52 protein-coding genes and 1 riboswitch (2 of these 53 only partly in view) are annotated in these 57,312 nt (G+C 70.8%); of the genes, 17 read left to right on the top strand and 35 right to left on the bottom strand.

Features of this window, described 5'->3' with window-relative positions; genetic code table 11:
• The 6 genes from HNR07_RS01695 to ruvC form a co-directional block, all read right to left on the bottom strand.
• On the bottom strand, window positions 1–139 hold the start of the coding sequence (locus HNR07_RS01695) for an adenine phosphoribosyltransferase (protein ID WP_184361011.1). Its footprint begins 425 nt before the window's first position; 139 of the gene's 564 nt are visible here — the first part of the coding sequence; its start codon is at window positions 137–139; the stop codon falls past the left edge of the window.
• A 204-nt stretch (window positions 140–343) separates the two neighbouring features.
• A complete protein-coding gene (locus HNR07_RS01690) occupies window positions 344–1,702 on the bottom strand; it encodes an IS4 family transposase (protein WP_184361008.1) in 1,359 nt (452 codons plus the stop codon).
• Between the two features lie 111 nt (window positions 1,703–1,813).
• Complete coding sequence (gene yajC / locus HNR07_RS01685; protein ID WP_184361005.1) at window positions 1,814–2,179, bottom strand: preprotein translocase subunit YajC; 366 nt, start codon at window positions 2,177–2,179, stop codon at window positions 1,814–1,816.
• Between the two features lie 325 nt (window positions 2,180–2,504).
• Complete coding sequence (ruvB, locus tag HNR07_RS01680; RefSeq protein WP_184361002.1) at window positions 2,505–3,629, bottom strand: Holliday junction branch migration DNA helicase RuvB; 1,125 nt, start codon at window positions 3,627–3,629, stop codon at window positions 2,505–2,507.
• Window positions 3,630–3,699: 70 nt separating this feature from the next.
• The gene (ruvA, locus tag HNR07_RS01675) at window positions 3,700–4,326 is read right to left on the bottom strand and encodes a Holliday junction branch migration protein RuvA (RefSeq protein WP_017579730.1); all 627 of its coding nucleotides are present in this window, start codon (window positions 4,324–4,326) and stop codon (window positions 3,700–3,702) included.
• Between the two features lie 139 nt (window positions 4,327–4,465).
• Window positions 4,466–5,014 carry a crossover junction endodeoxyribonuclease RuvC gene (gene ruvC, locus HNR07_RS01670; RefSeq protein WP_184371255.1) on the bottom strand — a complete coding sequence of 183 codons (549 nt, stop codon included), beginning with the start codon at window positions 5,012–5,014 and terminating at the stop codon, window positions 4,466–4,468.
• A gap of 259 nt (window positions 5,015–5,273) precedes the next feature.
• On the opposite strand from ruvC, the gene HNR07_RS35395 reads away from it, so the two are divergent.
• The 5 genes from HNR07_RS35395 (at window position 5,274) to HNR07_RS01645 (ending at window position 10,467) form a co-directional block, all read left to right on the top strand.
• Window positions 5,274–6,125 (top strand): NUDIX hydrolase, encoded by an 852-nt coding sequence (locus HNR07_RS35395; protein WP_312893529.1) that lies wholly within the window; start codon window positions 5,274–5,276, stop codon window positions 6,123–6,125.
• 96 nt (window positions 6,126–6,221) lie between these two features.
• Window positions 6,222–7,388 carry a molecular chaperone DnaJ gene (locus HNR07_RS01660; protein ID WP_184360999.1) on the top strand — a complete coding sequence of 389 codons (1,167 nt, stop codon included), beginning with the start codon at window positions 6,222–6,224 and terminating at the stop codon, window positions 7,386–7,388.
• Window positions 7,389–7,460: 72 nt separating this feature from the next.
• Window positions 7,461–8,450, top strand: a complete 990-nt coding sequence (locus tag HNR07_RS01655; RefSeq protein ID WP_184360996.1) for a hypothetical protein — start codon at window positions 7,461–7,463, stop codon at window positions 8,448–8,450.
• Window positions 8,447–9,898 (top strand): adenylosuccinate synthetase, encoded by a 1,452-nt coding sequence (locus HNR07_RS01650; RefSeq protein WP_184360993.1) that lies wholly within the window; start codon window positions 8,447–8,449, stop codon window positions 9,896–9,898. The genes HNR07_RS01655 and HNR07_RS01650 overlap by 4 nt, the downstream gene beginning before the upstream one ends.
• A 143-nt stretch (window positions 9,899–10,041) precedes the next feature.
• Entirely contained in the window at window positions 10,042–10,467 is a 426-nt protein-coding gene (locus HNR07_RS01645; protein WP_184360990.1) for a PPOX class F420-dependent oxidoreductase, read from the top strand.
• A gap of 60 nt (window positions 10,468–10,527) precedes the next feature.
• On the opposite strand, the gene HNR07_RS01640 is transcribed toward HNR07_RS01645, so the two are convergent.
• The 10 genes from HNR07_RS01640 to HNR07_RS01595 all read right to left on the bottom strand — a co-directional run bounded on the left by HNR07_RS01640 (window position 10,528) and on the right by HNR07_RS01595 (window position 18,670).
• Window positions 10,528–10,965, bottom strand: coding sequence for a DUF4282 domain-containing protein (locus HNR07_RS01640; protein ID WP_184360987.1), 438 nt, complete (start codon window positions 10,963–10,965; stop codon window positions 10,528–10,530).
• A 479-nt stretch (window positions 10,966–11,444) separates the two neighbouring features.
• Window positions 11,445–12,191 (bottom strand): YebC/PmpR family DNA-binding transcriptional regulator, encoded by a 747-nt coding sequence (locus tag HNR07_RS01635; protein WP_184360984.1) that lies wholly within the window; start codon window positions 12,189–12,191, stop codon window positions 11,445–11,447.
• The gene (gene pdxT / locus HNR07_RS01630; RefSeq protein WP_184360981.1) at window positions 12,188–12,796 is read right to left on the bottom strand and encodes a pyridoxal 5'-phosphate synthase glutaminase subunit PdxT; all 609 of its coding nucleotides are present in this window, start codon (window positions 12,794–12,796) and stop codon (window positions 12,188–12,190) included. The genes HNR07_RS01635 and pdxT overlap by 4 nt, the downstream gene beginning before the upstream one ends.
• A gap of 129 nt (window positions 12,797–12,925) precedes the next feature.
• Window positions 12,926–13,837, bottom strand: a complete 912-nt coding sequence (pdxS, locus tag HNR07_RS01625) for a pyridoxal 5'-phosphate synthase lyase subunit PdxS (RefSeq protein WP_017579715.1) — start codon at window positions 13,835–13,837, stop codon at window positions 12,926–12,928.
• A 220-nt stretch (window positions 13,838–14,057) separates the two neighbouring features.
• A complete protein-coding gene (locus HNR07_RS01620) occupies window positions 14,058–14,558 on the bottom strand; it encodes a hypothetical protein (RefSeq protein ID WP_184360978.1) in 501 nt (166 codons plus the stop codon).
• 17 nt (window positions 14,559–14,575) lie between these two features.
• The gene (locus tag HNR07_RS01615) at window positions 14,576–15,730 is read right to left on the bottom strand and encodes a glycosyltransferase family 4 protein (RefSeq protein ID WP_184371250.1); all 1,155 of its coding nucleotides are present in this window, start codon (window positions 15,728–15,730) and stop codon (window positions 14,576–14,578) included.
• Between the two features lie 77 nt (window positions 15,731–15,807).
• Entirely contained in the window at window positions 15,808–16,758 is a 951-nt protein-coding gene (locus tag HNR07_RS01610; protein ID WP_184360974.1) for a phosphatidylinositol mannoside acyltransferase, read from the bottom strand.
• 83 nt (window positions 16,759–16,841) lie between these two features.
• Window positions 16,842–17,471 (bottom strand): phosphatidylinositol phosphate synthase, encoded by a 630-nt coding sequence (gene pgsA / locus HNR07_RS01605; protein ID WP_184360971.1) that lies wholly within the window; start codon window positions 17,469–17,471, stop codon window positions 16,842–16,844.
• A gap of 144 nt (window positions 17,472–17,615) precedes the next feature.
• Entirely contained in the window at window positions 17,616–18,191 is a 576-nt protein-coding gene (locus HNR07_RS01600; RefSeq protein ID WP_184360969.1) for an HIT family protein, read from the bottom strand.
• Between the two features lie 227 nt (window positions 18,192–18,418).
• Complete coding sequence (locus tag HNR07_RS01595; protein WP_184360966.1) at window positions 18,419–18,670, bottom strand: hypothetical protein; 252 nt, start codon at window positions 18,668–18,670, stop codon at window positions 18,419–18,421.
• Window positions 18,671–18,972: 302 nt separating this feature from the next.
• On the opposite strand from HNR07_RS01595, the gene HNR07_RS01590 reads away from it, so the two are divergent.
• Window positions 18,973–20,406 (top strand): NF041680 family putative transposase, encoded by a 1,434-nt coding sequence (locus tag HNR07_RS01590; RefSeq protein WP_184360963.1) that lies wholly within the window; start codon window positions 18,973–18,975, stop codon window positions 20,404–20,406.
• 57 nt (window positions 20,407–20,463) lie between these two features.
• Window positions 20,464–20,886, top strand: a complete 423-nt coding sequence (locus tag HNR07_RS01585) for a YkvA family protein (RefSeq protein ID WP_184360960.1) — start codon at window positions 20,464–20,466, stop codon at window positions 20,884–20,886.
• A gap of 28 nt (window positions 20,887–20,914) precedes the next feature.
• Here HNR07_RS01585 and HNR07_RS01580 read toward each other — a convergent pair whose 3' ends face one another.
• The 5 genes from HNR07_RS01580 to HNR07_RS01560 all read right to left on the bottom strand — a co-directional run bounded on the left by HNR07_RS01580 (window position 20,915) and on the right by HNR07_RS01560 (window position 27,903).
• The gene (locus tag HNR07_RS01580) at window positions 20,915–22,648 is read right to left on the bottom strand and encodes a DUF885 domain-containing protein (protein ID WP_184371247.1); all 1,734 of its coding nucleotides are present in this window, start codon (window positions 22,646–22,648) and stop codon (window positions 20,915–20,917) included.
• Between the two features lie 157 nt (window positions 22,649–22,805).
• Complete coding sequence (locus HNR07_RS01575; protein ID WP_017579707.1) at window positions 22,806–23,402, bottom strand: GTP-binding protein; 597 nt, start codon at window positions 23,400–23,402, stop codon at window positions 22,806–22,808.
• A gap of 34 nt (window positions 23,403–23,436) precedes the next feature.
• Window positions 23,437–23,853, bottom strand: coding sequence for a DUF742 domain-containing protein (locus tag HNR07_RS01570; protein ID WP_239646021.1), 417 nt, complete (start codon window positions 23,851–23,853; stop codon window positions 23,437–23,439).
• 98 nt (window positions 23,854–23,951) lie between these two features.
• Window positions 23,952–24,353 carry a roadblock/LC7 domain-containing protein gene (locus HNR07_RS01565; protein ID WP_014909276.1) on the bottom strand — a complete coding sequence of 134 codons (402 nt, stop codon included), beginning with the start codon at window positions 24,351–24,353 and terminating at the stop codon, window positions 23,952–23,954.
• A 229-nt stretch (window positions 24,354–24,582) separates the two neighbouring features.
• Entirely contained in the window at window positions 24,583–27,903 is a 3,321-nt protein-coding gene (locus HNR07_RS01560) for a sensor histidine kinase (protein WP_184371244.1), read from the bottom strand.
• Window positions 27,904–28,573: 670 nt separating this feature from the next.
• On the opposite strand from HNR07_RS01560, the gene HNR07_RS01555 reads away from it, so the two are divergent.
• Window positions 28,574–29,776 (top strand): M15 family metallopeptidase, encoded by a 1,203-nt coding sequence (locus HNR07_RS01555; RefSeq protein ID WP_312893524.1) that lies wholly within the window; start codon window positions 28,574–28,576, stop codon window positions 29,774–29,776.
• Window positions 29,777–29,818: 42 nt separating this feature from the next.
• Here HNR07_RS01555 and HNR07_RS01550 read toward each other — a convergent pair whose 3' ends face one another.
• The 7 genes from HNR07_RS01550 to HNR07_RS01520 form a co-directional block, all read right to left on the bottom strand.
• Window positions 29,819–30,484, bottom strand: a complete 666-nt coding sequence (locus tag HNR07_RS01550) for a hypothetical protein (protein WP_184360957.1) — start codon at window positions 30,482–30,484, stop codon at window positions 29,819–29,821.
• Between the two features lie 112 nt (window positions 30,485–30,596).
• Window positions 30,597–30,821: a hypothetical protein gene (locus HNR07_RS01545; RefSeq protein WP_184360954.1), complete on the bottom strand. Its 225-nt coding sequence runs from the start codon at window positions 30,819–30,821 to the stop codon at window positions 30,597–30,599.
• Window positions 30,822–31,008: 187 nt separating this feature from the next.
• Window positions 31,009–32,040, bottom strand: coding sequence for a LacI family DNA-binding transcriptional regulator (locus HNR07_RS01540; RefSeq protein ID WP_184360951.1), 1,032 nt, complete (start codon window positions 32,038–32,040; stop codon window positions 31,009–31,011).
• A 126-nt stretch (window positions 32,041–32,166) separates the two neighbouring features.
• Complete coding sequence (locus tag HNR07_RS01535; protein ID WP_184360948.1) at window positions 32,167–33,564, bottom strand: GH1 family beta-glucosidase; 1,398 nt, start codon at window positions 33,562–33,564, stop codon at window positions 32,167–32,169.
• Window positions 33,565–33,789: 225 nt separating this feature from the next.
• Complete coding sequence (locus tag HNR07_RS01530) at window positions 33,790–34,650, bottom strand: MetQ/NlpA family ABC transporter substrate-binding protein (protein WP_184360945.1); 861 nt, start codon at window positions 34,648–34,650, stop codon at window positions 33,790–33,792.
• Between the two features lie 87 nt (window positions 34,651–34,737).
• Complete coding sequence (locus HNR07_RS01525; RefSeq protein ID WP_184360943.1) at window positions 34,738–35,469, bottom strand: methionine ABC transporter permease; 732 nt, start codon at window positions 35,467–35,469, stop codon at window positions 34,738–34,740.
• Window positions 35,466–36,422 (bottom strand): methionine ABC transporter ATP-binding protein, encoded by a 957-nt coding sequence (locus HNR07_RS01520; RefSeq protein ID WP_184371238.1) that lies wholly within the window; start codon window positions 36,420–36,422, stop codon window positions 35,466–35,468. The genes HNR07_RS01525 and HNR07_RS01520 overlap by 4 nt, the downstream gene beginning before the upstream one ends.
• A 710-nt stretch (window positions 36,423–37,132) precedes the next feature.
• Here HNR07_RS01520 and HNR07_RS01515 point away from each other — a divergent pair.
• A complete protein-coding gene (locus HNR07_RS01515; protein WP_184371235.1) occupies window positions 37,133–38,188 on the top strand; it encodes a coiled-coil domain-containing protein in 1,056 nt (351 codons plus the stop codon).
• Between the two features lie 711 nt (window positions 38,189–38,899).
• Entirely contained in the window at window positions 38,900–39,952 is a 1,053-nt protein-coding gene (locus HNR07_RS01510) for a DUF3558 domain-containing protein (protein ID WP_184360940.1), read from the top strand.
• Window positions 39,953–40,053: 101 nt separating this feature from the next.
• Here the strand turns inward: HNR07_RS01510 and metE are convergent, their stop codons facing one another.
• Window positions 40,054–42,330, bottom strand: a complete 2,277-nt coding sequence (metE, locus tag HNR07_RS01505; protein WP_184360937.1) for a 5-methyltetrahydropteroyltriglutamate--homocysteine S-methyltransferase — start codon at window positions 42,328–42,330, stop codon at window positions 40,054–40,056.
• 142 nt (window positions 42,331–42,472) lie between these two features.
• Window positions 42,473–42,688, bottom strand: a riboswitch (cobalamin riboswitch).
• Between the two features lie 230 nt (window positions 42,689–42,918).
• Here metE and HNR07_RS01500 point away from each other — a divergent pair.
• Together HNR07_RS01500 and HNR07_RS01495 are read left to right on the top strand one after the other, a co-directional pair.
• Window positions 42,919–44,487, top strand: a complete 1,569-nt coding sequence (locus HNR07_RS01500) for a polysaccharide deacetylase family protein (RefSeq protein ID WP_184371232.1) — start codon at window positions 42,919–42,921, stop codon at window positions 44,485–44,487.
• Window positions 44,488–44,615: 128 nt separating this feature from the next.
• Window positions 44,616–46,148: a polysaccharide deacetylase family protein gene (locus HNR07_RS01495; protein ID WP_376769894.1), complete on the top strand. Its 1,533-nt coding sequence runs from the start codon at window positions 44,616–44,618 to the stop codon at window positions 46,146–46,148.
• Between the two features lie 74 nt (window positions 46,149–46,222).
• On the opposite strand, the gene HNR07_RS01490 is transcribed toward HNR07_RS01495, so the two are convergent.
• From HNR07_RS01490 to HNR07_RS01480, 3 genes are all read right to left on the bottom strand, one after another.
• Window positions 46,223–47,362, bottom strand: coding sequence for a quinone-dependent dihydroorotate dehydrogenase (locus HNR07_RS01490; RefSeq protein ID WP_184360934.1), 1,140 nt, complete (start codon window positions 47,360–47,362; stop codon window positions 46,223–46,225).
• A complete protein-coding gene (locus HNR07_RS01485; RefSeq protein ID WP_184360929.1) occupies window positions 47,359–48,282 on the bottom strand; it encodes a proteasome assembly chaperone family protein in 924 nt (307 codons plus the stop codon). The genes HNR07_RS01490 and HNR07_RS01485 overlap by 4 nt, the downstream gene beginning before the upstream one ends.
• Window positions 48,283–48,519: 237 nt before the next feature.
• Window positions 48,520–50,283, bottom strand: coding sequence for an ABC-ATPase domain-containing protein (locus HNR07_RS01480; protein ID WP_184360926.1), 1,764 nt, complete (start codon window positions 50,281–50,283; stop codon window positions 48,520–48,522).
• Between the two features lie 234 nt (window positions 50,284–50,517).
• Between HNR07_RS01480 and HNR07_RS01475 the strand changes: the two genes are divergently transcribed.
• Complete coding sequence (locus HNR07_RS01475; protein WP_184360923.1) at window positions 50,518–51,759, top strand: glycosyltransferase; 1,242 nt, start codon at window positions 50,518–50,520, stop codon at window positions 51,757–51,759.
• 424 nt (window positions 51,760–52,183) lie between these two features.
• Window positions 52,184–52,672 (top strand): hypothetical protein, encoded by a 489-nt coding sequence (locus HNR07_RS01470; protein ID WP_184360920.1) that lies wholly within the window; start codon window positions 52,184–52,186, stop codon window positions 52,670–52,672.
• A 282-nt stretch (window positions 52,673–52,954) separates the two neighbouring features.
• On the opposite strand, the gene HNR07_RS01465 is transcribed toward HNR07_RS01470, so the two are convergent.
• The 3 genes from HNR07_RS01465 to HNR07_RS01455 form a co-directional block, all read right to left on the bottom strand.
• The gene (locus HNR07_RS01465) at window positions 52,955–53,377 is read right to left on the bottom strand and encodes a hypothetical protein (RefSeq protein ID WP_184360917.1); all 423 of its coding nucleotides are present in this window, start codon (window positions 53,375–53,377) and stop codon (window positions 52,955–52,957) included.
• Window positions 53,378–53,388: 11 nt separating this feature from the next.
• Window positions 53,389–54,189, bottom strand: coding sequence for a PhzF family phenazine biosynthesis protein (locus HNR07_RS01460; protein ID WP_184360914.1), 801 nt, complete (start codon window positions 54,187–54,189; stop codon window positions 53,389–53,391).
• A 71-nt stretch (window positions 54,190–54,260) separates the two neighbouring features.
• Window positions 54,261–54,701: an Lrp/AsnC family transcriptional regulator gene (locus tag HNR07_RS01455; RefSeq protein WP_017579683.1), complete on the bottom strand. Its 441-nt coding sequence runs from the start codon at window positions 54,699–54,701 to the stop codon at window positions 54,261–54,263.
• Between the two features lie 133 nt (window positions 54,702–54,834).
• Between HNR07_RS01455 and HNR07_RS01450 the strand changes: the two genes are divergently transcribed.
• The 3 genes from HNR07_RS01450 to HNR07_RS01440 form a co-directional block, all read left to right on the top strand.
• Window positions 54,835–55,932: a thiamine pyrophosphate-dependent enzyme gene (locus HNR07_RS01450; protein WP_184360911.1), complete on the top strand. Its 1,098-nt coding sequence runs from the start codon at window positions 54,835–54,837 to the stop codon at window positions 55,930–55,932.
• A gap of 68 nt (window positions 55,933–56,000) precedes the next feature.
• Window positions 56,001–56,984: an alpha-ketoacid dehydrogenase subunit beta gene (locus tag HNR07_RS01445; protein ID WP_184371225.1), complete on the top strand. Its 984-nt coding sequence runs from the start codon at window positions 56,001–56,003 to the stop codon at window positions 56,982–56,984.
• Window positions 56,981–57,312, top strand: the 5' end (the start) of a protein-coding gene (locus tag HNR07_RS01440) for a dihydrolipoamide acetyltransferase family protein (RefSeq protein WP_184360908.1). 1,069 nt of this gene lie beyond the right edge of the window; 332 of the gene's 1,401 nt are visible here — the first part of the coding sequence; its start codon is at window positions 56,981–56,983; the stop codon falls past the right edge of the window. The genes HNR07_RS01445 and HNR07_RS01440 overlap by 4 nt, the downstream gene beginning before the upstream one ends.

Here is a 57,312-nt window from a genome sequence, read left to right as displayed (position 1 = left end):
GGTGGTTGAGCAGGGGCGTGATGTCCTTGAAGAGGATGCCCTCGTGCGGGAAGTCAGGGATATCGCGGATGTTCGCCTCGATCAGAGCGAGATCGGCGGCGGTGTCGGGGACATCCGGGGTCGCGGTGTCATGGGGCATGGGTGGTGGGGCCTTCTCCTGGTGTGCGGGCCGGAAACCGGGTGTGTGCCGAGAAGCTGTTCTTCCGGCCGGAAAAACAGCGGTACCGGCCCCGGATGATGACGGGGGCCGGTACCGAAGTCTGTGGTGCGCCGAGTCTCGGCGAAGGGGCTGTTCGCCCTGGACTAGCCCCAATGCCGTGTAGTTAAGGTTCTGGGTGCTGTGTCAAGGGCCTGGCCCAGCCAGGATGTCGATGCTGATGGTGGCCTTGTAACTGGTCCGGTCAACCACGCCCTTCGCGTTGTACTTGGAGATCGCGCGTTTGACCACGCGGGGTCGGGTCCGGATACGCCGATCGGGCAACAGATCAGCCAACACCCGGCGACCGATGACACCGACCAGATCGATCACCGCTGAAGCGATCACCCCCGCGGCCTGGATGACCAGGTCGCGGGCGGTGTTGAGCGCAACAGTGAAACTGGCCCGGTCAGGATCGACACCGCCGCGGGCCGCAGTGGCATCGGCCATCGCCAAACGCAGTACCTGATAGGTGACCAGCAGCGCGTAGACCTCCTGGTCGATCCCGCCCGGGGTACGGGCCCGCAGCACACGCCCGCCCAGCAGGGTGGACTTGATCTCAAGGTAGGCGGTCTCGATCTCCCAACGCTGGTGGTAGAGCCGCACCAGCCCGGCAGCGGGATGGGCCCGGTGACCGGTCAAGGTGGTGGCCAGCCGGTAATCGACCGTGCGGCGGCCCTGGGTGGTGGCGACGGTGATCTGGCATTCGATGACGCGAACCCGAAGCGCGCCCATCCGCGACAGGTAGGAGCCATCGCTCAGCCGGGCCAGGACCGGCAGCCTACGGCTCATCTTCACCCTGACCAAGACGTGAGCGCCGGTAGCAGCGATGTATTTGAGCAGGTCCTGGGCGGCGAAGTTGCGGTCCAAGAGCACGAGCATCCCCTCACCCAGGCTGCGCAACAGTGCCGGGGCGTAGGTGGTCTCGCCGCGGGTGGTGGGCCCGAAACAGGTGTCGATGAGCGTGCGGGTGCCGCAGGAGACCAGTGCGAGCAGCCGCAGGGAGGGGTAGCTGGAGCCGCCGTTGTGCGAGCCGTGCTTGGTGTAGCGCCTCAGGTTGGCTGGACTGTCAGGGACCGACATGGTGGTGCCGTCGATCGCACAGACCAGCAGGCCCCGCCACCGCGTTCCGGGGGTGGCGATGCCCGCTGCCGGGCCGCGTAGCAGGTCGAGTAGCCAACGTAGCGGCGCGGCCCCGACCCGGGTGCGGGCCTGGGCCAGCGCGCTGGCGGTGGGTGCGGACACGCTCAGGCCCTTCAGGCCCGATGTGAGGCGCTGCCATACCTGTGACCAGCCCATATCGGGGAACAGAGCTGCTGCCAGCAGGAGGTAGACCACGACTCGGGAGGGCAGGTCCCGGATCCGTTTTTGTGTCCTGTGGGTCTGGTCCAGTGCGTGGTCGACCATCTCGAAGGGGATGATGCGGGTGAGTTCGCCGAGGTGGCCCGGGGCGAAGGCCCCGGACGCGACTGTGAACGGTTGGGAGATGGCACACTGGGTGTCCAACGGAGCTCCTGCTGAACGGTGATCGTGGTTGACACGGTTCTAGCAGGAGCTCCGTCCTGGTTTCAGGTGATTTGACACACCCGCGCTTCGCCTAACTACACGGCATTGGGACTAGCCCTTGGGCTTGTCGTCGTCGCCGAAGTCGGGACGGTCCTCGACCGGGGTGTCGTCGGCGGCGGGGGTGATGACCTCACCGACACCGGCCTTGAGCATGCGGATACGGGTGCCGGGGGAGATCTCCAGCAGCACGTCCTGGTCGTGGATCTCGACCACCGTGGCGAAGATGCCGGCCTTGGTCATGACCTCGACGCCGGGGACCAGGGAGCTCTGCATCTGCGCCTCCTGCTGGCGGCGCTTCTGGTTCGGGCGCCAGAACAGCAGCCAGAAGACCAGGAGGATCAGCGCGAACGGAAGCAGCATGCCGAAGAGGCTGCCCTCTCCCTGGGCCGCGGCGGCGAGAGTGTAAATGCCCTGCACGGGGGCGTCCTTCCTGACGTTTCCTGTGGCCGACGGCTACCGGCTCGGGTACCGCGACGACCACCTTCTCGGGCCGACCGACCCAACGGCCGAATTCACACCCGGCGTTTACAACGCACAAGGGTGCCAACTCGTTCCGCCAGTATCCGACGACACCATACGAGGCCACTGCCCCGCTTTGGCTGGTTCATCCCAGTTTACGTGGCGCTGGTCACCAGTATCCCACCGGCTGAGATCCGAGGGCTAACGGTTCGGCCCCGGTTCGCACGCACGCGCGCTTCATTGTGCCCGCACGGACGCGCTCCGTGAATGCTACCCGCCCCGGCTAGGGGGTTCCGTTGTTCCGGACACTCGTGTTCTGACCACCTGAGCCCTGACCACCCGCGCTTTGGCCGCTCGCGCTCTGACCGCCGTTGGCCGCGGAGTCGGCGGCGGCACCGAAGGCGGCGTCCGGCGGCGGGGTGAGCCCCATGTGCGCCCAGGCCATCGGCGTGGCCACCCGGCCGCGCGGGGTGCGGGCGAGGAAACCGGAACGGACCAGGAAGGGCTCGGCCACGGTCTCCACCGTCTCGGCCTCCTCCCCCACGGACACCGCGAGCGTGGACAGCCCGACCGGCCCACCGCGGAAGCGGTTCATCAGTACGTCCAGGATGGCCCGGTCCAGGCGGTCCAGGCCCAGGGCGTCCACCTCGTACAGTTCCAGGGCCGCGTGGGCGTTGCCCAGGGTGAGGCGGCCGTCCCCGCGCACCTCCGCGTAGTCGCGCACGCGGCGCAGCAGGCGGTTGGCGATCCGGGGTGTGCCGCGGGAGCGGCCGGCGATCTCGCGGGCAGCCTCGGCCTCCATGGGAGCCCCCAGGAGCCCGGCGGAGCGATGCAGGATCTGCTCCAGCTCGGCGGGCTCGTAGAAGTCCATGTGCGCGGTGAAGCCGAAGCGGTCGCGCAGCGGCGCCGGGAGCATGCCCGCGCGGGTGGTCGCCCCGACCAGGGTGAACGGGGCGATGTCGAGCGGGATCGCGGTGGCGCCGGGCCCCTTGCCGACCACGACGTCCACCCGGAAGTCCTCCATGGCGACGTAGAGCATCTCCTCCGCCGGGCGGGCCATGCGGTGGATCTCGTCGAGGAAGAGGACCTCGCCCTCCTGGAGGGTGGAGAGCACCGCGGCCAGGTCGCCGGAGCGCTCGATCGCGGGCCCCGAGGTGATGCGCAGCGGGGCGCCGAGTTCGGCGGCGATGATCATGGCCAGGGTGGTCTTGCCCAGGCCCGGCCCGCCGGACATCAGGATGTGGTCGGGGGCTCGGTTGCGGCGCTGGGCGCTGTGCAGGACCAGGGAGAGCTGCTCGCGCACCCGGTGCTGCCCGACGAACTCGTCCAGGTTCTTCGGGCGCAGCGCACCCTCGATCTGGTGTTCCTCGACGTCGGCCTCCGGTGAGACGGCGTCACGCTCGTACACGGGTCGCCTCCTTCCTCTTCCCGGTCGTGTTCCTGTTCCCGTCCCTGTTCCGCGTCACGGCCGGTCCCGGCTAGGCGCGGCTGAGTTTGCGCAGGGCGCTGCGCAGCAGGACGGTGACGTCGCTGGTGTCCTCGGCCTCGGCGGCGACGGCGGCCGCCGCGGCCTCGGAGTCCTTGGCCGACCAGCCGAGGTTGACCAGGCCGGAGACGACCTGTCCGCGCCAGGCACCGTTGGGCGAGGCACCGTTCGCGCCGTTCGGGGCGTCGGCGGGCGGCAGGGTGCCGTCGGTCATGACCGGGGCGTCGAGCTTGCCGCGCAGTTCCAGGACGATGCGCTGGGCGCCCTTCTTGCCGATGCCGGGCACACGGGTGAGCGCGGCGGTGTCCTCGGTGGCCACCGCCTGGCGCAGGCTGTCAGGACTGTGCACGGCGAGCATGGCCAGGGCGATGCGCGGGCCGATACCCGAGGCGGTCTGGACCTGCTCGAAGAGGTTCTTCTCGTCGTCGTCGGCGAACCCGAAGAGGGTGAGGGAGTCCTCGCGCACGACGAGGCTGGTGGCGACGGTGCCCTCCTCCCCCACGTGGAGCCGGGACAGGGCGGAGGGGGTGCACTGGAGGGTCATGCCGACCCCGCCGACGTCGATCACGGCGCTGCCCGCGCCGCGTGCGGCCACCCGGCCGGTGAGGAACGCGATCATCTCGAATGGGCACCGGGAGGGGTACCCGTCTCCTTCCTGGGGGCGGTACTGCTGCCTACTGCTGATACTGCTGCCTGCCGACCGCTGCCTGCTGAAACCCGCTGCCCGCCGCCACCGCGACTGCCCGGTTCGGTGCGGGCTAGCGGCCGCGGGCGCGGCGGGCCAGCTCGACCTTGCGGGCGAAGTCCTGTTGGGCCTGGGCGACCCGCGCCTGGGCGCCGCCCCGCCAGATGTGGCAGATGGCCAGGGCCACGGCGTCGGCGGCGTCGGCCGGTTTCGGCGGTCCGTCGAGTCCGAGGATACGCGCCACCATGGTGCCGACCTGCTTCTTGTCCGCGCGGCCGTTGCCGGTGATGGCGGCCTTGGCCTCGCTGGGGGTGTGGGTGGCCACGGGCAGGCCACGGCGGGCGGCGCACACCAGGGCGATCCCGCTGGCCTGCGCGGTGCCCATGACGGTGCTGAGGTTGTGCTGGGCGAAGACGCGTTCGACGGCCACGGCGTCGGGCTCGTACTTGTCCAGCCACTCCTCGATACCGCGTTCGACCCGCACCAGCCGCTGCGGGAGTTCGGTGTCGGGGCTGGTGCGGATGGCGTCCGCGGCCAGCAGGCGCAGGGGGCGGCCGATGGCCCCCTCCACGGCGGCGACGCCGCAGCGGGTCAGCCCCGGGTCGATTCCCAGCACGCGCACGTCGCCACCTGTCTCTCTTGCCATGTCCCGCTGATCGAACGCCCGTTCGCACCATGCTAGCGGCGCACACCGACGCTACCCGCCGACCGGCCGGGCGTGTCGGCCCCGGGGCCTGACTCGGGGACCTGACCGAGGGGCCGACCCGGGGCCCGACCCGGGGACGCGAAGCGAGCGAGGAGGGGTGGACGAACGGACACCTCGGTGCTAAGTTCAACTCAGGTCGAGAAAAACTCATCTTGAGAATAACCAAGGAGAAGCAGTGTCCGAGGGGATCGACGGAGAAGGCGCGACACAGGGCCCGCCGCGGGAGACGGGGCAGGGCGCGGGGTGGTACGACGCGGACGACGAACGCAGATTCCTCGCCGACTACGACCCGAACGCCTTCGCGCCCGCGGCCGTCACCGTGGACGTCGTGGCGCTCACCATCCGCGCCGGCCTCCCCCGGGTCCTGCTCGGCCGCCGCGCCCGCCAGCCGCAGCGCGGGCGGTGGGCGCTGCCCGGTGGGTTCGTCCGCGCGCGGGCCGGGTCGGCCGGTCCGGCCGACCCCGACCTGCCCGACGCCGCCCTGCGCGTGCTCACCGAGAAGACCCCCCTGCCCGCCGAGATCCACCTGGAGCAGCTCGGCACCTACGGCGCGATCGACCGTGATCCGCGCATGCGGGTGATCTCGGTGGCCTACATGGTCCTCGCACCCGACCTGCCCGACCCGCATTCGGGCCGCGACACCGCCGAGGCCGCCTGGGTGCCCTGGACCGCCCTGGGCCACGGCGAGGGGGCGGGCACCGAGCACGAACTCGCCTTCGACCACGCCCGCATCCTCGGCGACGCCGTCGAACGCGCCCGCTCCAAGCTCGAGTACACCGCCCTGGCCACCGCCTTCCTGCCGCCCGCTTTCACCATCACGGCACTGCGCGGGGTGTACGAGGCGGTGTGGGGACACACCCTGCACGCCGCCAACTTCCACCGCAAGATCCTCGCCACCCCCGGGTTCGTGGAGGACACCGGGGAGCTGGCCGAGCGCGGGGGTGCGGGCGGCGGTCGCCGTGCCCGGCTGTACCGGGCGGGCGGCGCGGCCCTGCTGCACCCGCCGCTGCTGCGCGGCAGCCCGTGAACGGCACACCCTCGACGGACCCGGCCAACGGCGCACACGACAACGGCACCCGCCTCAACAGCACCTCCTGAGCGGTACCCGGTGAAGGGAGTCCGGATGAGCACGGAACAGCACACCCGAGGCGGTTTCGACGCCGCCCTGAGCGCCCTGGACCTCGCCGCGGATCCCGCCGCGCTGTTCGGCCCCCTGCCCGCGGTCGGCGGGACGCTCCCAGCGGGCGCCACCGCCGAGTACCGGCGCCTGGCCCGGCTGCTGCACCCCGACGCCGCGCCGGTCGGGCGCAGCACCGAGGCGGCCAACGGGTTCGCCAGGCTCACCGAGGCCTGGCGGTACTACCGGAAGGCGGCCGAGGGCGGTCTGGGGCTCGACGACATCACGATCGCGACCCGGGAACGGACCTACCACGTGAGTCAGGGCGGCGCCCTGGTCAGCGGCGACGTGGCCGATCTGCACCCGGTGCGCTGGCGGGAGCAGGCACGGGCCCCGGAGCCGCACGCGGGCAGGCGCTCGCCCGCCGAGGGGCGCTGGCGGGACGGGGTGCTCAAACTCCCCCACGCCCCGATCGACAACGACCTGCTCCTGGCCGAGGCCACCGCGCTGCGCCGGATCCGCGAACACGGCGCCGAGCGCTACCGGGCCTTCGTCCCGGAGCTGGTGGAGTCCGTCCGGCACCGCGACGCCGCGACCGGGGTGGAAAGGCGCGGCAACGTGCTGGGACTTCTGAGCGGATTCCACACCCTGGCCGAGGTGCGGCGGGCCTGCCCGGACGGGATCGACCCGCGCGACGCCGCGTGGATGTGGCGCCGCCTGCTGGCGGCCCTGGGCAACGCGCACCGAGCCGGTGTCGTGCACGGGTCGGTCGTCCCCGAACACGTCATGATCCACCCGGAGGCGCACGGGCTCGTCCTGGTGGACTGGTGCTACTCGGTGGCCGCGACCGAACCGCACACCGCTCGGCACCGGACGCCGACGGCCCAGCACGTCCCGGCGATGGTCCCGAACCGCGAGGAGATGTACCCGCCCGAGGTCGCCGACCGCGGCCCCGCCCGGCCCGCCACCGACGTGTACATGGCCACCAGGTGCATGGAGTTCGTGACCGGCGGGCGGCTGCCCCCGCGGCTGAAGGCGTTCGCGCGCGGCTGTTCGCTGCCCGCGCCCGCGCGTCGGCCCGATGACGCGTTCGCACTGCTCGGCGAGCTCGACGAGGCACTGGAGCGATGTTTCGGACCGCGCCGGTTCCGCCCCTTCCACCTGCCTTCGTGACCCCTACTCGGCCCTGACCCGCGCCGTCCCGACCACCACCGCACCGACCCCCGCAAGGAGAAGGAGACAGCAATGGGAAGCAGCAGCTGGTCCACCGACGCCTACCACGCGCGGCGGGCCTATCAGGACTCCGCCGGAATCAGCAGCTTCGACTACCACGACAACGTCACCACCAGGGCCCCGCGGCACGAGTGGACGGTCCACCCCTCACTCGATCCCTACGGCGTGGCCGTCCGCGAGAGCCGTGACTCCGACGCCCACCCGAACTCGCTCGCGGTGTCGGTGCTCTTCGACGTCACCGGCTCCATGGGGCGGGTGCCGCGCACCCTCCAGACCAAGCTCCCCGACCTGTTCGGTCTGCTCCTGCGCAAGGGCTACGTGGCGGACCCGCAGATCATGTTCGGCGCGATCGGCGACGCCACCTGCGACCGGGCGCCGCTCCAGGTCGGCCAGTTCGAGTCCGGCAACGAACTGGAGGACGACCTGGGCAACACCCTGCTGGAGGGCGGGGGCGGCGGCCAGGTGACCGAGTCCTACGAGCTGGCGATGTACTTCATGGCCCGGCACACCGCCATGGACTGCCTGGAGAAGCGGGGCCGCCGGGGCTACCTGTTCATCATCGGCGACGAGAAGGCCTACGGCGCGGTGAAGGCGCGCGAGGTCCGCGAGGTGATCGGCGACGACCTGGCCGAGGACATCCCGTTCCCGACGGTCCTGGCCGAGCTGCGGCGCAAGTTCGAGGTGTACTTCATCCTGCCGACCGGCAGCTTCCACTACCGCAGCGACGAGGTACGGGAGTTCTGGGAGAGGCACATGGGCCAGAACCTCATCCTGCTGGACGACCTGGACGCGGCCGGCGAGACGATCGCGCTCACGGTGGGTCTGAGCGAGGAGGCCATCGACCTGGACGAGGGGCTGAGGGACCTGGCCGAGGCCGGATCCGACCAGGCCGACGCGGTGGGCAAGGCGCTGCGTCCGCTGGCCCGTGGACGCGGCCCGGTCTCGACCTCCTCGGGCGTTGGGGAGCTGGCCGGTGACGGTCCGGGGGTGGACCGGCTGTGAACGGGCGGACGGATGCGCGGGCGCCGGAACACGCGATCGTGGTCGACCTGGGTTTCGGTGACGCGGGCAAGGGCGTGACCGTGGACCTGCTGTGCTCGCGGGGCGGATACGGCGCGGTGGTGCGGGCCAACGGCGGCGCCCAGGCCGCGCACAACGTGGTCGCCCCCGATGGTCGACACCACACGTTCTCCCAGTTCGGAGCGGGTACGCTCGCCCCGGGCGGCCCGGTGCCCACGCACCTGTCCCGGTTCGTGGTCGTGGACCCGTTCGCGCTGGCCGCGGAGGCCCGGCACCTGGCCTCCCTCGGTGTGCCCGACCCGCTTTCGCTGGTCACGGTGGACCGGCGGGCGCTGATCAGTACCCCGTGGCACGCCGCGGCCAACCGGGCGCGGGAGCGGGCGCGCGGCCGGGACCGGCACGGTTCGTGCGGGATGGGCGTGGGCGAGACGATGGCCTACGCCCTGGAGCACCCCGCGGAGGCGCCCACCGTCGGCGACTGCGCCTCCCCGGAGCTGCTCCGCCGCAAGCTGGAGCGCCTGGCCGACCGGTTGGCGTCGGTCCTGGCGGGGGAATCGGAGCCGGTCGGAGTTTCGTCGCCGGGTGAGGCTCCGGCCCCGTTCGAGGGCGCGGAAGCGGCGGGGGCGGGTGCTGCGGACACGGGGCGAGGACCCGAGCCCCTTCCCGACCTGGAGGAGTGCCTGGCCGCCTACCGGGCCTTCGCGGAGCGGGTGCGGCTGGTGGACGAGCGGTACCTGCACCGGCTGTTGGCCCGCGCCCCGGTGGTGTTCGAGGGCGCGCAGGGGGTGCTGCTCGACGAGTGGCACGGTTTCCACCCGTACACCACCTGGTCCACGACCACCACCGTCAACCCGCTGGCGCTGCTGGCGGAGGCGGGCCGCGCGGACGGCGCCCGCCGGATCGGGGTGACCCGCACCTTCGCCACCCGGCACGGCGCCGGACCGATGGTCACCGAGGACGTACTGCTCACCGGACGGCTGGCCGACCGGCACAACCGGACCCACCCCTGGCAGGGCGGGTTCCGGGTGGGCCACCTGGATCTGGTCGCGCTCCGGTACGCGCTGGAGGCCACCGGCGGGGTGGACTCGCTGGTGGTCACGCACGCCGACGCCCCCGCCCGGCTGGGCCGGGAGCTCCACTGGTGCGTGGGGTACGAACTGGCTGACGGCACCCCGCTGCGGATCGCTCCGGGAGACTCCCCCGACCTGGCCCGCCAGGCCCGACTGACCGGTCTGCTGACCGCGGCCCGGCCGGTGCTGGAACCGGCCCCGGGCGAGGTGCCCACCACGGTCGCCGACGCCCTGAACCTGCCGTTGGAGGCGGTCTTCACTGGCCCGACGAGGGACGACGCCCACCTCCCGGTCCGCCGCCTACCCCGTGTGGGCGCCTTCCCCCGGAGAACGCCCCCGGCCCGCCACCGAGTCGCCTGAACCCGGGTCGGCCCCGAAGCCCGGGAGGGGTTCCGGGCGGTCGCGCTCGGGCCTGAGCGGAACCGGTACTCCGCTGGACCGGGTCTGCGGGCGCCGTGCGTGTCGGGCCCGGGCCCGGGCGGCGGGCGATCTAGTTTGGTGCGATGAGCTCACTCTCCGATCCCGAGGTCCGCGACTTCCTGCTCAAGGGCACCCGCACGGGAAAGGTCGCCTACACAGCGGCGGACGGCCGTCCGCTGGTGGCACCGGTCTGGTTCACCATCGACGACGACGGGCTGGTGTTCAACACCGGCAGCCAGAGCGCCAAGGGCAGGTCCTTCGCCCGCGATCCCCGGCTGACGCTGCTGGTGGACCTGGAGGAGCCGCCGTTCGGTTTCGTGCAGGTCCAGGGGATGGCGGAGGTCTCCGAGGACCCCGACGAGCTGGTGCGCACCGCCACCGAGATCGCCCGGCGGTACATGGGCCCGGAGCGGGCCGAGGCATTCGGCCGCCGCAACGGCGTGCCCGGCGAGCTCGTCGTGCGGATCCGACCGACCAAGGTCGTGGCCGCCATGGACATGACCGGCTAGTCCACGGGCGCGGGACGGGGGCCGGCGGCAGCGGTCCGGCGCCGGCCCCCCGTGGGAGGGCTACATACCTCCGCGCTTGCGGATGGCGTTGAGGTCCTCACTGATCCGGAAGACCACGATGAGCAGCTCGAGGACGATCCGCGACAGCAGCACGGAGATCGCGGTTCCGACGAAGGTACCGATCAGCATGGGGACGCCGAGGAAGCCGAAGTCGTCGTCGCCCATCATCGCGATGGCGGAGATCAGCCCGAACAGGAATCCGATGGCGATCATGATCAGCCACAGGATGTAGACGACCTTGATGATCCGGGCGGTGATGAACTCCCGGAAGGAGAAGTCGAACAGCGCCCCGAAGAACCCGGTTCGGGAGGGCGCGGGCTGGGTGTACCCGGCGGCGGGCTGCTGCTGGTACTGGCCGCCCTGGTACCCGCCGGACTGCGGCTGCTGGCCGTAGGGCTGCTGGGAGGGGTCCTGGGGGTATCCGGGGGGATTGGTCATGGTCTCTTTGTTCCTCGTCTGTCGTCTCAGGTGTCGTCTCGGTCAGAGTCCGCACCGCCCGTGGGGAGGGGCGGCCGACTCAACGAACTGTACTCATCCGGTCACCCGCCCCAGAGCCCGCCTGCGGGCTGGTCCGAACCGCGACCACCGCGCTCATGCTCGTCCCGGGTGCGGGGTTCTGGGCTGGAGCCCCTCGGCGCGGGAACCGGCACCAGGGTCCAGCGGGACTGGTCTACGGGCGTGGGGGGACCAGGCGCGGAGGGGCCAGGCGCGGAGGGACACCGCCTCGCCCGCGTACTCGCGCACGGTCTGGACACCTACACGGAGGAGCGGGGGGGCTGACCGGCCTCGAGGTCGGAATCGAGCACCCGTGACCACCCCGCACCGCGTCCGGAGTTTTCCTGAGGGACGCCTGTGGCCGCGCCCCTGAGCGGGGTGCGGCCACAGGCGTTGACGCGTGTTCCCGTTCGGACCGGGCTCTAGAGCTCGGCCATGACCTCGTCGGGGATGTCGGCGTTGGTGAAGACGTTCTGGACGTCGTCGGAGTCCTCCAGGGCGTCCACCACCCGCATGACCTTCTTGGCGGTCTCGGCGTCGACCGGGACCTCCATGCTCGGGAGGAAGCTGGAGTCGGCGGACTCGTAGTCGATGCCCGCCTCCTGGAGAGCGGTGCGCACCGGGACCAGGTCGGTGGCCTCGCAGACGATCTCGAAGGCCTCGCCGAGGTCCTCGACCTCCTCGGCCCCGGCTTCCAGGACCGCCAGGGTGACGTCGTCCTCGGTGGTGCCCTCCTTGGGCACGATCACGACGCCCTTGCGGTTGAACATGTAGGACACCGAACCGGCGTCGGCCATGTTGCCGCCGTTACGGGTGACCGCCACGCGCACCTCGGAGGCGGCGCGGTTGCGGTTGTCGGTCAGACACTCCACGAGCAGGGCCACGCCGCCGGGGGCGTAGCCCTCGTACATGATGGTCTGCCACTCGGCGCCACCGGCCTCCTCACCGGAGCCGCGCTTGCGGGCGCGCTCGATGTTGTCGGCGGGCACCGAGTTCTTCTTCGCCTTCTGGATGGCGTCGTAGAGCGTCGGGTTCCCTTCGGGGTCCCCACCACCGGTACGCGCGGCCACCTCGATGTTCTTGATCAGCTTGGCGAACAGCTTGCCGCGCTTGGCATCGATGACGGCTTTCTTGTGCTTGGTGGTGGCCCACTTGGAGTGGCCGCTCATGGGTGTCCTTTCACGATGTCGACGAAGAGGCGGTGGATACGCGTGTCGCCGGTGAGTTCGGGATGGAAGGACGTCGCCATCAGGCCGCCCTGTCGTACGGCGACGATCCTACCGGCCTCGTCCGTGCCGGGTACGCGTCCCAGGACGCGGACCTGTGGGCCCACGGACTCCACCCAGGGGGCGCGGATGAACACCGCGTCGAAGGGGTCCTCGCCGATGCCGTCGACGTGCACGCCCGTCTCGAAGGACTCCGTCTGGCGGCCGAAGGCGTTGCGGCGCACCGTCATGTCGATACCGCCGACGGTCTCCTGGTCGGCCGTACCCCCGAGAACGCGGTCGGCGAGCATGATCATCCCCGCGCACGTGCCGTAGACCGGCATGCCGTTGGCGACGCGTTTGCGCAGCGGCTCCATCAGGTCGTACCGCACGGCGAGCTTGGACATGGTGGTCGACTCCCCGCCGGGGATGACCAGGCCGTCGACGGAGTCGAGGCGGTCGGCGGACAGGACCTTCACGGTGTCCGCGCCCAGGGTCTCCAGGACGTGCACGTGTTCGGCGACGTCCCCTTGGAGGGCGAGGACGCCGATGGTGGGTCTGGCGGTCAAGTACGGCCTCACTCTGTGGGTCTTGCTGTGTGGGGAGGAGGTGGATGGTGGGTGAGGGCGGGACGGCCGGGTGGCGGAAGGGTTCCCTTCCACCGCCCGGCCGCCGTCCGATCGCCCTGTCTACTGCCGCTACCAGCCGCGACCGGCGTAGCGCTGGGAGTCGGACAGCTCGTCCAGGTTGATGCCGACCATGGCCTCGCCCAGGCCGCGCGAGACGCGGGCGATGACGGACGGGTCCTCGTAGTGCAGGGTCGCCTGAACGATGGCGTCGGCTCGCTTGGCCGGGTCACCGGACTTGAAGATGCCCGAACCGACGAACACGCTCTGGGCGCCCAGCTGGCGCATCAGCGCGGCGTCGGCGGGGGTGGCCACTCCGCCGGCGGAGAACAGCGGCACGGGGAGCTTGCCCAGCTGGGCGACCTCCTTGACGATCTCGTACGGGGCGCGCAGCTCCTTGGCGGCACCGAACAGCTCGGGCTCGTCCAGGGTGCCCAGGCGCTTGATCTCGCCGTTGATGGACCGCATGTGGCGGGTGGCCTCGACGACGTTACCGGTACCGGCCTCGCCCTTGGAGCGGATCATGGCCGCGCCCTCGGCGATCCGGCGCAGGGCCTCGCCGAGGTTGGTGGCGCCGCAGACGAAGGGGACGGTGAACGCCCACTTGTCGATGTGGTAGGCCTCGTCGGCCGGGGTGAGGACCTCGGACTCGTCGATGAAGTCCACACCGAGGGACTCCAGGACCTGGGCCTCGACGAAGTGTCCGATGCGGACCTTGGCCATGACCGGGATGGAGACCGCCTCGACGATGCCGTCGATCATGTCCGGGTCGGACATGCGGGCGACGCCGCCGTCCTTGCGGATGTCGGCGGGCACACGCTCCAGGGCCATGACCGCGACGGCACCGGCGTCCTCGGCGATCTTGGCCTGCTCGGGCGTGACGACGTCCATGATGACGCCGTTCTTGAGCTGCTCGGCCATGCCGCGCTTGACGCGCTGGGTACCGACGGCGTTGTCGGAGGTGTTCGATGCGTTGGTGGCCACGGTGGTGGGCTCCCGTTTCTTCGGCTGAGCGGACAGTGCGGACTCAGGGCAGCGGGCTCGGCGGTCACGCGTGGGTACACGGACACCGTCGGCGCCGCGCACCCTGGGTCGACCAGCCTCCCATCCTAGTTCTACCCTGTTTGTGACCTTTGGCCAGGCTGGAGTATTGGCAGGTGCGGCCTGGCCACGCTGTCCGTTCGGTGTCCGCGCACCGGCGTTTTCAGCGCTGCGGCGGCCGGTCGTCCATCTCGAAGTAGTCGGGCAGTGCGGCGGTACCGGCCAGGCGCAGGAGGCGGACCAGGCGGGAGCGGCGGGCACGGCGGGTGTCGGAGACGGCGTCGTTGTGGAAGACGCGGGCCAGGTGCACCCCGCGCGCGGCGACCGCCACCTCGGCCAGCCGGTCCCGGGAGGGGCCCTTCGGGGCGGGGTGCAGGGCGGCGCGCAGTTCCCGGGAGAGTTCGCTCTCGGCGAGTTCCCGTTCCTCGTCCCCGGCGCGCCGTGCGTGATTGGCCGCGACCGACAGGGATTTCGCGGTCAGGGGGTCGAGTCCGGGGTCCGCGGCCAGGTCCAGGACGGCGGCGGCCCGGCGCAGCAGGGCCGCGTCCAGGGCGGCGCGCGCGGTCTCCACCCGGTGGTGGAGGCGGTCCAGCCGGGTGGCCCGCCAGGACAGGTAGAAGCTGAGCAGGACCAGGGCGAGCAGGACCGCGGCGACCGCGCTCACGAAACCGACGTCCTCGATCAGGGCCGACCACCCCTGAGGCGTACGACGTCGGTGCCCTCGCCGCTCTCGCCGTCCCCCATCAGGACGGTCTCGTACACGTGGGCGATGTCGGCGGCCACGGTGTCCCAGTCGTAGGCGCGCACCGCCTCGCGCGCGGCCACGGACAGGCGGGCGCGGAGTTCGGGCGAGTCCAGCAGGGCCCCGGCACGTTCGGCCAGGTGGTCGGGGTCGCCGACCCGGAAGAGTTCTCCGGCGCCGCCGCCGTCCAGTACGGCGGCAAAGGCCGGGATGTCGCTGGCGACGACGGCGGCCCCGGCGGCCATCGCCTCGGTCAGGACGATGCCGAAGCTTTCCCCGCCCAGGTTGGGCGCGCAGAAGACGTCCGCGGAGTGGTAGGCGCGGACCTTGTCGGCGTCGCCGAGCCGACCGAGGAGCACCACCCGCTCGCGCAGCGGCTCGGGAACCCCGGACAGGTCGGGTTCGCCCGGTCCGGCCACCAGCAGGCGCAGTCCGGGCCGGTGCGGGGCCATCCGGGTGAAGGCCGCCAGCAGGATGGCCAGACCCTTGCGGGGTTCGTCCAGGCGGCCCAGGAAGCCGATGGAGCCGCCCTCCCCCGGCCAGCCGGGCAGGGGTTCGGCGCGCGCGAAGCGGCGCACGGACACGCCGTTGGGGATGAGCACGGCGTCTCCGCCCACGTGTTCGACCAGGGTGCGCCGGGCCGCCTCGGAGACCGCCACGCGCGCGTTGATCTTCTCCAGGGCCGAACGCAGGGCGGTGGAGGTGGCGGCCATGGCCCGGGATCGCCGGTTCGAGGTGTGGAAGGTGGCGACGATGGGCCCCTCCGCCGCCCAGCAGGCGAGCAGGGAGACGCTGGGCGCGGCGGGTTCGTGGATGTGCAGGACGTCGAACCCGCCCTCGGCGATCCATCTGCGGACCCGGGCAGCGGTGCGCGGGCCGAAGCTCAGGCGGGCCACCGAGCCGTTGTAGGGCACCGGTACGGGACGCCCGGCCGGGACCAGGTAGGGCGGCGGGGTGTGGTCGGCGTCGCCGACCGGGGCGAGCACCGAGACCTCGTGGCCCATGGCGGTGAGCGCCTCGGCGAGGTCGCCGATGTGCTGCTGGACCCCGCCGGGGACGTCCCAGGCGTAGGGGCAGACGATCCCGACCCGCATCCCGGTCCAGCCCTTCTCCCGTTCGTCCCCGGGTTCTCGGCCCTGCGCCGGTACCCGCCTCCGTGACAGCGCTCGGATCACCGCCGCTGTTCCAGGCCGTGCCAGGTGGCCGCCTCGATCTCGCGGCGGCGGGCCCGGTCGGCGTCGTGGTCGGCGCTGAACACGGGCTGGAGCATGTGCCAGTCCTCGGGGTGGCGGGCGATGGCGCCCTCGAAGACCCGGGCCAGCTCCTGGGTGGTGTCCTGGATCCGCCGGGTGCGGGTGCCCTCGGCGGCGACGGGGATCTCGTCGTGGATACGGATGTTCCAGCGCGGGCCGTCGTACCAGAGGGAGACCGGCATCAGGGCGGCCCCGGTGTTCAGGGCCAGGGCGGCGGGGCCGGAGGGCATCCGGGCCTTCTCACCGAAGAAGTCCACTTCCAGTCCCGTGCCGTTGATGTCGCGGTCGGCGAGCAGGCAGACCAGCCCGCCCTCGCGCAGACGGCGGGCCAGCGTCCCGACGGTGTTGGCGGCCCCGCCGGTCAGGGGTAGCACCTCCATGCCCAGGGACTCCCGGTAGGCGGTGAACCGCTGGAAGAGGCTTTCGGGGCTGAGCCGCTGGGCGACGGTGGTCAGCGGGGTACCGCGGGCGGCGATCCAGGCGCCCGCGTGGTCCCAGTTGCCCATGTGCGGCAGCGCCGCCACGACCCCCCGCCCGGACCGGACGTGCTCCTCCAGCACCTCCACCCCGCGCTGGCGGGTGTTGGCGAGGATGTGCTCCCGGCCCATGGCGGGCAGTCGGAACATCTCGTAGTAGTAGCGCATGTAGGAGCGCATCCCGGCCTTGGACAAGGCCCTGAGCTGGGAGTCCGTGGCATGCGGGCCGACGAGCCTGCGCAGGTTGCGCTCCAGGCCGCGGGTGCCGTCGTTGTGGGTGCGCCAGGCCCGGTCGGCCAGGCGTTGGAACACCGCCCGCCCGGCCCGCTCGGGTGAGCGGCGGACCAACGTCCACCCCGCCGAGTAGGCCAGGTCGGCCATGCGTTCGTCCACGTCGTTTCCCTCGTGTTCCCTGGACCGTTCTCCCGGTCCGTGTTGCCTGTCCTGCGTGTCCCGAGGCCCGTCCGGCCGGGGCCTCAGGCGCCGTTGCTGGTCTTCTCGTCCTCGCCCTCGCCACCGGCGTAGCCGGGGTCGTTGAGGCGGGCGCGGGTCTCCACGAGGCGCTGGAGGATGGTGAGCAGGCTCATCCCGGCCAGCAGCCACAGGCCGCCCGCGAGAATGTAAGGGACCCCGAGCTCGCTCAGCCCGACCGCCACCAGGACGATCACCAGGCGTTCGGTGCGTTCGGCCACGCCGACGTCGCAGTTGACGCCCAGGCCTTCCGCCCGCGCCTTGATGTAGGACACCATGAAGCCGCTGATCAGGCAGAACAGGGTGAGTCCAGCGAGCATCGGGTCGTCGCCCTCACCCACGAACCACCACATGAGACCGGCCAGGATCGCGGCGTCGGCGACCCGGTCCAGGCTGGAGTCGAGGAAGGCGCCGAAGGCGCTGGCGCTGTCCTTGGCGCGGGCGACCGCGCCGTCGAGCATGTCGAAGAGCGCGAAGACGGTGATGATCACCGAGCCCGCGTAGAGCTGGCCGCGCGGATAGAAGTAGAGGGCGCTGACGACGACACCGGTCGCACCGATGATGGTGACGATGTTCGGCGTCAGGCCGATGCGGGCCAGGCTCCGGCCGAGCGGAGCGGTGACCCTTGAGATCATGGGGCGAAGGATTCTCAGCATGTCTTCTTGTGATCGTAGGGCGGGAAGGGTCGTGGGGGCGGGAACCGCACCTGCTGGGGGTGGCGTCGGCCTAGGGGCGCCGGTCGGTGTGGGGAATCAGGCGGGGCAGGGGCGGGCTCGGGCTCACTCCCGGGTCCAGAGTTCGGCCAGCCGGGAACGGGTCTGCTCGAGCATCTCGGGCAGGACCTTGGTCTGGCCGATCACCGGCATGAAGTTGGTGTCGCCGCCCCAACGGGGCACGATGTGCTGGTGGAGGTGGGCGGCGATCCCGGCACCGGCCACGGTACCGAGGTTCATCCCGACGTTGAAGCCCTGCGGGCGGTAGGCCTCGGTGAGTGTCCGGATGCCGGTCTGGGTGAGCTCGGCGACCTCGGCGGTCTCGTTCTCGTCCAGCGAGGTGTACTCCGAGACGTGCCGGTAGGGGCACACCAGGAGGTGCCCGCTGTTGTAGGGGTAGAGGTTGAGGACGACGTAGGCGGACTTGCCGCGGGCCACCACGAGTCCCTCCTCCTCGGCCAGGCCGGGGGCGCGGCAGAAGGGGCAGCCGTCGTCGGCGCCGGGGCCGGTGGGCTTTCCCTCGCCCTTGACGTAGGCCATGCGGTGCGGGGTCCAGAGCCGTTCGTACCCGTCACGCGTCCCGGTCCTCGCTTCGGGGAGGTCGTTTCCCTGGTTCCCGGGCTCGTCGTCGGCACCGCGCATGGCTTGTCCGTTCCCCTCGCCTGACCGATTCGTACTGCTCGTGCTGCGCACTCCAGCATAGAAGCGCCTGGTGGGGAAAACGTCGGAGGCGGTCGGCGGAACCGGGCGCTAGCGGTCACGACCGGGGGGTGGGAGGGGCGAGCAGTGTGCGCAGTTGACATCCTCCCCTGCTTGGAAGAGCAGGGGACTCCGGCCACCAACCCAGGAAGAGTGGGAATCGCTGAGGTTCACGAGAGCCTGACCGCGAACACGGCATCACCCCTGCGGCACACACCCCAAAGGGTGCCGGACTGACGTCCTGCCCTGCCGCGACGCCGTTCGAGCTCGGTCCGCGGCAGCGCGAGGCCGGCCCGCTCGTCCCCGGTGAGCCGCTCGGGGGCGAGCTCGTCCAGCACCGCCCCGGCCCGCTCCAGGTGGGCGAGACGGTTCCGGTCGCCCTTCTCCGTGTGGTCGGCCGGGAAACCCGGGAGCGCACGCAAGCCCCCGACCCGCCGCGCCCACTCGGAATCCGCCGAGAGCGGCTCCCCGCCGCGAGAGGGGCCTTGGCGGGGAACGGCGACTGACGTCGGAGAAGGGAGGGGACCCGCTGGAGGAGGCGCGTGGAGCGGGACGCCAACAGGACAAGAGACCCACACCGCGTCTAGCTTGGCGTTTAACCTCGAGCCCGTGACCGGATACCGTCCCGGTCACGGGCTTCGTTGTTTCCCGGACAGCACAACGGCCTTCGCGTGATCATGTGCTTCAACCACGAACACACCTGATCACAACGAAGGCCGTCACCATGAGTCTGCTGCACCAGCACACCCCTGTCGAGCCACTGTCGACATTGGCCCGATTCCGCTCCCAGTTCCACGCCTGCCTGACCACACGTGCTGACGCCCTCTTCGAGGTCTGCGAAGCCCTGGTCAGCACCCCGACCCCCGTGCGCCACCTGGCACAACTCTCCCTGGAGCCCGAACACCACCGCGGCCACGGCTCGGCCTACGCCGCCCTGGCCCACGGAAGCATCGACACCACCCAACTGCGATCGATCCTGGCCTCGCTGCCCCTGCCCCGCTTCCACGGGCGCATCGTGTTGGCCTGCGATGTCTCCCCCTGGCTGCGCCCGGACGCCTGGACCAGCCCTGACCGGGCCTGGTGCCACACCTACGGGCGCGGCACCGGCCAGGCCGAGATGGTCCCGGGCTGGCCCTACTCCATGATCGTCGCACTGGAAGAGGGCTCCACCTCCTGGACCGCGCCCCTGGACCTGCGCCGCCTGCACAGTGACGAGGACCCCACCACCGTCACCGCCCACCAAGTCCGCCAGCTGATCGCCCGATTGATCAGGGCTGAACACCACCAGCAGGGCGATCCCGACATTGTGGTGGTGGTTGACGCGGGCTATGACAGTCCTCGTCTGGCCTATCTGCTCGCTGATCTGCCCGTTCAGGTGGTGGGCCGGTTGCCCTCCAACCGGGTGCTCTACGGCCCAGCCGAGCACCGACCGATCTCAGCCAACGGGCGCCCGCCCAAACACGGGGCTGCCCTACGGATGGCCGCCCCCGATACCTGGCCCGAGCCGGAGACGGTGACCACCGCTGCCACCCGCCGCTACGGCAGTGCCACCGCGCGCTCCTGGGATCGGATGCATCCCCGGCTGACCCACCGCTCAGCCTGGGCCGAGCACCCCGGTGAGCTACCGGTGATCGAGGGCACCCTGGTGTTGTTGCAGGTGCAGGCTTTGCCCTCGCGGCGCGATCCCAAACCGTTGTGGTTGTGGTCCTCAGCCACCGGCATGCGCTCAGAGCAGGTCAGTCAGATGTGGTGGGCTTATTTGCGCCGGTTCGACATCGAGCACACCTTCCGCTTCCTCAAACAGTCGTTGGGGTGGAACGCACCCCGGCTACGGGACCCGCGATCGGCGGACCGGTGGTCCTGGCTGGTCGTGGTGGCCTATACCCAGCTACGTCTGGCCCGGTTGTTGGCGCGTCAGGTCAGATTGCCCTGGCATCGGCTGGTGGAAGCGGACCGGATGAGTCCGGCGCGGGTGCGTCGGGGGTTTCGGTACATTCGCGCTGACCTGCCGGTGTGTGTGGGTGCACCGAAATCCTGCGGGCCTGGTCCGGGGCGTCCGGTGGGGAGCCAGAACAAGCGTCCAGCTCCCCGATACGGGGTTCCCAAGAAGAACAAAACGGGCACTACGGGGCACCCCGGAGCCAAGCAAGCAGGTTAAACGCCAAGCTAGAGTGGGCCGCTGTCCGGCACCGGCCAGAGGCAGTCAGGAGCGGCGATGACGGGTCCGTTCTGGTGGGATCTGCTCATCGGTGTGACCGCGGCCCTACTGCTGAGCTGGCTCGTGCTCGTCGCGGCCCTGTTCGCGGCCCGGCCCCGGGGCGGGCTGCTCCGGGAGGCGCTGCGTCTGCTGCCCGACGCGCTCCGGCTCATCCGGCGGCTGGCCGCCGACCGCGCCCTCCCCCGCGGGGTCCGGATACGGCTCGCGCTGCTGCTGGCCTACCTGGCCGCGCCCTTCGACCTGGTGCCCGACTTCGTCCCGGTGCTCGGCTACGCCGACGACGCCATCGTGGTGGTGTTCGTCCTGCGCAGCGTGGTCCGCCGCGCCGGGTTCGAGGCGGTGCGCTCCCACTGGCCGGGCACCGACGACGGCCTCGCCGCTCTGGCCCGTATGGCCGGGATCAGCCCATCGGGGCGCTGAACCCCGCCGCCGCGGTCCGGTTGCGCGTTCACAGGTCCGGAGACCGCAGGCCCAGGAGGGTCCTCAGGTGGCGGGGAGACGGGTTGCCGTGGGCGAGCATGGCGTCGTGGATCCGGCCCAGCGGCTCGTCGGGACGGGCCTCGGCCAGATCCCGGGCTATGTCGGAGACCTCGACGTAGCCGACGTAGTACGAGGACAGCTGGGCGCTGGTGAGCAGGGCGCGCCGCCACTTTCCGGCCGCCTCGCCCTCCTCCTGGTGGCCGCGCTCGGTGAGCAGCGTGATCGCTTCCTCCTCGGTGATGTCCCCGGTGTGCACGCGCACGTCCAGGATCGCGTTGAGGACGGCCCGCAGTCGCATCTTGAGCTGGACCATGCGCAGGGCGAGGTTGGCGCGGCGGGTGTCGGGGGTGCTCTCCCCGGACCACCCGTGCGCGGCCAGGACCTGCTCGGAGTGGACTGCCCAGCCCTCGATGAAGGTGCCGCTCATCAGGACCGAGCGCACCCGGGTGTGTCCCCGGTGGCGGGCGGCGTGGGCGAGTTGGAGTGCGTGGCCGGGCAGTGCCTCGTGGGCCATCAGGTTGCGCAGCATGCCCGCGTTGTACTCGCGCAGGAAGGAGGTCCGGCGCTCGAGGGGCCAGTCCTCGGGCGGCGGGGCCACGGCGATGAAGGTCGGCTGACGCCGCAGGGGTTCGTTCGGTGGTGGCGGCGGGAGACGGGTGGTCTGCGAGTGGGAGCTCGGGTCCAGCGGCCCGGGCGGGTCGCAGTAGGCGACCGCCACACCGCGGCGGGAGACCGGCATCGGGATAACGCTGACCGGGTCGTCGTGAACCGTGGCCAGATCCAGTTCCCGGACCCGGGTGTACAGGTGCTCCAGGGCTTCGGTGCAGGCCGGGACGACGCCCTCGGGGGCGAGGGTGAACTCGTCGGCCAGGGCGGAGAGCACCTCGGCGACCTGCCCGGGGCGGCGGGGTTCGTCCGCGTACTCGGCGGCGGCCTCGGCGATGGCCTCCTCCGTGGCCAGGAGGTCGCTTTCGGCACGCACCAGCAGCGCGTCCGGGGAGAGTTCGGAGTCCAGGGTGTACCAGAGCTGAGCGGCGAACCGGCGGGCGCCCAGGCGCGGGTCGGCGGTGGCGAACTCCAGTTCGGTGCGCAGCCAGGAGGTGTACTCCTCCAGCGCGGCCAGGGCGGCCGTGCGCGCGGGCTCGACCCCGGCGGCGTGTTCGGGGTGCTCGGCGGCCAGGGCGGGCACGGCCTCGGCGAGCATCGTGCGGGCGCCCTCGAGCTGGCCCAGGGCGGTCTCCACGTGCACGCGGGGCATACCGGGGCCCTCGGAGAGGCGGTCGCGCGCGGTCTCCAGGTAGGCGGGCAGGGCGGCGCAGCGCGCGGCCAGCGCCTCCAGGCGTTCGGGGACCGGGAGGGTGTCGCGCTCCAGGAGCGCGTAGACGGCCTCGCCCGGTGAGTGGTAGAGCGGATCCCAGGTGTGCGGGCGCAGCTCACAGGTGTGCCACAGGTCCGCGCTGATCCTGGTCCGGAGCATCTCCAGGTCGACCTGGTCGTCGGCGGAGATGAGGTCGGCGTCGATCTCGTCCAGCGAACCGAGGGCGTCGGCGAGCATGTCGCCCCGGCGGGCGTCGGCCTCCACCGAGTAGTCGGTGAGCCGGTGCGCCCCTCGGGTGTCCCCCAGGCCCAGCGCCCACTCGGGGGCGTCGGCGAGAAGTGCGTCGAGCACCCGCTCGGCCACCTCTCGGAACCGCCGGGTCATCTCTGCCGCGTCAGGCTGGGAGGAAGAGCTCATCACGCCATGATGCCAGCCGGCCCGGCACGCTCGGAACGGTTTCGGGCAGCACGAGGACCCGGTTCCCGTTGTGCGGGAACCGGGCCGTGCTCTGTGCGGGACCCCGGCCCGGGACAGATCCTGGTCAGCGCCAGGAGTTCTGGCCCCCGGTGGAGGTGGGCTGCTGCCCGGCCACGCCCTCGGGGTCCCCCACCGTGATCGCGTGCTCGACGAGGGTGATGAGCGTCGACTTGGTGGAGGCCTTGTCACGGGCGTCCACCTGGACGATGGGGATCTCCGGGCTGAGCGTCAGCGCGTCCCGGACCTCGTCGGCGGCGTGGGGGTAGTAACCGTCGAACCCGTTGATGCCCACGATGAAGGGCAGACGCGCCTCTTCGAAGTAGTCGATCGCGGGGAAGCAGTCGGCCAGGCGACGGGTGTCCACCAGTACGACCGCACCGATGGCACCCTTGACCAGGTCGTCCCACATGAACCAGAACCGGTGCTGTCCGGGGGTACCGAACAGGTAGAGGATCAGGTCGGAGTCGAGGGAGACGCGACCGAAGTCCATGGCGACGGTCGTGGTCTGCTTGTCCGGCGTCTTGGCGAGGTCATCCACCCCGACGCTGGCGCTGGTCATGACCGCCTCGGTCGTCAGCGGCACGATCTCGGAGACGGAGCCAACGAATGTCGTCTTCCCGACACCGAAGCCCCCGGCGACGACGATCTTGACCGACGTCATCGCGTTCCCCCCAGCACCGCCTTCCTCGGCTGGGCTAGAGCTTGCGAAGTCCACTGAGCACCCTTTCAAGCAGGTTGGTGTTGGGGCGAGCTTCGTTGTTGAGCGAGGACCTGATCTGGACCAGTCCCTGCTCGGACATGTCCGCCACAAGCACCCGCGCCACACCGAGAGGCATCCGCAACAGCGCGGAGATCTCCGCCACGGATCGCCATTCCCGGCACAGGTCACTGATCGCCTGCCATTCAGGCGTCAGTGTTCCTGACTCGTTCCGGGCCGCCGCTGTGGCCGAGATCAGCGCTTCCAGTGGAAGCTGAGACTTCGGCTTCGTACGGCCCTTGGTGACCGCGTAGGGACGCACCAGCGAACTGGGTGCGCTGCCCGGCGCGGGTCGTTGGTCATACGGTTGTTGGATTGGTCGAGGAACATCTCCGCCGCCCGGCACAGCTGGCATCCCTCCTGTGGGGGGATGGCCCGGCTGTTGTCCGAACCACGAGGCGCTCCCGGCATCTCTACTGTGAGGTGCCACCACTTCCTCCTGTCGGTGGTGGATCAGTGGATTCCCGAGGTGCGCGCCGTTGGTGTCAGCGCCCGCCCCGCCCGCTCGACGAGCAGGGTCATCTCGTACGCGACCAGACCCAGGTCGCTCTCGGCCGCCGCGAGGACCGCGAGGCAGGAGCCGTCGCTGATGGCCATGATGAGCATCAGCCCCCGCTCCATCTCCACGACGGTCTGGGCGACCGCTCCACCCTCGAACACCCGGGCAGCGCCCTGCGTCAGGCTGGACAGACCAGAGGCGATAGCCGCCAGCTGGTCGGCCCGGTCTGCCGGGAAACCCGCGGACGACGCCAACGGAAGGCCGTCTGAGGAGACGACGATCGCGTGGGCGACATCGGGTACCCGGTCGGCAAAGTCAGTGATCAACCAGTTGAGTTCATTCACCTGTCGACTCATCTGATCTCCTGTCCAAGTTCGCCGGTCGATCTGTTGGCACTGCTACCGCCGGCACGGCATGTGACAGCACTGCCTTTGCGAACTACCCGGCCCCTCCCGTGGGGGGCGGGAGTCTGGTGTTCCGCTCCTGTCAAGCGATGGGTGTGGTGCGTCCGAGAAGCTCGGTAGATGCTATTGCATCCGGCTTCCAGGAATAAGAGGGACCCCGTCCCACCACTGGCCACTTGGGTCACTCCTCCGTCGAACTGTCGCCGAGCCGGTTCCGACCGTCGCGGACGCCCTTCTGGAAGCCCGAGAAGCGGTTGCGGACTCGGTCCGCGCTCCGGGTGGGCATCTGCTTGAAGTTCTCCGGCTTGGGTGCGGTCCCCGGAACAAGGTTTGCCTTGGGAACTCGTTTTGGCAAGCCCGAGGTGGTCAGACCACCGGCGAGCGGCTCGGCCGCGGTGCGCGCGGCCTTCCAGCCGCGGTCCGCCGCGGAGTTCCACTCCTGCTCCGAACGCGGGTTGGGCTCGGGCTGCTGGACAGCGCCCCGACGGGAGCTCTGGGCCTCCGGCTGGGCCGCTTCGGGCACCTGCGGGATCGGACCGGTCTCGGTGGTGTCGACGGTGGGGCCACCGGAGCGGCGCTTGAACCAGTTGGACTCGATCGCGTCGAAGATCGGCAGCGAGTCCGCGCCCTCGCCCGCCGGGGTCGGCGGTACGACGGTGTTGTTCGGGCCCTGCGCGCCACCGTAGCGGCGCGAGAGGTAGGCCGTGGAGCCGTAGCCCTCCCTGGAGTCGACGCCCCCGGTTCGCCAGTTCCCGGTGTCGTTGGGTTCGGGCTGCTGGGGCTGCTGAGCCTGGTGGGGCTGCTGCTGAGCCTGCTGGGTTCCGGTGTCCCACGCGGAGACCGCCGGGAAGGACTCGGTGTTGTCGTCACCGCGGACCGGGACCGACGGGCTCCCGTACTTTCCGCTGTCGAACGAACCGGTGCTGTGCGTACCGGTGTCCTGAGAACCCGCGCCGTAGGACCCGTTGGTGTGGGATCCGGTATCGAAGGCGCTGCTCTGCTGCGCACCGGCGCCGAAGGCGTCGTAGGAGTCCGGCTCCTGACGCTCGGCCTCGGTGGGACGGCGGAAGGCCCCCGTGTCCGACGGCGGGCGGCTGAAGGCGCCTGTGTCGGGGGTACGGCGCAGCGATCCGGTATCCGGGGCCTGGAACGAACCCGTGTCGGAGTTCCGGGGCGCGGGGTCGAACAGGCTGCGCCCGGTCGGCTCCTGCTGGGGCTGCTGCGGCTGCTGCGGCTCGTCCTCCTCCGGAACGTCGTAGGGGTCCACAACGGAGCCGGGGTTGTCGGTCACGCCGTTGTTGGGCGAGAGCCCCGCGGCCCGGTTGGGAGCCTCCCAGACCGAACCGGTGCTGGTGGTGTTCCACAGGTCCTGGCCGCTGGGCGGGTGCTCGTCCGGGCGACCGCCTCCGGGCCTGCGCTTGGGCAGGCCGCCCAGGTCGCTGGCCACGGCACCGTCGTCCTGGGTCTGCCAGGGGTCGGCGGGCTCGTCGACCGCCGGGCTGGCGGCGAAGGCCGCCTCGGCGTCCGCGTAGGTGTCCGGAGCGCCCGCGGAGAGCTCGGGCCGGGCATCGGCCCCGCCCAGGGCGTGCTGGCCCTCTACCGGGGTGATGAGCAGGTCCGGCGGGAAGACGACGCTGGCGGTGGTCCCGCCCCCGTGCGCTTCCTTGAGGCTCATGCGGATGCCGTGGCGGTGCGCCAGGCGCGAGACCACGAACAGACCCATGCGGCGCGAGACCGCGACGTCGATGACCGGCGGAGCGGCCAGGCGGGCGTTGACCGCCGCCAGGTCCTCCGGGGCCATGCCGATACCGCTGTCGGTCACGTCGACCTGCACGGCTCCGTTGTCCAGGATCTTGGCACCGACCTGCACCTCGGTGTCATGGGGGGAGAACGCGGTGGCGTTCTCCACCAGCTCGGCGACGAGGTGGATGACGTCGTTGACCGGGCGGCCGAGCACCGAGATGTGCGAGGGTGCGCGCACGTTGACGCGCTCGTACTGCTCGACCTCGGAGACGGCGCCGCGGAGGACGTCGACCAGCGGGACGGGCTGGGCCCACTTGCGGGTGTTGTCCTGGCCGGACAGAACCAGCAGGTTCTCGTTGTTGCGACGCATACGCGTGGCGAGGTGGTCCAGCTGGAAGAGGTCGGAGAGGCGGTCGGCGTCCTGCTCGGACTGCTCCAGACCGTCGATCAGACGCAGCTGCCGTTCCACCAGGGTCTGGCTTCGGCGGGAGAGGTTGACGAACATCGCGTTGACGTTGCTGCGCAGCGCGGCCTCGTCGGACGCCAGGGTCAGGGCGACGCGGTGGACGTCGTCGAACGCGCGGGCCACCTCGCCGATCTCGTCCTGGGTGTCGACCTCGATCGGCGTGACCTTGACGGTCTCGGGGACCGCTCCGGCCTCCTGCATCCGGTTGATGGAGTCCGGCAGGTCGCGCTCGGCGACCCGGCGGGCACCGTCCTCCAGGGTGCGCAGCGGGCGCACCAGGGAGCGGACCACGAGGGAGGTCAGGATGAAGACGGCCAGGAGCACGCCCGCGACCAGGAGAAGGTCGATCACGGTGCGGAGCAGGGCCTGGTCGCGCAGTTCGTTGGCGTCGTCGGCGATGCCCTCGGCCAGGGTCGACTCGACCGTCTGGAGGCGGTCCAGCGCGGTGTCGGCGATGGCCGCGTAGTCAGCGGGGCCGTCGTTGGGCGTGACCCCGGTGAGGGGGTCGTTGCGGTCCGCGCGGTACATGACGCGCATACGCATCGTGGAGACCTGGCTGACCTCGAGACCGGTGAAGTTCTCGTCGAAGACCGCGCGCTGCTCGGGCGAGGCGGCCTGGATGAAGTTCGAGATCTCGTTCTCGTAGCGGGCCCGGCTGGAGTCGATGGCCTCGGAGATACCGCCGGTCATCGTGTTGCGGGCCAGCGAGTGGCCCATCAGCGCGGTCTCGTAGGAGAGCTGGTCGCGGGCGTTCGACAGCGCGGTGAGAGCACGGACGCTCTCACGCAGTTCGGTGTCGTTGGTCTCGTCCGCGATCGTCTGGTTGAAGTCCGACAGCGATCGGGCGATCGTCCGGTACTTGGTGACGACCGGGAGGACCGTGATGCGGGTGTCGTCGACCTCGGCACGCAGGGCGTCCAGAGTGGCGAGCTGGCTGCTCATCGCCGAGAGGCGGGTCTGCGCGAGGTCGCCGTCCATCTCGCCCATGTCCTCGAGCTGGGCGTTCAGGGTGATCTGGAGATCCTTGGTGGCGTCCCGCTGGGCCTCCATCTCCATGCGGAGGTCGTCCGAACGCCGGCTCGGGTCCGCGTTGTCGGAGATGTAGACGGCACTGGCCGTGCGCTCGCGGCCCAGCTGGTTGGCCAGGTCCACGATCAGGACACCCACTTGGGCTCTGTCCTCGATGTGCGCGTGGGTGACCGTGGAGACCGAGGCCTCGTAGACCCGCAGACCACCGAGCGCCAGCGCTACGGCGGTGGGGATGACGATGAGGGCCACCAGTCGGGAGCGCACCCGCCAGTTACGTGGCCGCCACCAGTTGGCTCTGCGCCGGGGCGTGGCATCGGCGTTATCGGCCTGCGCTGCCTCGCTCTGCGCGCTGGCCCCGTTTTTCGTCGCTCGTGTCGACACGGACCCTCGCAACCTTTCGTGTCACCGCCTCGAACGGCTGTTGAACCCAGGGATCGGAACCGCTCCAGACCGGAAAAAATCGGTATAGACCACAGTGGTCCACCAGAACATGAAGCGGTGGGAATGTGGGGAGATGTGAAGACTGTCCGCCGGACTCGCCTGGGAGGAGAGGCGCCGCGCACCGACACTGTCGTGGTGCACGTGCGGTGCATAGCGTACCAATGGGCGAGAAGGGCTCGCTTCGGCCGATTGATGCCGATCAAGCAAGATCATCTGCGGTCAGCCGTGACCATAATGCCCACCCCGCCCCCATTATTCCCAACCTCCCAGGTCAGGACGGGGGACCGAAAACCGCCCGGACATTGAGGTAACTATTTGGACACACCCCCAGCTTCCCCTCCAACGATGCCTCTCCGTGACATCGTGACATGACGTATACGCAGGTCCTGAGGGGGAAGCGGAAATGCGCACCTCGTCGCGCCCAGTTTCAACTACACAGAGCGACAATAAAGTCGCCCAAGGCTCTCTTCGCAGTTCACGCCAGCTCAACGCGGTGCGTCGTATTTCGGTCAACGCTCTGCTCCCGTTGAGTACCGCTCTGTTGTTCACGCTCAGCTCCGCGTCCCCCGCAACCGCGGAGGTGAGGGAACTGGACACGCTGCGCGTGGAGTTGGCCCAGGCCCGCGCCGAGGTGGCCGCGCTCCGGGAGAGCGCCACGGAGCGGATCCGGGAGTACGAGGAGGAGAGCGCCCGCCTCACGGAGCTCACCGGGGAACGGGAGGCGGCCGACTCCCGAGCCGAGGCCGCGAGTGAGCGCCACGAGGGCAGCAGGCTGGGCGCGGCCCGCCAGGCAGCGAGCGCCTACAAGGGCGCCGACCTGAGCCTGATGCAGGCCTGGACCTCCCCTGAGGGGCCCTCCCTGGCCTTGGAGCGAGGCGCCTACCTCACGCTGTTCGGCGAGCACCGTTCGGCCCACCTGGCCCGGGCCCAGGCCTCACAGGTCGCCACGGAAACCCTGGCCGAGGCGGCCGAGAGCGCGGAACAACAGCAGGCCGAGGCGGCCGAGGCCGCCGACGCCGCCCGCGAGGCGGCCTTTGAGGCCATCGACGCGCAGGAGAAGCGGACCGAGGAACTGCTGGACCGGCAGACCCTGCTGGAGGAGGCCCTGGCCCGGACGCGGGACCCAGAAGGCGAGGAGGAGCGCCGCGAGGCGACTCTGCTCGACGCCCGCGCGGCCGCCCCGGACGCGGTGGCCGCGGTGGCCGCGGTGGCCGCGGAGGCGGAAACCGCCGAACCCGAGGTACGCCCGGCCGAAGGCGAGGCGGACGACCACGCTGAGAGCGGCGGCTGCACCGGCGGGAGCACCGGCGGCTACGAGAACGGGAAGATCCCGGACACCGTGCTCTGCCCTCTCCCGCAGCCGGGCGAGCAGTTGCGCGCCGACGCCGCGGTGGCCTTCATCGAACTCGACGGGGCGTTCCGGTCAGAGTTCGGCCGCCCCATGTGCGTGACCGATTCCTACCGGCCCTACCACGAGCAGGTCCGGCTCTTCCAGGAGATGCTGCCCGGGATGGCGGCCAGGCCCGGCACCAGCGCGCACGGGCTCGGTATCGCCGTCGACCTGTGCGGCGGGGTGAACCAGCTCGGCACCGCGGAGCACCAGTGGATGCTCGACAACGGGCCCTCACACGGGTGGGACAACCCGGACTGGGCCCGGAACGGTTTCGAGCCCTGGCACTGGGAGTTCACCCCCTGACCGTGGGAACCACCACCGCCCCGGGTTCCCGAGAGGCCCTGGTCAGACCTGGGAACCGACCCTGACCTCGTAGGTGCCCAGCTCCCCGGCGTCGACGAGGAGTTCGTCGTCCTCCGCCAGAGCGGGCGTGATCACCGGCAGCAGGGCACGCATCCGGCCCGGACCCGAGGCCAGCCACTGGTGGGCGGGGTCGACCAGGCCGCGGCCGTTCTCCAGGTCGTCCACCGAGGTACTGAGTTCGATCGGCCGCATGCCCCTGCCCTCGTCGAAGGTCAGCACCGGGCCCAGGGTCAGCTGGACGGGCCGCTCCTCCTCGTCCAGCCACAGGCAGGCGGGGGTGTAGGCGACCGCGCGCACGTCTGCCGTGGTCAGCGCCGCCACGCCCACACAGGCGGTACGGGCCTCGGGCAGCACGGCGTCGTCGACGCCCCGCACCAGTTCCGGATGGATCTCGAGTTCGCGGTCTCCGACCCGCACCGGCACCAGCGCGGCGGGGTCGACCGGGGCGCACATCCGCGCCTCGGGTTCGACGATGATCTCGCTGGCGGCTCGCAGGCACGTCTGGCGCGCGTTGTCCATGGCGTGGTACCCGGCGTCCAGCAGCTCGCCGAGGCTCTCCGGCCCGGGGTAGCCCAGCACGTCACCGTCGTCCAGAGCGCCGACGCGCTTGCCTCCGCCGCTCGGCGACAGATAGGTGACCCAGCGCAATGTTCCTTCTTCCCTCTGTCCGTGGCGCTTCTTGCTACCAGAGGCGCGGTACCACCGAAATCCAAGGCGCCGATCCCGCCTCTGGTAGCAAGATCATCGCGGATGGCGCGGGTCAGGAGGCGGCGAGGGGGCTGTGTTCCTTGCCGGTTCCGGCGCAGCCTCGGCAGGGTTCGTCGATCCGGTGCCAGACGACCAGCCCGTTGCCGTCCCGGTGCGGCCGCTCCGGCCGCCACCACCCCGTCCCGGCGCAGAACCGGCACTCGACCCCGTCCCGGTCGCACCATCCGCACGCGAAGATGGCGCACCTGGTGTGTGTCGGTTCCCGTGTCGGGTCCATATGCTCCCACCGTCTCCCGCGAACGCCCGCGAAATCGTGACCAGCCTTGCACAGGCAGTACACGGGAGTCCAGCGGGGACGGTGGGGTGAATGTCCGTTTCATTGGGCTTGTCCGGTACGGCGTACCGGCTCCGGACCCTCTCCCTGGCCGGGGCCGGAAGCCTTCCGGACCTGCTCCGAATCGACCTCAGGCGGTCTCGCGCACCACCAGGTGGGTCTCCAGCAGGACCGTCTCGGACTCGGCCGTGCGCGGGATCGCCACGTCCACGAGCAGTCGCGCCATCTCCTGACCCATCTTGACCGTGGGCTGGTGGACGGTGGTCAGCGGCGGGTCGCTGTGCTGGGCCATGAGGGTGTCGTCGAACCCGACCAGTGCGATGTCCCCGGGGATGGCCAGGCCGCGTTCGCGCAGGACACGGATGGCGCCGACGGCCATCATGTCCGAGGCCACGAAGACAGCGTCGGGGTCACCGCCCTGGTCGAGCAGGCGGACCATGGCCTCCGCGCCGCCCTCCACGCTGAAGTCGCCCTGGACGATGAGGCGTTCGTCGACCCCGCGTCCTGCCTCGGCCATGCTGTCGCGGTAGCCGCGCAGCCGCTCCACACCGGCGTTCATGTCCTGGGGGCCGGTGATGGTGGCGACCCGCTGATGCCCGGATTCCAGCAGATGGCCGGTGGCCGTGCGGGCTCCGTTGAAGTTGTCGATGTCCACACAGAAGGGTGCGGGCTGGGACGGCGAGTAGGGGCGTCCGCCGTGCACCACGGGCACCCCGGACTCGGCCAGGAGCACGGTGAGGGGGTCGTCCCGGTGCAGGGAGACCAGCAGCACGCCGTCGACGTGCGACCCGCTCAGGTACTCGCCCACCCGTTTGTGCTCGGTCTCACCCCGGGCGGTGGTGAGCATGAGCTGGAGGTCGCGTTCGTGCAGGACCGAGCTCGCTCCGCGGATGATGTCGGCGAAGAAGGGGTCCGCCAACAGGCGGTCCCGTGACTCGGAGACGACCAGCGCGATCGTGTCGGTCCGCCGCGTGACCAGGGTGCGCGCCGCCTGGTTGGGGCTGTACCCCAGTTCGGCGATCGCGGTGTGCACGGCCTCTCGGGTGCGTGGACTGACCTGGGAGGACCCGTTGATCACCCGGGAGACGGTGCCGCGGCCGACCCCGGCCCGCTCCGCCACCATCTCCAGGGTCGGCCGCTGCCGACCGCCGCTCTTGGCCACTTGGAGGCTCCTTGGACGTCGTGCCGCCGGATGACCGGACGGCATGTGTTGTGTGTGGGCGGGCGGGGGACCCGCCGTGAACGCGTGTGGGGCGCCCCAGTAGGACGCCCCACGAACACTCGTGGACTACCGCTCGGGGAAGCGGCTGGTCCGCGCCAGTTCCGCGTACCAGTGCCCAGTGTCCTTGATGACGCGTTCCTGCGTCTCATAGTCCACGTGCACGATCCCGAACCGGCGGGAGTAGCCCCACGCCCACTCGAAATTATCCAGAAGAGACCAGGCGAAGTAACCGCGCAGGGGCACTCCGGCGTGGACGGCCTCCTTCGCGGCCCTCAGGTGGCCCTCGTAGTAGGCGGTGCGGTCGGGGTCGTGGACGGCGCCGTCCTCGCTGACGGTGTCCTCGAACGCGCAGCCGTTCTCGGTCACGTACAGGTCGATACCGCCGCTCTCCCCCGCCAGGCGCTGGAGGACGTCGTACAGGCCGGTGGGGTCGATCTCCCAGCCCATGTGGGTGACGGGCAGCCCCTGGGAGACGTGCACCTCGTCGGGGCCGGCCCCGAGCCAGGCCTCGCCCTCGCCGCTGACCAGGGCGGGGTCGATGCCCTTGGCGGAACCCGCGACGAACTCGGGTGAGTAGTAGTTGACGCCGAGGAAGTCGAGCGGCACGGAGATCGTGGCCAGGTCCCCGTCCTTGACGAACGAGAAGTCGCTGATGTCGGCGAGGTCCTCGACGACGTCGGCGGGGTAGGCGCCCTTGAACAGGGGGTCGGTGAAGATGCGGTTGCGCACGCCGTCCGCGCGGCGGGCCGCCCGGGTGTCGGCGGCGTTGGCCCCGTGCGGCCGGATGACCGCCTGGTTGTGGGCCAGACCGACGACGGAGGGGTGGCCGGTGGAGCGGATCGCCTCGGTGGCCAGGCCGTGGCCGAGCAGCAGGTGGTGGGTGGCGGCCAGGGCCGCGGCGGCGTCCCTGTGGCCGGGTGCGTGGTGGCCGTTCTCGTAGCCGAGGAAGGCCGCGCACCAGGGTTCGTTGATGGTCATCCAGTGTTTGACCCGGTCGCCGAGGGCTTCGGCGACGATCTTGGAGTAGTCGGCGAAGCGCAGCGCGGTGTCCCGGGCGGGCCAGCCGCCGGCGTCCTCCAGCGGCTGGGGCAGGTCCCAGTGGTAGAGGGTCGCCCAGGGCTGGATACCCGCGTCCAGGAGGCTGTCGACCAGGCGGTCGTAGAAGTCCAGTCCGGCCTGGTTGACCGGGCCGGTGCCGTCGGGGACGACGCGCGGCCAGGCGATGGAGAAGCGGTAGGCGCCGAGGTTGAGCCGCTTCATCAGGGCGACGTCTTCGGCGTAGCGGTGGTAGTGGTCGTCGGCGGGGTCACCGGTGTCCCCGTTGAGAACCTTGCCGGGGGTCTCGGCGAAGGTGTCCCAGATACTGCGGCCTCGACCGTCGGCGGTGGTGGCGCCCTCGATCTGGAAGGAGGCGGTCGCCGCCCCCCAGAGGAAGCCCTCAGGGAAATCGTTCGGGTTGCTCACTGCTTCGGTACGCACCTTCCATGGCGGGTGAACATCGTTTGGGAGCGCTCCCATTCACCGAAGCAGACCCCTACTCGCAAGTCAACGGAACGAAGTGCGCCCGCAACCCAAACGTTACCGGGGTCCGGGAGTCCGCTCCCCGCGGAAACGGCCCCGGCGGGACTCCCCCCGCCGGGGCCGTTCACGGGTTCGGACGGCTATCCGAGCGACTGGACGACCACTCGCCTACTCTTCGACGCCCCCGACCGGGAGCACGATGCCCTGCCAGCGCTCCTCCATGAAGTCGCGCACCTCCTGGCTGTGCAGGAGGTCGTTGAGGCGGACGATGTCCTCGGCGTCCACGTCCTCCGAACGCACCACCAGGCCGTTGGCGTACGGGTTGTCCTCGGTGTCCTCCCAGGCCAGGGCGTTGGCGGTCTCGGGCAGGTCCGCTTCCAGGGCGTAGTTGCCGTTGACCACTGCCGCGTCCACGTCCTGGAGCGAGCGCGGCAGCTGGGCCGCCTCCACCGGGGTGATCGTGATGTCGAGCGGGTTGTCCTCGATGTCGGACTCCGAGGCCTGCCCGTCCGTACCCTCGGCCAGGGTGATCACGTCGTGGGCTTCGAGCAGCCGCAGCGCGCGATCCATGTTCGAGGAGTCGTTGGGCACCGCGATGTCCGCGCCCTCGGACAGGTCGTCCAGGTCCTCGACGCTCTCGGAGTACACACCGAAGGCCTCCAGGTGCACGTCGGCCACGTAGGCCAGGTCGGCGCCCTGGTTGCCCGCCAGGTACTCCTCCAGGAACGGCACCGTCTGGTAGTAGTTCGCGTCCAGCTCACCCTCGGTCAGGGCCGCGTTGGGCTGGTTGTAGTCGGTGTACTCGACCACCTCGACGGCCAGGCCCGCGTCGGCCGCCAGCTCGTCGTTGACGAACTCCAGGATCTCGGCGTGCGGCATCGGGGTGGCGCCGACCCGCAGCGTCGCGACGCCGTCCTCACCGCCGCCGCCGTCGTCGGCGGCCCGTTCGCTGGCGCTTCCGCAGCCCGCGAGCAGGACCGCCGTGGCACCGGCCACGGCGACCCCCCGCAGCACGTTCGTCCCTGTCATCGCTGTCTCCTTGCCGTTCGTTCCGGACAACTCTGGAAGTGGGGGGAGGGGCTGGCAATACCTGGGGGCGGGGGGTGGTGGCCGGGGTCAGCGCCGGGACAGCCTGCGCACGAGCAGGTCACCCAGGCTCTGCGCGACCTGGACGATGATGATCAGCAGGATCACGGTCGCCCACAGGTAGTGGTCGTCGAAGCGCTGGTAGCCCTGGCGGATGGCCAGGTCGCCCAGGCCTCCACCGCCGATGGCGCCGGCCATAGCCGAGTAGGAGATCAGCGTGACCACGGTCATCACCAGACCGGCGATCAGGCCGGCCATGGCCTCGGGCAGCATCACCTTGCCCACGATCGTGAACTTGCGGGTGCCCATGGCGTGCGCGGCCTCGATCACCTCGCGGTCGACCTCGCGCAGGGCGGTCTCCACGAGGCGGGCGAAGAACGGGATGGCGCCGATGCTCAGCGGCACGATCGCGGCCGTGGGGCCCAGGGTCGTGCCCACCAGGAAGCGGGTCAGCGTCAGCACCGCCACCATCAGCACGATGAAGGGCAGCGAGCGGCCGATGTTGACGATCGCGCTGAGCACGGCGCGCACGACCGGGGCCGGGATGAGGCCGCCCTTGTCCGTGGCGACCAGCAGCACGCCCAGGGGCAGGCCGAACAGCACGCTGAAGACCGTCGCCCACCACACCATGTAGAGGGTGTCCTGGGTACTGATCCACAGGTTGGGCCACATGGCCGGCCAGGCCGCGATGAAGTCGGCGATGGCGGTGAGCGCGTTGCCGTCCTGCGCGAGAACGAGGGCGTCCGCGGGGTTGATGGTCACTTTCCGGCCTCCTCGACCAGCAGGCCGTGCTCGGACAGGTAGGTGAGCGCCTCACGGCGGTGCTCGCCGCGCATGTCGACGCTGAGTCGGCCCACGGACTGGCCCGCCACCTGTTCCACACCGCCGCCGAGGATGTTCACGTCCACGTCGAAGCGGCGGGTGAGCTCGGACATGAACGGCTCGTCGAAGGAGCGCGGGTAGGTGATGACCACGCTCTCGGGTCCGCCGTTGTCCGGCAGCGGGAAGAGTGAGCGGGCCAGCAGGGAGCCGGGGGTGCCGATGAGGTCCAGCACGCGGCCGGACTCGCGGAACTCACCGTTCTCCATGATCGCCGCGGAGTCGCAGATCCGCTTGATCACGTCCATCTCGTGGGTGATCAGCAGGATGGTCAGGCCCAGTTCGTCGCGCAGGCGGCGCAGCAGGGCCAGGATCGAGTCGGTGGTGGCCGGATCCAGCGCCGAGGTGGCCTCGTCGCTCAGCAGCACCGGGGGGTTGGAGGCCAGCGCGCGGGCGATGCCCACGCGCTGCTTCTGCCCGCCGGAGAGCTGGGAGGGGTAGGCGCGCGCCTTGTCCGCCAGGCCGACCAGTTCCAGGAGTTCGCCCACCCGGGCGGCCCGCTTGGCGCGGGAGACCCCGGCGACCTCCAGGGGGAAGCCGACGTTGCCCGCGACCGTGCGCGAGGAGAGCAGGGCGAAGTGCTGGTGCACCATGCCGATCCCCCGCCGGGCCGCGCGCAGCCGGGCACCGCGCAGGGAGGTGAGTTCCTCGTCCCCGACGGTCACGGTGCCGCTGTCCGGGCGCTCCAGGAGGTTCACTGAGCGCAGGAGGGTGCTCTTGCCCGCACCGCTCTGGCCCACGACCCCGAAGATCTCGCCGGACTCGACATGCAGGTCCACCCCGTTCAGGGCGTGCACCTGGCGTTTCTTCAACCTGTAGGTCTTGTGTAGACCCACTGCGTCAATCACGGTTTTCCCATCGACGTCTGGCGGTGGTGTCCCAGCGGCCGCTCTCGGGCAGGGGATGGCTCTGGACTCAGCGTGGGTTCGACGTCCACACCCGAGCGTACGAAGCGCTCACCTGGCGGGCGGCGGCGACGCGCCGGTGCCGGCGGTCGCGGGGCGCGTGGAGGGCGGCCCTGGGGGTGGCTCCGGCGCGTGGCGCCGGGCGCGGCTCGGTGTCAGAGGTGACTAACGGGGCATACGACAGCGACCGCCGGGCAGCGGAACGCACCGCCGGGTGGTGTCCGCCGTGGTGGCGGGGGTCGCTTTGACGTGCTCAGGAGCCTTCACGGAACCAACTCAACCATGATCGGACGGGTCGGTTCGGCAAAATCCCTGGCCCTCATACGGTTATTTACAACACATTGGGGCGTTTGCCGGACGTGTGAATCCCCTCGCCCCTCCCGTTGGTCCGTGTGAGTGCCTACACTCATTACCGTCCCGTTACTCTCCCCGGCGTATTCGCGCCGCGGATGTCGAGGGCCCGGCCGTCGGACGGCCGCCGCGCCCCGCCCGGGAAAGACGAGCAGACGCGTCCACAGCGCCCCCGTACCCGCAGGGGGCCGCGCGTGGAGCCGAGGAGCGACCACACCGTGCAGTTTGAGGACCCAGCGCAGTTCGAAGGCCCAGCGCAGTTCGATGACACAGCGAAGGCCGGCAGCACAGTGAAGGCCGGGGACGAGTACGCCGACTTCTGGGCGCCCGATCCTCCCGCCCGCACCTGGCGGGAGGTCCTCGCCGACTGCGCCGGGCCCCTGCCGCGGGTGTTGCCCGCCCTGGCGCGCCCGGGCCGGAGCCGGGTGGCCGTGGTCTCCTTGTCCCTGCTCGGCGCGACGGCTCTGACACCGCTGCCGGCCTCGGCCGCCCCGGCCCCCGGGCTCCTCCCGCGGGAGCCGGAGAGCATGAGCGACCTCCAGTCGCGCGCCGCGGACCTGACCGAGGAGTTCCAGGGCGAGCTGCGCGACATGGAGGCGGTCATCGAGGAGGCCGAGCGGGCCGAGAGCCGCGCCGAAGGCACCCGCCAGGACGTGCGGGACGCCCGTGACCAGGTGGTCTCCCTGGCGGTGGCCACCTACACCAACAGCGGGATCGACCCGTCGATGTCGCTGTTCGTGGAGGCCGATCCGGACGAGGTCATCGACCGCGCGGTGGTCATCGACTACCTCTCCACCACCAACCAGGAGAAGATCGACCAGCTCGCCCAGGCGCTCTCCCGCGATGAGGTCGCGCAGGCCAACGCCGAGGAGCTGCTGGCCGAGGCCCAGGAGGACCTGGACGCCCTGGAGGAGCGCCGCACCGAGGTGCACGCCCTGATCGCCGACCACCCGAACCAGCCCATGCAGCCGCACAACAACCTCACCCCGCGCACGGAGCAGATGCGCGACCTGGTGATCGAGGAGTTCGGGCGCGGGGACGACGTGGGCGGTGTCGGCTGCTACCGGGCCGTGGGCGGCTGGGTGGTCGGCGAGCACCCCAAGGGCCGGGCCTGCGACTTCATGCTGCACCCGAGCGGGGGCATGCCCACGCAGGCCGAGATCGACCGCGGCTGGGCGATCTCCGAATGGGCGATGGAGAACGCCGACACCCTGGGGATCATGTACATCATCTACCGGCAGCAGATCTGGGACGTGCGCCGCGGCGACACCGACTGGCGCCCGATGTCGGACCGGGGCAACCTCACCGAGAACCACTTCGACCACGTGCACATCTCGATGTTCTGACCACGTTGTGAGCATCGGTCCTGACGGGGGATCGCCGCGTGGCGCAGGCCGAGGCGTAGGTTCACAGCAGGCAGCTCGCGGCCGCGGAACCGATACGCGCAACCACCTGGTCTCCGGTACCTGATCTTCGACGCCCCTGTGGCCACAACCGGTCACGGCCCTCACTCTGCGATCACCGCCCTCCACCCGACGCAGTAGCGCATTTCACAGGAAAAGCCTTCATCCAGGCCTCAGGTGACGAAAGACCTTAATGCTGACGCCTCCCATTACCTAATACCTGATCAGCCTGTCCACGATTCGGTGTCACGATTGAGTCACGTGGAATGTGAGCTCGCGCGCGCTAAGCACGAAACGGTGACGATTCACCCTGTTGACCCCGGTCCGACCTGCCCCTCACACACCAGTCGCGGTTAGGATGCAAGGCGTCCCGACCCCTGGCCTGCGGGGAACCGGCCCGCCGGCTCCACACGCGGCGGTCGGAGCCCCGTTTGAACCGGGGACCTTCCTCACGACACGGGGAACTCCTGCCCTCGCCCACCCGCTCTCGCCCGCGGTAACGGCGTCCGAGGCGGGCCCACCTCCCCCACGGTTCCCCGTGCTGTCACCACCCCGGCGATCCGCCGGTGGCCGCCACGGGAACTCGTGAGAACCCACAGGCGCAAACGTGCGCCTAAGACAACACGGTCACCACATCACCGGGCGAGGGGAGCCATGAGCGAAAACGGACCTTACAACCAACCACCGCAGAACCCTTACGGTGGCGGGGACGGCACCGGCGGCCAGCCGCCCTACGGCCAGCCGCAGGGAGGCCCTTACGGCGACCCCGGCACCGGCGGCCAGCCCGGCTACGGTCAGGCCCCCTACCCGGGCGGCCCCGGCGTCCCCGGCCAGGACCAGGGCATGTACGCGGGCGGCCAGCCGCCCTACGGCGCCGGTCCCGCCGGTCCCGGCGGGTACCCGCCCGCCCAGCCGCCCCAGGGCGGCGGCAGCAAGGCCGGCCTGTGGGTGGTCATCGGCGGCGGCGCGGTCATCATCGTTCTGGTGATCGCCGTGGTCGTCATGCTGGTCACCAACGGCAACCGCGGCGAAGGCGAACAGGTCGCGGTCGGTCCCGGCGATGCCTCCGAGGCCGCCGGTGACCCCGAGGAAGAGCCTGAGTCCACCGAGGAAGAGCCTGAGGAAGAGCCGGCGAACACCGGCGGCGACCTCGGCGATCCGCCGCACGGACTGCCCACCGAGCCCTGCGACGTCTTCACCGAGACGACCCAGTCGGACTTCCACCTCAGCGGTGAGGGCAGGAAGAACGTCTCGGACAACCGGGCGAGCTGCACCGGTTCCTCCAGCCGCGGCGGCGTGCCGGACAACGCCGACAGCACCACCGGCTACCTGGACGTCACCTTCAAGCTGCCCTTCAGCGCCACCGACTCCCCCGAGGCCGCCTCCACGGACATCGAGTACACGCTGGAGAATCTGCGCGGCGATGGCTACAGCGATCGTTACAGCGCCGACGACGTCGAGGAGGACAAGGAGATCGACGGCCTGGGCAGCGAGGCGTACTTCATCAGCACCACGATGAACGACTCGCTCGGCAACTCGTTCCCCGAGGCCATGCTGGTCATCCGCCAGGACAACCTCATCATCGAGATCAACTACGAACTCAGCAACTACACTGACGACAGCGTTGACTTCGTCATGCCGGACAACGTCGAGGAGAGCATGCTCGACGTCGCCAACGAGGCCCTCAACGTCCTCGCCGCCGGCTAGTAACAGCGTCGAGGGTACGGAGTACCCGAGGCCACGGAGGGGGCCGCGGCAGTGCCGCGGCCCCCTTTCTCATCGCCTGGTCTCGCCCTGGTGGCGCGTGCCTAGCCCAGGTCTGCGCGTACCCGGCGGGCCGCCTCGACCATGTTGCGCAGCGCCTGCTCGGTCTCCTCGTAACCACGGGTCTTCAGACCGCAGTCCGGGTTGGCCCACAGGTTCCCGGCGTCGATGTGCGAGGCCGCCAGCCGCAGCGAGGCCTCGATCTCCTCGACCGAGGGCACCCGCGGCGAGTGGATGTCGTACACGCCCGGGCCGATCCCCCGCTTGTAGCCGCGCCGGCCCAGGGCCTCCACGACCTCCATGCGCGAGCGAGCCGCCTCGACGCTGGTGACGTCGGCGTCCAGCGCCTCGATGCCGCCGACGATCTGGTTGAACTCCGAATAGCACATGTGCGTGTGGATCGTGGTGGTCGCCGCCACGCCCGAGGTGGCCAGACGGAACGAGTTGACCGCCCAGTCCAGGTATGCCTGACGCTGCTCCCCGCGCAGGGGCAGCAGCTCGCGCAGGGCCGCCTCGTCCACCTGGATGTGGCGGATACCCGCCTTCTCCAGGTCCGCGACCTCGTCGCGCAGGGCCAGACCGACCTGACGGGCGGTCTCCCCGAGCGGCTGGTCGGTACGGACGAACGACCAGGCCAGCATGGTGACCGGACCGGTCAGCATGCCCTTGACCGGCTTGTCCGTGCGCGACTGGGCGTAGGTGATCCACTCGACCGTCATCGGCTCGGGACGCGAGACGTCACCGAACAGGATCGGGGGACGCACGCAACGCGAACCGTAGGACTGCACCCACCCGTTCTCGGTGGTGGCGTAGCCCTCCAGCTGCTCCGCGAAGTACTGGACCATGTCGTTGCGCTCGGGCTCGCCGTGCACGAGCACGTCCAGTCCGATCTCCTCCTGGAGCGCGATGACGCGGTCGATCTCCGCACGGAGGATCTGGTCGTACTCCTCCGTGGGCAGCTCGCCCCGGCGGTGCGCGGCGCGGGCCCGGCGCAGCTCCGGGGTCTGCGGGAACGACCCGATGGTGGTCGTGGTGAGCGTGATGTCCGTGGGCGCGCCGCGCTCCTTGGGGCGCTCGTAGGCGTCCGGGCCCAGAGCGTCCAGACGGGCGCGCACGCGGGCGTCGGTGAAGGACGGGTTCTGGGCCCTGGCGGCGTCGAACTCCGCGTCCTCGCCCTCGGTCAGGACGCGGCCGAGCAGGGCCACCTCCTTGGCTTTCTGCTTGGCGAAGGCCAGTGCCCCGCGCAGCTCGGGGTCCAGGGAGGTCTCGGCGTCCAGGTCGATGGGCACGTGCAGCAGCGAGCACGAGGTGCTCACGGTGAGCTCGTCGCTGAGGGCGAGCAGGGTACCCAGCTCCGCCACGGCGGCGGGCAGGTCGGTACGCCAGACGTTGCGGCCGTCCACCAAGCCCGCGACCAGGCGGGTGGAGCCGAGGCCGGAGACCGCGGCGAGGTCCGCGACACCCTCGGAGTCGGTGACCAGGTCCAGGCCCACAGCCTCCACCGGGGAGTCCTTGAGCACGCGCAGGGCGGCGGCGCCGATGGATCCGAAGTAGGTGGAGACCAGGAGGGAGGGGCGCTCGGTGAGGGAGCCCAGGCGCTGGTAGACGCGCTCGAGCCGGCCGACGGCGGCGCGGCCCTCGTCGGTGGCCAGGATCGGCTCGTCGAGCTGGACCTCGGTGGCGCCGGCGGCCTTGAGCTCGCCCAGGAGCTTGGCGTAGGCGTCCAGGAGCTGGTCGAGCAGCTCGACGGGCTCCCAGCCCTCGGGGGCGTCGTCGGCGGCCTTGGCCAGCATGAGGAAGGTCAGCGGGCCGACCAGCACGGGGCGGGTCTGGAAACCGGCCTCGGCGGCCTCGCGGAACTCGGCGACGGGCTTGTCACCGACCAGGCGCGGGCGGGTGCTCGGGGAGAGCTCGGGGACGAGGTAGTGGTAGTTGGTGTCGAACCACTTGGTCATCTCCAGCGGAGTGGCCCCCTGCACCCCGCGGGCGAGGGCGAAGTAGCGGCGCAGCTGCTCGTCCCGGTCCCCGGCCTGGGCCGGGGAGGTGAAGCGCGAGGGCACGAGGTCGAACAGGACCGCCGTGTCCAGCACGTGGTCGTAGTAGGAGAAGGTGTTGGACGGCAGGTCGTCCACACCGGCCTCGCGCAGCTGGGCGTAGACGCCCTTGCGGAGCTCGGCGGCGACGGCGTCGAGTTCGGCGGCGGTGGTGGTGCCCTTCCAGTAGGACTCACTGGCGCGCTTGAGTTCGCGATCGGGGCCGATCCGCGGGTAACCGTGCACCGTGGACCGCACGGGCGGCCGGGCGGCCGGGTTCGTAGACATGAAGAGCTTCTCTCCCTCGTCGAAAGCCGGGTACCGGCCGCGAGGCGAGCGAGGGCGCGGGCATGCCGGGGAGCGCCGGATCGGCGCACGGCTGTGCCCGCCCTCGGCCCTCCCTCGGGGCGCGGGACCACCGGCGGCACGGGTGCACCGCCGGGTGGAGGCAGGTCTTCGGACTCGTGGGCGCTTCCGGCGTGGCCGCCGGGTCTCCTACCGGTCACCGCTTCCCAGTTTCCGACTTTTCCGGTCGGATCACCAGTGCTTATGGCGACAGTCGTTCCCACTCACCGCTGCGGGGCAGTCCCGGATTCGCACCGGGTTCCCTCTTTCGACACGCACCGCCCTCCCCGAAGGGCTTCCAGGGTCGAAATGGCGGAGCGTGTACCTTCCACGCCTGCAAGTATAGGGAGCACCCCTCCGCCCCTGAACCCGGCATGGCCCCCGCCCGCACGAAGCGAACCCTCGCCGTGTGCTCGGCATCACACCCGACATCAGCGTTACGTGGGAGAGCGCGCCCCCCGCCTCCCCCGCGAACGTTCGTCTGACGATGAACGTGGAGAACCCCAGGTGAAGCAGCAGAACCCTCAGACCCTGGCCCCCGACCGCCCCTTCCTCACGGTCGCGATCGCGATGGTCGTCCTGCTGGGGCTGGTACTGTCGGCCGCCCGACCGCCCGGTCTGCCGCCGCAGGACGCCGGCGTCGACAGTTCGTCCGGGCAGCCCGCGGCGGACGAGGAACGGCTTCCAGCCACCGGTGAACCCGACCGTCTGACGACCGTCGCCCCCGACGCCCTCCCCGGGCTCGAGGAGGCGAAAATCGCTTTCGAGGGCGACAGCGACACCGACGTCGCCTACCCGGTCATCCCCAACGCCACCCCGCTGTCGGACTTCCTGGACCGCACCCTGACCGCCCAGGTACACGCCTTCGAGGCGGCCAACCCCGGAGCTCGTTCGTTCATCGGGGAGTGGGGGCTGACCGCCGCGCAGGAGGGGATCGTGGGGGTCCGGCTGACCAGCGAGGAGACCGACTCAGAGGAGACCCGCGAGGGCCACAGCACCTACTGGTACGAGACCGGCGACGGTACGGTCCACGGCTCCAGCCACCTGATCGCCGGGCAGGCCGAGCTCACCGAACTCAACGACCGGGTGCGCGAGGCCGTGTCGGACACCGACGCCGTGCCGTCCGCGCTGCACCCGATCAGCTCCCTCTACGACTCCGTGGGCTTCAACCCCGACGGCGACCTCGTGGTGGAGTTCGACTCCGGCCAGGTCGCCCCGGCCTCGGCGGGCCGGATCCACGCGGTGATCCCCCGGGAGGAGGCGGAGAGCCTGCTGTCCGAATTCGGCCTGCGCGTACGCGAGGCCGCGACCACCGGCGTCAACGAGTTCACCATCGACCGGGCCCCCGAGGCGGACAAGGACGGCTCGAACGCGGCCGCCCCCGGTGTGCTGCCCCCGCGTGACGACTCCGTCGACTGCGCCGACCCCGATACCAAGTGCGTGGCCCTGACCTACGACGACGGCCCCGGCGGGCGCACCCCCGAACTGCTGGACGCCCTGGCCGAACACGACGCCAGGGCCACGTTCTTCGTCACCGGATACCCGGTCATGGAGCATCCGTGGGTACTGCGGCGCACCTACGCCGAGGGCCACGAACTGGCCAACCACACGCTCAGCCACCCCAACCTGACCGAGGTCGGGGCGGGTGCGGCCCGCGCCAACCTGGAGGCCACCCAGGCCCTGGTGTACCGCGAGACCGGCTACACGATGGACCTGATGCGACCGCCCTACGGCGCCACCGACGACAAGGTCGCCGAGATCACCGCGGAGCTCGGGCTGGCGCAGATCCTGTGGAGCGTGGACACCAACGACTGGAAGGACCGCAAGGCCGACGTGGTGCGCAAGCGCGCACTGGACGGCGCGGCCGACGGCGCCATCATCCTGATGCACGACATCCACCCCACCACCATCGACGCGTCCATCGGCATCATCCGTGAACTGGACGAACGCGGGTACACCATGGTTACGGTGTCGCAGCTGCTGGGCACCACGGAGCCTGGCGGAACCTATGTCGACGGTGTCCCCGAGCCCCCTTTGACAGACGAAGGGGGAGGCACGGAGGAGACCTCCGGGGAAGGTGCTTCGGACGACCTGGGGTGACCCTCGGGGCATTCCCGCCCCGGGGCGGTGTCCACATGTGGACACCGCCCCGGGGCCAGGGGCCTTGTCCCCTATGTTGCTGCCAGCAGCCGTGTGAGCACCTGCCCTAGGCACGAGGGAGTCGGGTTTTGTCGTCGAGGAGATTCGAACCGGACCGGACCGTTCCTCGGCCGCGCACGGGCCGCCACCCGTTCTGGTCCGGGGCGCTGGCCGTGGCCCTCGTCCTGCCCCTGGCCGCGTGTGAGAACGAGATCGTGGGCGGAGGCGACCCCGAAGAGCTCACCGTGCTGGTGGACGAGGTCGAGGACGGTTTCGGGGAGTGGCGCGGGGACGCCGGGGACTTCACCGGCCACCCCTACGAACCGGAGGGGCTGGAGATCAGCGTCGCCTATCCGGAGTTCGAGGGGGCCGAGGCGTTCTCCGAGGCCTTGGCCGCGCGGGTGGACCAGGAGGTCCAGGACTTCCGGGCCGGGACCCGCGACCCGGTGAGCCTGGGCATCGGCTGGGAGCTGGTCGCCGCCGGGGACGGTGTGCTGGGTGTGCGGCTGCTCCGCACCGAGCAGGACATGCACGGTCTGCGTGAGGGCTACTCGACCTACTGGTACGACGCCCGTGCGGGCGCCGCGGCCTACTCCACCGAGCTGCTGGCCGGGCAGGAGGAACTGGCCGAGCTCAACGCGATCGCGCGCGAGGAGCTGGCCGACGACGAGCAGGTGGACCCGGAGGCGCTGTGGCCGGTGCGGCGCACCTACGACTCGATCGGCTTCAACGACGCGGGGGACCTGGTCGTGGAGTTCAGCGACGGACACCTGTCACCGATCGTCGAGGGGCACGTCCCGGACAGCGAGCCCGGCCGCAAGACCGTGGTGGTCGAGTACGAGCGGGCCGAACCGCTGCTGTCGGACCTGGGTGCCCGGGCCCGGGAGGCGGCCATGGTGGACGAACCCGACCTGGAACTACCCGAGACCGAGGCGGACGGGGGCGCGGAGGACCCCGGTCCGGTGCCGGGGGTGATCACCGCCGGGGAGCCTGAGGTGAACTGCTACGACGGCGAGACCAAGTGCGTGGCGCTCACCTTCGACGACGGCCCGGTCGAAGCCACCCCGCACCTGCTGGACATCCTGGCCGAGGAGGAGGTGACGGCCTCGTTCTACCTCAACGGCGGCCCGGCCCTGACCCGGCCGAGCGTGCTGCGGCGGGCCTACGCCGAGGGCCACGAGATCGCCAGCCACGGTGACGAGCACGAGCACATGAACAAGATGGAGGCCGACGAGCTGCCCCGGCAGACCGCGGCGGTGAGCGCGATGGTCCGCAGGCAGACCGGGTACACCGTGGACCTCTTCCGGCCGCCGTTCGGCGCCACCAACGACGACGTGCACGACGAGGTCGAGGCCCAGGAGATGGCCGAGATCGCGTGGACGATCGACAGCCAGGACTGGGAGAGCATCAGCCCCGACGAGATCGTGGACAACGTCATCTCCCGGATGGACCCGGGCGCGGTGGTACTGCTGCACGACCCCCAGCCCGCCACGCTCGCCGCGGTCCCGGAGCTCATCGAGCGGCTGAAGGACGACGACTACGTGTTCGTGACCACCACCCAGGCGCTCGGCGGCCCCGAGCCGGGCCGGGTCTACCCGGACGGCTGGGACGGAGACTGGTAGGAGTCGGCCCCTAGGCCCGCAGGAGCGGCCGGTGGGAACTGTCCCCACCGGCCGCCTTCCTGTTCCCGGGTGGGTCAGCTGGCCTCGGAGGGCTCCTGGACCACCTTCAGCGCCGGGGCCGGGGCGTCGGAGCCCACGGCCTCCTGGATCGACCGGTAACCGGCGGCGCGCACCAGCCCGGCCAGGCCGCGGTGGATCCGGCGCGGCCACAGCGGACCGCCGTAGATCAGTCCGGTGTAACCCTGGACCAGGGTGGCGCCGGCGCGGATCCGGGCCCAGGCGTCCTCGGGGGTCTCGATCCCGCCGACCGCGACCAGGGTCACCCGGTCGCCCACCTTGGCCCGCAGGCGGCGCAGGACATCCAGCGAACGCTCCTTGAGCGGGGCGCCCGACAGGCCGCCTGCCCCGGCCTCCTCCACCTCGGCCTCGGGGGTGTCCAGCCCGGCGCGGGAGATCGTGGTGTTGGTGGCGATGATCCCGTCCAGGCCCTCGGCCAGCGCGAGGTCGGCGACGGCGTCCACGTCCTCGTCGGCCAGGTCCGGGGCGATCTTCACCAGCAGCGGCAGCTCGGGGCGGCCCGCCTCGGCGAGGGACTCGCGGACCGCGGTGACCAGCGGCAGCAGCTGCTCCACGCCCTGGAGGTTGCGAAGACCCGGGGTGTTGGGCGAGCTGACGTTGATGACCATGTAGTCGGCGTAGGGTGCCAGCCGCAGGGCGCTGAGCGCGTAGTCGGCGGGCGCCTCGGCCTCGGGGGTCACCTTGGTCTTGCCGATGTTGATCCCCACCACGGGGCCCTTGCGCTGGTGGTGCAGGCGTTCGGCGACCAGCGCCGAACCCTCGTTGTTGAAGCCCATCCGGTTGACGATGGCGCGGTCGGCGACCAGCCGGAACAGGCGCGGTTTGGGGTTTCCGGGCTGGGGGTGGGCGGTGACGGTACCCACCTCCACGTAGCCGAAGCCCAGGGCGGCCAGACCACGCGGGCTCTCGGCGTTCTTGTCGAAACCGGCGGCCATGCCCAGCGGGCCGGGGAACTCTCGGCCCAGGGCCCGCACGGTGAGCTCGGGCTCATTCGGTCCCAGGACCCGCTCCATGGTCTCGGCCACACCGGGCACGGCGGTCACGCCGCGCAGGGCGGCGAAGCTGAGCTTGTGGACCTTCTCCGCGTCCATGTGGCGCAGGACCGAGCTGAAGAGGACTTGGTAGAACACGGTCATCCGTTTCCGTCTCCCTCGCGTTCGGCGAGAAAGCGTTCGAGTTCCGCGCCGAGCTCGTCGGCGGTGGGCAGACCCGCGGCGTCGTCGGACAGCGGGGCGGGGCCGCCGCCCTCCTCCGAGCGCGAGGACATGATGTCGTCGTACTGACGTTCCAGGTTGGCGACCACGCGCTGGATCTCCTCGGAGGCCGCGACCTGCTCGGCGATCTCCACGTCCGTGGCGGCGGCGACCTCCTCCATCTCCTCCGTGGCCACTGCCAGGCCGGTAGCCCCGGCCACGTACTCCACGGCGGCGATGGCCGCCCGCGGGTAGGTGGACTGGCCCAGGTAGCTGGGCACGTGGATGGCGTAGCCGAGGAAGTCGTGACCGCTCTCGCCCAGGCGGAACTCCAGCAGCGAGACCGCGCTCCCGGGCACCTCGACCCGGCCGATCCACGGGGTGTGCCCTTCCACCAGTTCGGGCCGGGTGGAGTGCGGAGTGACCGTGACCGGCCGGGTGTGCGGGACCGCCATGGGGATGCCGTTGGCGCTGATGGACAGCGAGACGGAGAAGCGCTCGACCAGGCTCGTGACGGCCGCGACGAAGGCCTCCCACTCGCGGTCCGGCTCCGGGCCGTGCAGGAGGAGGAAGGGACTGCCCTCGTCGTCGTGCATCCGGTACAGGGCCAGCTTGGGCGGGGTGTACTCGGTCCAGGTGTTCTCGACGAAGGTCATCGGTGGCCGACGGTCGCGGTAGTCCACCAGGCGATCGGTGTCGAAGGTCGCGATCTCCTCGGCGGTGAACCGTTCGAACAGCGTCTCAGCCATCTGGCGGCCGGCGTTTCCGGCGTCGACGAAGCCGTCCAGACAGACGAGCATCACCAGTCCGGCGACGTCGTCGAAGCCTGGGTGGAGTTCGTACAGATCTGCGGGGTCACGCACCGGGTTCTCGTCTCCAAAACTGGTCGGGGTCGCAGGGGGCGCGACACACCCGCTCCGGACTGCCGGAAAGGCCCGATATGCCCCTCAGCGGGGTCGCTGTGCCCTGCTTTTCCACAATACCGACCCGGAACGGGTGGGACCGGACCCCAACCCCCCCGGGGTGACGACGGCCACACCACCGGGGGCCGGGGGCGGTCAGCGCCGGGGGCCGGGGGCGGTCAGCGCCGGGACCTGTACTCAGCGCTGGCCTGCAACCCTGAGGGAGCGCAGGCGGTTGAGGGTGGCGGCGATCTCGTGCCTGCGGGGCAGGGCGTAGTCCCCGCCGAAGTCGTCGCCGAGCAGGGCCACACCCTGCTTGGCCAGCTCCTCTTCCAGGGAGTCCAAGGCCTCGGCCAGGGTCCGCGCGCCGTCCAGATGGCGTCCCCGGACCAGGGCGCGCAGGGCCAGCCCGGCCCCGGTGATCTGCCCGGGGTCCACGAACTGCTCCACCGACCGCACGTCGATGTCGCTCTCCCCGAAGGTCAGCACGTCCATGTCGCGGCGCTTGAGCTTGCTCCGCCCGCGGACGCTGTCGTCCACCGAGCGCGGGTCGACCACCCGGGCCCTGGGCAGGCTGAACTCGGCGTCCTCGCGGTCCCGGGCCAGGGATCGGGCGCGCTCGGTGACGTCGTGCGGGTGGTAGGCGTCCATCATGATCACCTGGTCGGCGACGTCGAAGTAGTCGCCGCTGCCGCCCATGACCAGGATCGTGGAGATCCGGTGCTCGCGGTGCAGGGGGCGGACCAGGTCCACGAACGGCACCAACGGCTCCCGGTCGCCGTGGACCAGGGCCTGCATGCGCTCGTCGCGGATCATCAGGTTGGTGGCGGTGGAGTCCTCGTCCACCAGCAGGGTGCGTGCCCCCACCTCCACGGCCTCGCAGATGTTGGCCGCCTGCGAGGTGGAACCGGAGGCGTTCTCGGTGCTGAAGTCTCGGGTATCGGCTCCGGTGGGGAGGTTGCGCACGAAGGGGCTGACGTCCACGCGCTCGGCTCGGCGTCCCTCCTCGGCGCGGATCTTGACCGCGTCCGCCCGGGTCACCACGAGCTCGCGGCCGTCGCCGGGTACGTGGTCGTACACGCCCCGCTCCAGGGCGTGCAGCAGGGTGGACTTGCCGTGGAAGCCGCCGCCCACGATGAGGGTGATGCCCTCGGGCACTCCCATACCGGTGACCGTGCCCCGGTGCGGGAGCTCGATGCTGACCCGCAAGCTCTCGGGGGAGGTGAAGGCCACCACGCCCTCGCCCCGCATGGGTTCGTCGCTCACCCCGCTGCGCCGGGGCAGAACCGCGCCGTCCGCCACGAAGGCGACCAGGTCCCGGTCGGCCAGCTCCGTGCGCAGGGCGACGGTGTCGGCCACGCTGTCGGCGAAGGCCTCCGCCTCCTTCTGGTCGATCTCGTCCCAGTCGAGATCGTCGATCAGTTCGGGCACGGTACGGCAGAGCTCGCGCTCGGCGGTGCGGCCGTCGATCCGGCGCCCGTGCCCGGGCAGGTCCACCCCGATCCGCAGGTCGAGGGCGCCGGTCTCGGTGACCTGGCAGGAGGACCGGGCGATGACCTCCTGGCCTCCGGTGTCGACCTTGAGCAGGGACCCCTTGAGCAGCCTGCGGGCGCGCCGGCCGAGGTAGTCGGCGGTGGCCCGACGGCGGACGGGATCCGCGTAGGCGCCGACCGGGATTCCGGCGTCCGGCCGGAAGAGGCGGATGCGCGAGGGCGGGGCGAAGGGGTCGGCCTGGACCCGCTCCACGGTGAGGGTGAAGTCACCGAAGTCCCAGTCGCCCTTGAGCGTCTTGTAGCGCCCGTAGGAGGCGCCGTGCATCTTCAGGAGCTCCTCGGACAGGCGCGCCTCGTCGCGCACCCCTCGGATGGGTTCGGGTTCGGGCTTGCGGCCGCCGCCACCGCCCCGGCCGCCACCGCCGCCGTAACGGCGCCCCTGGCCACCGTTCCCCCGCTGTCCCGTCATCGGTTCCCCCTGGTGTCGCTGCAAAACTGACTGCCCAGCCAGGTTAGGACTTCTGCGCGATCCCCGCTCCGACCCTGTGGACAAGTGTGTCTCCCCAGTTCAGCACCGGGTACGTGGATTCGGTGGAGCCGCTCTGCCGTGGCCGGGGTCCGGGTGACACCGGTGCGGCTCTTCACTCGGGGGCTCCCCGGGGCACTACGTTGCGAAGAGCCCCCTCTACAGAGGAGTCCGCCCATGAGTACGATCCTGTTCGCCCCGGAGACGTTCAACCTCGCCGAGACGACGCGCGCGATCGAGGTCGCCCGGCAACTGAGGAACCGACACGAGTGCGTGTTCGCCGGGTATTCGGAGCGGTACGCCGGACTGGTCGAGGAGGCGGGGTTCGAGTACCACCCGCTCTTTCCGGAGCTCACCGACGCCCAGGCCGATCAGCTGATCCGCTTCGACCAGGGGCGGAGCGTGAGCCACCCGTTCACCGAGGAGCTCGTGCGGGCCCGGGTGGAGAGCGAGCTCGAACTCAATACCCTGCTGCGCCCGGCGGCGACCGTCATCGGCACCACGCTCAGCCAACTCATCAGCGCTCGGGTCAGCGGGGTTCCGCTGGTCTACGTGAAACCGTTCGCCTACTCATGGCCGCACCTGCGCCAGGCGCGTTCCATCCCGCTGTTCAAGAGGGCCGGCTGCTTGAGCGGAGTGGTCAACGCCGGGGCGGCGCTGCTGTTGCGCGAGGCCGCCCGGTACACCACGTTCAAACCGCGCGGCTTCGCCAGGGTCGCCCGCGAGTACGGGGTGGTGCTGCCCCGTCGGACCGTCGAGGCCCTGGACGGCGACCTCAACCTGGTCGCCTCGATCTCCGGTTATCTGCGGCCCTATCGGCTCCCGCCGAACTACCGCTGGGTGGGGCCGGTCTACGCCCGCCTGGACCAGGAGATTCCGGCCACGGTGTTCCGCCTGGTCAAGAAGGCCAGGAAGGCGGACCGACAGGTGGTCTACTGCGCGATGGGCAGCTCCGCCAACCGGGAGATCGTCCTGCGCGTGCTGCACGAACTCTCCCGGCTGCCCGTCACCGTGATCGCCCCGGTCGCCCGTTATCTGGAGCCCGGGGATCAGCTGGGCCCCCACGTGCACGTGTTCGACCTTCTGCCCGCGCACAAACTCGGCGACCTCATCGACGCCTCCGTCATCCACGGCGGCGAGGGCACCGTCCAGACCGCCGTGGCCTCAGGCAAGCCCTTCCTCGGCATCGGCCTCCAACTGGAGCAGCGCTGGAACGTCGCCGACTGCGCCGAATTCGGCAACGCGGTGGGGCTCTCCCCACAGCAGGCCCGGGGGGAGCGCCTCCGCCGCGCCCTGGAGACCCTTCTCCACGATCCCCTGCTCCGCACCCGCGCTGTGGACCTGCGAAAACGCCTCTCCGGCATCGACGGAGCAAGGAACGCCGCCGACCACATCCACACCCTGATCGCCCCCTCCTGACCCCGTGCCACAACTCCGACCAAGCGTCCCGAATACTGCCGGTCGGCGGACAAGCGGCAGCGGGGACGCCAGGTTCCTCACCCCTGCGCCGAGCGGCGGGAAACGTGGCAAAAGCACACAAAACGCGGAGCCCGGGGGAGGGAGCCCGGCACCTTCGCTGCCGCTGTTCCGGTGGCACGCTTGACCAGCCGCGTCATGCGGGGCGGTGCCTGCCTTGGGACTGCCCTGGCTCGGAGGCGGGTGTCCTGCGCCGGGTTGTCGGGGCTCGGAAAACGGGTGGAGGCGGGCCGTGCCGGGGAGCTTGAATGGGGGTTCGGAGGTGAGGCCGTTGCGTCCGAGTGTTGGCGCCCCTTTGCGGGCCTGTTCGGGGTGCCCGGGGCCCGAGTACAGCGGGGCGCCGGACTGTGCGCGGTGCCGGGCGCTGGTGGACGCGATCCTGGAAGCGGAGTGGGGCGCGTTCCTCGCACAGCAGGGACTAGCGGACGAGCCCGAGGTGGCCGAGTTGGTCGTCGAGGAGCCGGACCGCCACGACTGGCGGATCGTGGACGCGGCGCTGGATCGGTTGGTGTGTTCGGAGTGCGGTGGGCCGCTGAGTCGCGGACCGGTGGGATGCGGTGCCTGCGACCTGGCGAACGGGTTCAGGTATGCGGCGGTGGAGACGGACCGGCCGGGCGCCAGGCCGGGGAACGAGCACGCGGTTCGGGTGAGCGTCTCGGTGGTGCGCCGCCCGCAGGGGATCTCAGAAAGGGAAGTGCTGGCCCGGCGGCTCTTCCTTCCGGAGCTGTTGTCCGGCGATCTGCCGAGCACCGGTCAGGCGCAGGCGACGAAGGACCGCGTCAACCGGATGAGCGTTACCGAGATCGAGGCGCTGTTTTCACTGATGCTGCGGAACCCGGGCGTGGGGATTCCCTGAGAGCACCCGCGCCCCGTACACCCGAGCCTCTGGGGCCGAGCCGGGTACGGGGTTCGCGGCCCGGCCGCCAGAGGCCTGCGGTCAGCCAGGAGGGGGGCCTGCGCCGACCGGCGGGGCGGACTCGGCCCGTCCGGAAACAAGGGGCGCCCCGGTCAGGCCGTGTCCCGACACCTCCTCGGAGGGGGTGGGGGGTGTCGTGGAACCATTCTTACCGGACCGGGGCGGGCCGTACGGGGAAAACCGAGAAACCGAGGGAACACGCTTGCGCGCGAGTGATCCGAATCAGGCGATAGCCGCCCGGAACGCCCGGTCGTGTTCGTCCACGGGGCTGTCGGACAGGTTCCCGACGAACACGGCCACCGGTCGGCCTCCCCTCTCCCGGAGCTCCGCGGCGATCCGCTTCCACTCGACGAGGTTGGGGTGCTGGAGCTCCGCGCAGGCCTCGGCGGGCGCGAGGGCGTCCATGGCCGAGGCGAGGCGGGCCGGGGTGAGTTCGTAGGTGGCCGTGCCGCAGGTGTGGCCGCACTCGATCGCCAGAACGATGGCGGGCAGAGGGCTCGTACCGACGTTGGTCAGCCCGAAGACCGTCTCACCGTCGCGGCACACCCCCACCGCGTAGGCCGCCGGGCGCCGATAGTCGGTGTGCCCTGATTCCAGCCGCTCGCGGGCGGCGCCGATCTCTTCCCTCGTGGCCCACTGCTCCATGGGGGTCCCTTCTAGAGGTTCAGGTTTCCGGTGGCGACGGTAACAGCGTCCCCGCCGATGAGGACGCGGTCGCCGGTCAGCTGGAGGTACAGGTCACCGCCGCGCTGGGAGGCCTGGTGGGCGAGGAAGCCGGTGCGGCCCAGTCGCTCGGCCCAGAACGGGGCGATGACGGTGTGCGCGCTGCCCGTCACCGGGTCCTCGGGGACACCGACGTTGGGCGCGAAGAACCGGGAGACGATGTCGGGGCCGCCCTCTGGCCCCTTGTCTCCACGCGCGGTGACGATGACGCCGCGAGCCGGGATCCGGGCCAGTCCGGCCTGATCGGGGTCGAGGGACCGGACGGCGGCCTCGTCCGCGAGCTCGACGAGCAGATCGTTCGTACCGCCGCGGCCGACCCACAGGGGACGTGCGCCGAGGGCCTCGGCCAGCCCCTCGGGTTCCTCGGCCTCGCTGGCGGGGCGGGCCGGGAAGTCCATCCAGAGCCTGCCGTCCCTGCGCTCCACGGTGAGGGTTCCGCTGCGGGTGCTGAAGCGGATCGGCCCCTGGACCCCGAGCTCGGTGAGGGCGTGCGCGGTGGCCAGGGTGGCGTGCCCGCACAGGTCCACCTCGACCCTCGGGGTGAACCAACGCAGTTCGAAGTCGGCGTCGGGGCCCTCGATCCGGCGGGCGAAGGCGGTCTCGGAGAGGTTGAACTCCGCGGCGACCCCCTGTGCCCAGGCGTCGGGGTAGGTCTCGTCCAGAACGAGGACGGCGGCGGGGTTGCCGGACAGGGGCTCGGCGGTGAAGGCGTCGACGACGCGGTACTCGGGCATGGGTCCATTCTGCCAAGTGGACTGGGGTGACCAAGGGCCAGTCTTGGGCGAAGTGGCCCCTATTGCCACCCCTACTGCAGGTGTGGCTCGTCCAGGATGAACATGGTCTGCGTGCTCTTCACCTCGGGCAGGCGCTGGAGCCGCTCCAGGACGAAGGTGCGCAGGGCCGCGGCGTCGGCCACCCGGACCAGGAGCAGCAGGTCCACGTCGCCGGAGACCAGGGCCGCGTGGTCGACCTCGGGGATGTCGCGCAGGTACCCGCGGAACCTCTCCCAGGAGTGCTGTTCGATCCGCACGGAGACGTAGGCCGAAAGCGCGGTGCCGTACTTCTCGGGGTCGATGACGGCGGTGAAACCCCTGATCACGCCCTCGTCGCGCAGGCGTTCGAGACGGGAGTAGGCGTTGGCCCGGGAGATGTGCGCGCGTTCGGCGACGGCACGGATCGACATGCGGCCGTCGTCGCGCAGGAGGGCGATGATCCGACGGTCGGTGTCGTCCAGCTGCACGGCCATGTGTCTTACCTCATACCGTCCGCGTGGTGGACGAGTTAGATGATTTGCGATTGAGGACGCCCTACCGAGCAGTTCGTCCAGCATCGGCGTGGACCCATCGACAATATGGGGTGATTCAGCTCATATTCAAGACATGAAGTACACCGATGAGCGATCTCGTCCGGTTCCTCCTCTCCCATCCCAGGAACCGGTGCGATTGGTGGACCGGCACGGCCGACGTCACGAACACTCCTCGTTCACCGCTCCCGACCCGGCCGTCCTCGCCGAGCTCCACCGGGCCATGGTCATCGGACGACGCTTCAACCAGCAGGCCAGCACCCTCGCCCGGCAGGGGCGCCTCGCGGTCTACCCCTCCTCCATGGGGCAGGAGGCCTCCCAGGTCGGCGGGGTGCTGGCGCTGTCGGAACGAGACTGGCTCTTCCCCAGTTACCGCGACAGCGTCGCCATGGTCACGCACGGCGTGGACCCGGTGGAGACGCTCACGCTCTTCCGCGGCGACTGGCACTCGGGTTACAACCCGCACCGGTACCGCTGCGCTCCCCAGTGCACGCCGTTGGCCACGAACGCCTCGCACGCGGTGGGCCTGACCTACGCCGCCCGCCGCAAGGGCCGCGACGTGGCCGCCCTGGTGCTCATGGGCGACGGCGCCACCAGCGAGGGCGACGCGCACGAGGCGTACAACTTCGCCGCCGTGTGGAACACCCCGGTGGTCTTCCTCATCCAGAACAACCACTGGGCGATCAGCGTCCCGGTACACCGGCAGAGCGCCGCGCCCACCCTCGCGCACAAGGCCGTCGGTTACGGCATGCGCGGTTACAACGTGGACGGCAACGACGCCGCCGCGGTGCACGCGGTGGTTAGACACGCCCTGGCCGAGGCCCGCGACGGCGGCGGCCCCGCGATCGTCGAGGCGCTCACCTACCGCATCGACCCGCACACGAACTCGGACGCCCCGCAGCGCTACCGGGACGCCGCCGAGGTGGAGTACTGGGCCGAACGCGACCCGCTGGCGCGCATGGAGGCGCTGCTGCGCAACGAGCAGGTGGTGGACGACGGCCTGCTGGAGATCTACGAGCGTGACGGCGAGAAGGTCGCCGCCGCGGTCCGCGAACGCATGGCAGGGGAGGACGTGCTCGACCCGGACTCCCTGTTCACCGACGTGTACGCCGCCGTCCCCCCGGCGCTGGAACAGCAACGGCGGGGGCTGGCGGAGGAGTTGAAGGGGGTCTGATGGCGCGCACACGCACCTGCGAACCCACCGCCTCCGGCCCCGGCGCCGCCGAGACGGCCGGGGTCACCATGGGCGAGGCGCTCAACCGCGCCCTGCACGACGCCGTCGCCGAGGACCCCGACGTGGTGGTCTACGGGGAGGACGTCGGCCCGCTGGGCGGGGTCTTCCGGGTCACGGACGGTCTGGCCTCGGCTTTCGGCGAGGAACGGTGCTTCGACTCACCGCTGGCGGAGTCCGGGATCGTGGGCACCGCCATCGGCATGGCCATGTACGGGCTGCGGCCCGTGGTGGAGATGCAGTTCGACGCCTTCGCCTACCCCGCCTTCGAGCAGGTCGTCTCGCACCTGGCCAAGATGCGCAACCGCACCCGGGGCGCCGTCACCCTGCCGGTGGTGATCCGGGTCCCCTACGGCGGTGGAATCGGCGGGGTAGAACACCACAGCGACTCCTCCGAGGCCTACTACACGCACACCCCGGGGCTGCGCGTGGTCACGCCCGGCACCCCCGCGGACGCCTACTCCATGCTGCGCGAGGCGATCGCCGGCGACGACCCGGTGGTGTTCCTGGAACCCAAGCGGCGGTACTGGTCCCGGCAGGCGGTGAACCTGCCGGTGCGTACGGAGCCGATGGAACGCTCCGTGGTGCGCCGACCGGGCAGGGACGTGACCCTCATCGCCTACGGTCCGATGGTGGAGACCGCTCTGGAGACCGCTGAGCAGGCCGCTTCGGAGGGGCGGGAGATCGAGGTCGTGGACCTGCGCCAACTGGCGCCGTTCGACGACGCCACGGTGGCCGCCTCGGTCCGCCGGACCGGACGCGCGGTGGTGGTGCACGAGGCCTCGGTCTTCGGCGGTTACGGCGCCGAGGTGGCCGCGCGCCTGACCGAGCAGTGCTTCCACTACCTGGAGGCCCCGGTACTGCGGGTCGGCGGGCTGGACATCCCGTATCCGCCGCCGAAGCTGGAGGAGCACCACCTGCCCGGGGTGGACCGGATCCTGGCCGCGGTGGACCGCCTCCAGTGGGAGTCCGAGTGGGTGGAGGGGCGCCAGTGACAGAAGAGCGCCGGGACGAGGAGCGCCAAGCCGGAGAACACCGGACCGCCACCTTCGCCCTCCCTGATCTGGGTGAGGGGCTGACCGATGCGGAGATCGTGTCCTGGCTGGTCACGGCAGGGGATCGTATCTCCGTCGATCAACCGGTGGCCGAAGTGGAGACCGCGAAGGCGACGGTGGAGGTCCCCTCCCCCTACGGTGGGACCGTCACCGAACTCCACGGGGCGGTGGGCGATGTGGTCCCGGTCGGCGCACCTCTGATCACCGTTGACACTCGAACCGCCGCCGGACCAAGCGGTACAACCAACAGCAGCACAGGCGGAACGAC

It is taken from the genome of Nocardiopsis metallicus (assembly GCF_014201115.1).
GTDB classification, from domain to species: domain Bacteria; phylum Actinomycetota; class Actinomycetes; order Streptosporangiales; family Streptosporangiaceae; genus Nocardiopsis; species Nocardiopsis metallicus.
Note: the sequence above shows the minus strand (reverse complement) of the source record. Positions and strands in the feature narration are given on the sequence as shown.

Bases quoted from the DNA above. Each gene is read 5' to 3' on its own strand.
- ruvA (WP_017579730.1), bottom strand. From the start codon at position 4,326: ATGATCGCGTTCCTCACCGGCCGGGTGGCCGCACGCGGCGCGGGCAGC.
- HNR07_RS01660 (WP_184360999.1), top strand. From the start codon at position 6,222: ATGAGCACGGAACAGCACACCCGAGGCGGTTTCGACGCCGCCCTGAGC.
- HNR07_RS01655 (WP_184360996.1), top strand. From the start codon at position 7,461: ATGGGAAGCAGCAGCTGGTCCACCGACGCCTACCACGCGCGGCGGGCC.
- HNR07_RS01645 (WP_184360990.1), top strand. From the start codon at position 10,042: ATGAGCTCACTCTCCGATCCCGAGGTCCGCGACTTCCTGCTCAAGGGC.
- HNR07_RS01640 (WP_184360987.1), bottom strand. From the start codon at position 10,965: ATGACCAATCCCCCCGGATACCCCCAGGACCCCTCCCAGCAGCCCTAC.
- HNR07_RS01635 (WP_184360984.1), bottom strand. From the start codon at position 12,191: ATGAGCGGCCACTCCAAGTGGGCCACCACCAAGCACAAGAAAGCCGTC.
- HNR07_RS01615 (WP_184371250.1), bottom strand. From the start codon at position 15,730: ATGCGGGTCGGGATCGTCTGCCCCTACGCCTGGGACGTCCCCGGCGGG.
- pgsA (WP_184360971.1), bottom strand. From the start codon at position 17,471: ATGATCTCAAGGGTCACCGCTCCGCTCGGCCGGAGCCTGGCCCGCATC.
- HNR07_RS01600 (WP_184360969.1), bottom strand. From the start codon at position 18,191: ATGCGCGGTGCCGACGACGAGCCCGGGAACCAGGGAAACGACCTCCCC.
- HNR07_RS01590 (WP_184360963.1), top strand. From the start codon at position 18,973: ATGAGTCTGCTGCACCAGCACACCCCTGTCGAGCCACTGTCGACATTG.
- HNR07_RS01585 (WP_184360960.1), top strand. From the start codon at position 20,464: ATGACGGGTCCGTTCTGGTGGGATCTGCTCATCGGTGTGACCGCGGCC.
- HNR07_RS01580 (WP_184371247.1), bottom strand. From the start codon at position 22,648: ATGACCCGGCGGTTCCGAGAGGTGGCCGAGCGGGTGCTCGACGCACTT.
- HNR07_RS01575 (WP_017579707.1), bottom strand. From the start codon at position 23,402: ATGACGTCGGTCAAGATCGTCGTCGCCGGGGGCTTCGGTGTCGGGAAG.
- HNR07_RS01570 (WP_239646021.1), bottom strand. From the start codon at position 23,853: ATGCCAGCTGTGCCGGGCGGCGGAGATGTTCCTCGACCAATCCAACAA.
- HNR07_RS01565 (WP_014909276.1), bottom strand. From the start codon at position 24,353: ATGAGTCGACAGGTGAATGAACTCAACTGGTTGATCACTGACTTTGCC.
- HNR07_RS01545 (WP_184360954.1), bottom strand. From the start codon at position 30,821: ATGGACCCGACACGGGAACCGACACACACCAGGTGCGCCATCTTCGCG.
- HNR07_RS01530 (WP_184360945.1), bottom strand. From the start codon at position 34,650: ATGACAGGGACGAACGTGCTGCGGGGGGTCGCCGTGGCCGGTGCCACG.
- HNR07_RS01510 (WP_184360940.1), top strand. From the start codon at position 38,900: ATGAGCGAAAACGGACCTTACAACCAACCACCGCAGAACCCTTACGGT.
- metE (WP_184360937.1), bottom strand. From the start codon at position 42,330: ATGTCTACGAACCCGGCCGCCCGGCCGCCCGTGCGGTCCACGGTGCAC.
- HNR07_RS01490 (WP_184360934.1), bottom strand. From the start codon at position 47,362: ATGACCGTGTTCTACCAAGTCCTCTTCAGCTCGGTCCTGCGCCACATG.
- HNR07_RS01480 (WP_184360926.1), bottom strand. From the start codon at position 50,283: ATGACGGGACAGCGGGGGAACGGTGGCCAGGGGCGCCGTTACGGCGGC.
- HNR07_RS01475 (WP_184360923.1), top strand. From the start codon at position 50,518: ATGAGTACGATCCTGTTCGCCCCGGAGACGTTCAACCTCGCCGAGACG.
- HNR07_RS01465 (WP_184360917.1), bottom strand. From the start codon at position 53,377: ATGGAGCAGTGGGCCACGAGGGAAGAGATCGGCGCCGCCCGCGAGCGG.
- HNR07_RS01460 (WP_184360914.1), bottom strand. From the start codon at position 54,189: ATGCCCGAGTACCGCGTCGTCGACGCCTTCACCGCCGAGCCCCTGTCC.
- HNR07_RS01455 (WP_017579683.1), bottom strand. From the start codon at position 54,701: ATGGCCGTGCAGCTGGACGACACCGACCGTCGGATCATCGCCCTCCTG.
- HNR07_RS01450 (WP_184360911.1), top strand. From the start codon at position 54,835: ATGAAGTACACCGATGAGCGATCTCGTCCGGTTCCTCCTCTCCCATCC.
- HNR07_RS01445 (WP_184371225.1), top strand. From the start codon at position 56,001: ATGGGCGAGGCGCTCAACCGCGCCCTGCACGACGCCGTCGCCGAGGAC.